Raw genomic sequence first — 57,671 nt, 5'->3', positions numbered from 1 at the left:
GTGCAGATGGAACCGTTGGAGCAAATAAAAATTCTATTAAGATTATAGGAGATAAAACAGATTTTTATGCTCAGGCTTATTTTGCTTATGATTCTAAAAAATCAGGTGGTTATACTAGAAGCCATTTAAGATTTTCTAAAAAACCAATTCGTTCAACCTATCTTGTTTCCACTCCTCATTTTATAGCTTGTTCGGTAGCAGCTTATTTAGAAATTTATGATGTTTTAGCAGGAATTAGAAAAGGAGGAACTTTCCTTTTAAATAGTATTTGGAATGCTGAAGAGACTATAAAACAACTTCCTAATAAAGTTAAAAAAACTTTAGCAGAAAAAGAAATTAATTTTTATATCATTAACGCAACTAAGCTTGCAAGAGATATAGGACTTGGAAATAGAACCAATACTATTATGCAATCTGCCTTTTTTAAATTGGCAAATATCATTCCTTTTGAAGATGCTCAAAAATATATGAAAGAATTTGCTTATAAATCTTATAACAAAAAAGGTGATGCTATTGTAGAAATGAACTATAAAGCCATTGACGTTGGAGCCGATGGTCTTGTAAAAATAGACATAGATCCTTCTTGGAAGAATCTTGATATTAGCGAGAAAGAAGGAGTTAGTGCTTATAAAGGAACTGAATTCGTAGAAAAAATCGTTAAACCTATGAATGCTGCCAAGGGTGATGATTTGCCTGTTTCAGCATTTTTAGGTTATGAAGATGGAAGTTTTGAGCATGGAACTACAGAGTATGAAAAAAGAGGTGTTGGTGTAATGGTTCCTAGATGGATAGAAGCAAATTGTATCCAATGTAATCAATGTGCTTCTGTTTGTCCTCACGCAGTAATTCGTCCATTTTTAATTGATGATAATGAAATGAGTAAGGCTCCAAGAGGGGTAAAAGAACATGCTTTAGAGGCTAAGGGAACAAAAGGTGAAAAACTTAGCTTTAAAATTCAAGTTTCACCACTTGATTGTACAGGTTGTGAGCTTTGTGTTCATGAATGTCCTACTAAAGAAAAATCTTTAGTTATGGTTCCACTTCAAGAAGAAATAGATTTTGGTGAGCAAGAAAATGCTGATTATCTTTTTAAAGAAATTGTTTATAAAGATCATATCTTAAATAAAGAAAGCACTAAAGGAGCTCAATTTTCTCAACCATTATTTGAATTCCATGGAGCTTGTCCAGGATGTGGAGAAACTCCATATATCACTTTAATCACAAGATTATTTGGTGAAAGAATGGTTATAGCTAATGCAACAGGTTGTAGTTCTATTTATGGAGGTTCAGCTCCTTCTACTCCTTATAGAAAAAGTGTTAAAAATGGTCATGGTCCAGCTTGGGCGAATTCTTTATTTGAAGATAATGCAGAATTTGGTCTTGGAATGAAGATTGCAACAGAAAATACACGCAATAGAATTGAGCATATTATGAATGAAAATATGCAAAATGTTCCAAATTCTTTATCTGCTCTTTTTAAAGAATGGATAGCAAATAAAAATGATAGCATTCTTTCTTTTGAAGCTAGAAATAAATTAATTCCAATTTTAGAGCAAAATCAAGATATTAAAGCTGTAAAAGAAATTTTAGAGCTTAAGCAATTTTTAGGAAAAAAATCTCAATGGATTTTCGGTGGAGATGGTTGGGCCTATGATATAGGTTATGGTGGGCTTGATCATGTTTTAGCAAGTGGAGAAAATATTAATGTTTTAGTTTTAGATACTGAAGTATATTCAAATACTGGAGGTCAAAGTTCTAAAGCTTCAAGAACAGGTGCGGTAGCACAATTTGCAGCAGCAGGAAAACCTATACAGAAAAAAGATCTAGGGCAAATTGCTATGACTTATGGTTATATTTTTGTTGCGCAAGTAAATTCAAATGCAAATTACAATCATTTAATTAAAGCATTAATAGCTGCTGAAGCTTATGATGGTCCTTCTTTAGTTATTTGTTACTCTCCTTGTATAGCTCATGGTATCAAAGGTGGTCTTGGATATTCAGGAGAGCAAGGTGAGCTTGCTACAAAATGTGGATATTGGCCTATTTATACTTTTGATCCACGTTTAGAAGAAGAAGGTAAAAATCCTTTAAATATAGCAAGCAAAGAACCAGATTGGGATTTATATGAGCAATTTTTAATGAATGAAGTACGTTATAATTCTCTTAAAAAAGCTAATCCTGATCACGCTAAAGAGCTATTTGAACGTAATAAAAAAGATGCACAAAGAAGATATAGACAATTAAAACGTATTGCGATGTCTGATTTTAGCAATGAAAAAGAGTAAGAATTTTTGAAAAATTTTTTTTACTTTTTTATGTTTTTTACTACGGTATTGGTAGGTTCGGATTTTGAAGATTATTTTGATTCTTTAAAGAAAAAAGAATCAAAATTTGATTTTTCTAATCTTCAAAATCCTTTTTTTAATCCAAATTTTAATGAAATCCAAAATTTAAAAATCCAAGCTATTTTTTTAAATAAAGTTAAAATTAATAATACATGGTATAAAGAAGAAGATAAAATTAATGAGGCAAAGATTAAAAAAATAAAATCTGATAGAATTATACTTGAGTATGATGGATTTAATATAGTGGCAAAACTACGAATCAATGATAAAATTTATATTGATTAAGTTTTTATTTTTTACCTCTTTTATTTATGCAATAGATTGTCAAAAAAGACTTTTTAATATAAAATCTAATGAAAATTTAACTATAAAAGAAAGTTTAGAAGAACTTTCAAATTATTGTTCATTTAGCATTATTGTAAAAGATAAATTAGCTAAAGAGAAACTTTTACAAACTCAAATTATTAATATAAATCAAATGTCTTTAGAAGAAATTTTTAAATTTTTTCTTGAGGATAATGATTTAAATTATAGTTTTAATGGAAAGATTTTAAAAATTTCAGCTATTGAAACAAAAATGTTTAAAATTAGTTATATTAGCTCCATACGGGAAGGACAAAGTGTTACAAAGGCTTCAGTAGACGCTAAACCAAAGCAAGCTGAATATATTCAAAGCGAAGATATAGAAGATAATATGATTAAAAGTATGGAAAAATTCGATTTTTGGAAAAATATTGAACAAGAAATTACAGCACTTTTATATAATACTTATGATGAAATAGAAGTTAAAAAGCCTATCATTAACTCCAATGCTGGAATTATTATAGTAAGTGGAACAAGAACTCAGTTATTAAAAGTTAAAGATTATTTGCAAAAACTTGAACAAAGACTTAAAAAACAAGTTATTATTGATGTAAGTATTATTGCGGTATCTTTGAATAAAACCCATTCTAGTGGAATTAATTGGCAAAAATTTAATATCGATTTTAGTTCTAAAACCAATGATGGTAAAAATTCTTTTATAGGGGTTGAAAATAGTAAAGGTTTTGTTAAGAATTTGGGTTTTAGAGCTGATTTAAATTTTGATTCTATTTTAAATTTTCTTTCTCAAAATGGCAAAACAAAAGTTTTATCAAATCCTAAACTTATGGCTTTAAATAATCAGCAAGCTATTATTTCTATCGGAGATACAATTAATTATCAAGTAAAAGATACTTCTAAAGGAACAGAAAATGGAACTACTGTGAGTGAGAGTTTTAGTAATTATTCTATTTTCATAGGAATTTTGCTGAACATCCTACCAGAAATTTCAGATGATGGAAAAATAATGCTTAGAATTAACCCAAGTCTAAGTGATTTTAAATATTTAGAAGACAATCAAAGGCAAAAAGAGCCAAGAACAATAGCACCCGATACCATACAAAAAAAGCTTTCAACTGTTGTACAAGTAGAAAATAATCAAACTCTTATTTTAGGAGGTTTAATTAGTCATAACCAAAATAAAAATGAAAATGAAGTTAATTTCTTTTCTAAAATACCTTTAATTGGAGAACTTTTTAAATCAAATGATGAACTTTCTAGTATAAGTGAAATAGTATTTATCATAACACCTACATTAGTAGAAAACTTTAGAAATGTTCCAAGTTTAAAAGAGTTAGGATTTAGGCATTATGAGTGATTTTGTTAGTATCAAAAATCAAGATTATGTTTTAAATCGTATAAAAGAAGAGCTCTTAAAACAAAAAAGTTTTATATTATTACTCGGTAAAAGTGGCAGCGGTAAAAGTGCTTTGCTTCAAAGATTGACTAAGTGTTTTGAAAATGTAAAATTTAATGGTATTTTTACAAACAAAGAAGAATTTGAAGAATTTTTAAAGCCTTATGTTATTAAAAAAGAAAATATTATTATTTTTCTTGATGAAATAAGTATATATGATAATGATTTTTTAGATCTTGTAAGAATTTATAGTGATTTAAATATAAGTTTTGTTTTAAGTTCACATAAAAAACCTTTAATTTTTAGTAAAGAGCATTTTAAAAGTCGTATTAATTTTGAGTTTTGCCTTAAAGAATTTACCTTAGATGAACTTAGATCCTATATAAGTGATAAATTTGATATTAACTTGTGCAAAAGTGATCTTAAACTTATAAAAAAATATTATAATGCAAACTTAAGAAATGTTGATAAAGTGATTAAAAGCTTTAAGGAATTTAAAAATTTTTTCAAAAATAGCAAAAAAGAAAATTATCTTTTAAAGCTTAGTATGTTTGAAAATAATTTATTGGGTTAAAATGCAAGAGCGTGTAAAAAAACTTGAATTAGAATATAAAAAATTCTTGATTAGAAAATATGTAAAATATTTTTTTATTACAATGTTTTGTTTATTTTTGGTATTTTTTATATATTTTATTATTAATGAATTTCAAAAAAAAGAAGTCTTATTAAAACAAGCCTTAAAAGAAAAACAAGATTTGGTGTCAAAACTTCAAAAAGCTAAAATCCAAGAAGAAAAAAATAAAATTATTAAAGAAAGACTTCAAGAAGAAAATTTAAATCTTCTTGAAGCTAAGCAAAAATTGCAATTTGAAATTTCATCAGTGGTTTTTAACTCATCGGTTTTAAAAAATGAATTTTATAAATCTCCTAGCTTTGATAAGGCTTTACTTTTATCAAGATTATATTTTAAAGATAAAGATTATAAAAAGTCTATTTTTTGGTCTTTAAAGGCAAATGAGATGGATAAAAATCAAAAAGAACCTTGGTTTTTATTTATTAAGGCTAAAGAAGCTTTAGGTGAGCTTGATGAAGCAAAAAGGGCTTTAGAGACTTATAAATTTTATTATGATATAGAAATAGATAAATTTTAGGATTTATTATTGAAAAAGGAATTTTTAGAAAAATTAAAACAGTTGGGTTTTAAAGAGGAAAATTTAGATTTTAATAATATCAGATTTAAAGAGTTTTTATTTAATGCTTATATTAGTGATCAAGTTAGTATTGATGAGCTTTATTTGAATTTAAATATAGACTATAATGATTTTTTAAAGTCTTTGGCTTACTTTTATAATCTTGATTTCTTTGAATGGCAAGAATTTGATGATGAGCTTAAGGTGCCACTTCCTTGTGAAATTTTACTAAATTATCAAATTTTGCCTTTTAAAATGGATGATAAATATATTTATATAGCCTCTTTTAAGCCTTGTTCATTAGAAATTTTGGAAAAGATTCAAAGATTTTTTAAAGATAAATTTGTAAAAAATATTTTAGTAAATCATATTGAGTTAAAGGCTAAATTACAAAAATTTAAAGTTTTAGCCAGACTTCAAGAATTAAGTTTAAAATTAAAAGAAGAATTAGCTAATAATCTAAAAAAAGACGATAAAAGCTCTATCAATCAGATTTTTGATTTTTTAATCCACGAATCCATTAAATTTTGTGCTAGTGATATACATATAGAAGCAAGAGAAAAAGATGCTTTGATAAGATTTCGTATTGATGGTATGCTTAATTTTTTTTGTATTTTAGACAAAGAGATTTATCAAGCTTTAGTTTTTTATATTAAATTTTTAGCAAATTTAAATGTGGCGGAATTTAGAAAAGCGCAAGATGGAAATTTTGAATTTAAAATCGATAAAGAACATTATGATTTTAGAATTTCAACCCTTCCTTTAATGTATGGAGAAAGTGTTGTTATAAGGATTTTAAAACATGATTTAAATTTATTAAATCTAAACAAATTGGATTTTAATGAAAAAGATTTATCACTACTTCGTAAAAATATTCATTTTCCACATGGTATGATTTTGTTAACTGGACCTACAGGAAGTGGAAAAAGTACTACTTTGTATGCTTGTTTAAATGAAATAAAGTCTATACAAAAAAAGATAATTACTGTTGAAGACCCTATTGAATATAAAATGTCTCTTGTGCAGCAAATTTTATTAAATCCTAAAGCCGGACTTGATTTTAATAATGCTTTAAGATCTATTTTAAGACAAGATCCTGATGTTATTATGATAGGTGAAATTAGAGATGAGCAAAGTCTTGATATAGCTATTAAATCAGCCTTAACTGGACATTTGATTTTAAGTACCTTGCATACTAATAATGCCATTTCAACTCTTACTCGTTTGATAGATATGAATGTAAAACCTTATCTTTTAGCTTCTAGCTTAAATTTGATTATCGCTCAAAGATTGCTTAGAAAGCTTTGTCCTTATTGTAAAAAGCAAAGCTATAAAAAGTATAAAGAATTTGATGGTGTTTTTTATGAAAGCAAAGGTTGTGAGTTTTGTAATTATAGTGGATTTTTTGGAAGACAGATAATCGTTGAGGTTTTGGATATAAATGATGATATAAAAGAGCTTATAAGAACTCATAAAGGAGAAAAGCAAATTTTAGAGTATGCAAAAAATCATGGTTTTAAAAATATGTTTGAAAATGCTTTAGAAAAAGCTAAAGAAGGTTTTATAAGTTTAGATGAAATTGTAAGAGTTTTGGGATGAAAACTTATGAACTTAGTTTTTTAGAAAATGGAATAAAAGCAAAAAAAATAATTAAAGCTAAAAATCTAAATATGGCACAAGCTTTAGCTTTAAAACAGAATTTGAACATTTTAGAATTAACAGAAATTAAGAGAGAGAATTTTAGTTTTTTTAAAATTTCAAATGAAGATTTTGTTTTATTTTTTAAAGAATTTTCGTTTTTGCTAGAAGTAGGTTTGAGTGTTTTAGAAGCCTTAAAGGAACTTGAAAAAAGCACTTTTAAAAAAGAACTTAAAAAAACAATAAAAAAGATAGATGAAAATTTAAGTTTAGGACAGAGTTTAAGCGAGGCCTTTAAAAATTCTCGTTTTAATTTAAGTCATAGTGAATTAGCCCTTATAAAAATAGCTGAAAATACAGGAAAACTTTCTTATGTTTTTAATCAAATTGTTTTAATAAGACAAAAAACCATAAAAGCAAAAAAATCTTTTATAAAATCAATCAGATATCCTTTAATAGTGCTAGTATCTATTTTTATTTCTTTTATTTTTTTGATATTATTTGTTATTCCGCAATTTAAAAATTTATTTGATAATTTTAATATAGAACTTCCTTTAATTACCCAAATTTTACTTCAAACCTATGATTTTTTAAATTCTTATTTTTTTCTTATTTCAATTTTATTTTTATTGTTTGTATGTTTATTTGTATTTTGTTATAAAAAATTTTATTTTTTTACCTTGATAAGTGATTATTGTTTTTTGAAAATTCCAATTATTTCTAAGCTTATTTTATATTATCAAAGTTATCATTTTTTTAGTGTATTTTCTTTACTTTTAAAAAGTGGAATTTCTCTAAGCAAGGCTTTAGAATTTGCTATTTTTGGGATAAAAAATGAATTTTTTAAAAATAAATTGACTCAAATTTTATCTTTACTTGAGCAAGGTTTAGAGCTTAGTGAAGCTTTTAGAAGAACTAAAGTTTTTGACCCATTAGTTATTTCTATGCTAAATATTGCTATGAAAAGTTCTAAACTTGATATTTTAAGTGAGCAAATTTCTTTGTTTTATGAAGATAAGCAAGAAAGTATGATGGAAAAAATATTAAGTTTGATCGAGCCTTTGATGACTTTATTTGTAGCTTCTTTGGTGCTTTTATTGGCTTTAGGTATATTTTTACCTTTATGGGAATTTAATAGCACTTATGCTTTTTAGGAATCAAATAAGGTATAATTTAATTTTAAATTTTGAGGAATAAAATGCTTGATGATATCTTTGCCACTCTTAAACAAAATCATAATTTTAGGGCTTTACCTCATTTAAGACATGAGAATTGTTTTGTTTATAAAGAGGGTAAAAAACTTTTGAATTTAGCTTCAAATGATTATTTGGCTTTATCTTATGATAAAAATTTAAAAGAAGAATTTTTAAATAATTTAAAAGAAGAATATAAGTATTTTTCGAGTTCAAGCTCAAGAAGTTTAAGTGGAAATTTTGAAATTTATGATGAATTTGAGGAGTATTTAAAAATTCAATTTCAAGGATTTGAAGTTTTACATTTTAATAGTGGATATCATTTGAATTTATCTTGTATAACTGCTCTTGCAAGTATACCTAAGACACTTTTTTTAGCAGATAAATTTATTCATGCAAGTATGATAGATGGTCTTTTGCTTGGAAAGGCACATTTTTTTAGATTTAAACATAAAGATGTGAAAGCTTTAGAAAATTTAATACAAATTCATTATGATAAATATGACAATATTATTATTTTAAGCGAAGCTTTATTTAGTATGGATGGAGATTTTAGTGATTTTAAAGCTCTATGCGCTTTAAAAAAACGTTATAAAAAAATTAAGCTTTATATAGATGAAGCCCATAGTATAGGTTGTTTTAATGATGATGGCTTGGGGCTTATAAAATATTTAGGGCTTTATAAAGAGATAGATTTTTTAGTTTTTACTTTTGGCAAGGCTGTAGCTTCAGTGGGGGCATGTATTATAACCCATAAAGAATTTAAAGATTTTTTTATCAATAAAGCTAGGGCTTTTATTTATTCTACGGCTTTACCACCTATTAATGTAGCTTTTACCCTTTTTATTTTTCAAAAAATGAAAGAGTTTGAAGACAAAAGGCAGAAATTGCAAAATTTGGCCCATTTTTTTAAAGAGAAACTTATGCAAAAAAAATATGAAATTTTAGGAGATGCGTATATTGTTTCTTTAATTTTAAATGATAATCTTAAAGCTTTAGAATTTAGTCAAACTTTAGAAAATCAAGGTTTTTTTGCTCCTGCCATTAAAGAACCTACTGTTCCAAAAAATACCGCTAGAATTCGTTTTTCTTTACATGCGGGATTGGAGTTTGATGATATTGAAAGGATTGTAAATATCTTATGAAATATGAGTTTTTAAAGCAAAATTCGCATTCAAATGAGCTAATTTTATTTTTTGGTGGATTTGCTTCTCATCCTAGTCATTTTGAGCATTTAAAATCAAATAAAAATGTTTTAATGTGTTATGATTATGAGGATTTAAGTTTTAAATTTGATCTAAATACTTTTTGTAAAATTACTCTTATAGCTTTTTCTATGGGGGTTTGCGTTGCTTCAAAATTATTGAAAAATTATGAGTTTGATAAAAAAATTGCTATTAATGGCACTAATTTGGGCATAGATGAAACAAAAGGAATTCATCCTGTTATTTTTAATAAAAATATTAAAAAATTTAATTTAGAAAATTTTAAAAAATCTTTGTTTAAGGAAAAAATAAATTTAGCTAAAAATTTTATTTTTAAAGAAGAAAATTCTTTAAAAGAAGAGCTTAAAAAACTTTTAGAATTCGCTTTAAAACATAAAGAAGAAATTTTTATTTGGGATAAAATTTATTCAAGCATAGAAGATGATATTTTTCCACAAAATGCTTTAAAAAATAGTTTTCAAGAATTATTTTTTTTAAATGAGCCTCATTTTGCTTTCTTTCATTTTAAAACTTGGGATGAATTTTGAATTTTTTAAAAGCTAAAAATACCTACAAAAAAGAAGCCAAAGTGCAAGAGTTTATGGCCAATGAGCTTTGTTTGGAGCTTTTAAATTTAAAAAGAAAACATTTTCGTAAAGTATTTGAATTTGGTTGTGCTAGAGCAGAACTTAGTCAAAAACTTGAAAAAATTATCTCTTTTGATAAATATATTAAAAATGATATTTTAGATTATGGGGTTGATTTTGAGGTAGAAATTTTTGATATGAATCAAATTGCTTCTCATTCTTTAAGCGAGCAAAAATTTGATCTTATTATTTCTAATGCGACTTTGCAATGGCTTGATTTAAAACTTATTTTGCCAACTCTTGATAAAATGCTTGATGAAAAAGGCATTTTATTGCTTTCAACTTTTGGAAAAAAGAATTTAGAACAAATTTCACAAAGCACAGGATTTTCTTTAAAATACTATGGCGTATTGGAGTTAGAACAAATTTTTAAGAAGTATTTTATAAATGTTAAAATTAAAGAAGAATTTAAAACTTTAGAATTTAAAACTCCTTTAGAAGTTTTTAAACACTTAAAACTTAGCGGGGTAAATTCTTTGGGCTATCATTTTTTAGGAAAAAAATTTTTAAAAGAATTTGAGCAAAAATTTCATAATCGCTTAACCTATCACCCAATTTTTATTTTATGCAAAAAAGATATAAAATAAAAATTTTTATGTTAAAATCTTTTTATAAAATTTGTTAAAGGAAATTAATGATAAGAATTATTTTTTTAATTATTTTCTTTTATACTTTAAATTTAAATGCGGAAAAAATTAGCATATTTGTAGCATCAAGCGCCTCTAAGGCAATGAGTGAAATTAAAGAAGAGTTTTTAAAAAAATATCCAAATAATGAGATTGAACTTGTGTTTGGAGCTTCGGGTAAATATTATCAACTTTTAAAACAAGGTAGAGAGTTTGATTTGTTTTTTTCAGCTGATGAAAAATATGCATTAGAAATACAAAAAGATAATAATGCTTTAACTCCACCAAAAATTTATGCATTAGGGGTTGTTGTATTTTATTTTTTAAATGAAAATTTATTAAAAGATGGAATTCAAAATTTAAATAAAGAAAAAATTAAGCATTTAAGTATAGCCAATCCCAAATTGGCTCCTTATGGTGTAGCTTCAATTGAAATTCTTAAAAATCTTAATCTTTATGATGTTTTTAAGGATAAAATTATATTGGGTGATAATATTTCTCAACCTATAATGCATGTTGATAGTGGTGTAGCTGATATTGCTTTAGTAGCTTATTCTTTGGTTTTTAAAGATCCAAAAGGAAAAGTTGCTTTTATTGACAATAAACTTTATACCCCTTTAAAACAATCATTTGTAATCACAAAATATGCAAAAAATAAAGAACTTGCCTTTAAATTTAGTGATTTTGTGCTAAGCAATGAAGGGAAAATGATTATTAAAAAATATGGTTTTAATACTTTATGAATATTTTAAAAGGAAAGGTGCTTGATATTTTTCATCAAGATGATATTGTAATGATAAGAATTAATGTTAAGAATGAAATTTTTAGTGTTTTGATGCTTGATTTTAATTCTTTAGATCATCTAAGACCTAATTCTTATGTAGAATTACTTTTTAAAGAACATGAACTTTGTTTTGGGGAGTTAAATACTAAAATCAGCATAGAAAATACCTTTAAGGCAAAACTTATAAAAATTAAAAAAGGAGAAATTCTTTGGCATATATTTTTTGATTTTAAAGGCTTTTTGATCGGTTCTATTATCAGTGCTAAAAAGGCAAAAGAATTGAATTTAAACGAAGATGAAGAAAAGCTTTGTTTTGTAAAAGCAAATGATATAATTTTGAGAACTTAAATGCTTGATAATGATTTTTTACAAACTTTATGGCTTACTTTTAAATTAGCCTTTATTACAAGTTTTATTTTATTTTTTATAGGTATAGCTTTAGCCTATCTTTTTGTTTTTGTAAATTTTAAATTTAAAAGTATTTTCCAAGTTTTAGTTTCAATGCCCTTAATTTTGCCACCTAGTGTTTTAGGTTTTTATCTTTTGATTACTTTTTCTCCTAATAGTTTTTTGGGGAATTTTTTAAAAGAGTATTTTAATATTTCTTTGGTTTTTAGTTTTGAAGGGCTTGTTTTAGCTTCTGTGATTTTTTCTTTGCCTTTTATGGTTAATCCTTTGCAAAGTTCCTTTTCTTCGATAAATCCTAATTTAATCCTTGCTTCTTATACTTTGGGAAAAAATAAATTTATTACTTTTTTTAAAGTAATTTTGCCCAATTCAAAACTAGGAATTTTTACAGGTTTTATTATGTCTTTTGCTCATACTATAGGAGAATTTGGTGTTGTTATGATGATAGGGGGGCATAAAAAAGGAGAAACTTTAGTTGCAAGCATTGCTATTTATGATGAACTTGAAACATTAAATTATTCTTTAGCTCATCAATACGCTTTTACTTTATTTATCTTTTCTTTTTTAGTGCTTTTAAGCCTTTATTTTATCAATAAGAAATTTATATCACAGGTTAATTCATGATAAAAATTGATATCAAACATACAATCAAAACTTCTAAAAAAGATATTTGTTTAGAATTTAAAGCTGATATTAAAAAAGGAAGAGTGAGTGCTATTTTTGGAGAAAGTGGAGCTGGAAAGACAACTTTATTAAAGATTATATCAGGACTTATAAAGCCAGATTTTGGTTATTTGAAAGTAGATGATGAAATTTATTTTGATAGTGCCAGAAGTATTAATCTAGCTATACAAAAAAGAAAAATTGGTTTTATGTTTCAAGATTATGCTTTATTTCCTAATATGAATGTAAAAGAAAATCTTTGTTTTGCTACTAAAGATAAAGCAAGAGTTAATGAGCTCTTAGAGCTTATGAATTTAAAAGATTTTGAAAAATTTTATCCTAAGGAACTTTCAGGAGGACAAGCTCAAAGAGTGGCTTTAGCAAGGGCTTTGGCAATGAATCCTAAAATTTTACTTTTAGATGAGCCTTTGAGTGCATTGGATTTTAAAATGAGAGCTTTTTTGCAAGATGAACTTTGTAAAATTTTAAATCATTTTAAAATCACTACTTTATTGGTAAGTCATAACTTAGCTGAAATTTATAAGTTAAGTGATCAAATTTTAGAACTCAAAGAGGGTAAAATAGTAAAAAATATAAGTGCAAAAGATTTTTTTACCCATTCAAATATCAGTGCAAAATTGCGTTTAAGTGCCATTTTACTTGATATTAAAAAAAGTGATATTTTGGTTATTTTAACACTTTTGCTTAATAAAGATCTTATAAAAATAACTCTAAGTGAGGAAGAATTTTTAAAAGATTATAAAGATATTAAAATAGGTGATACATTGATACTTTCTATAAAAGCTTTTAATCCTATTATAGTTGGAAAAATTTAAGGTTTTATCAAAAAATTCTTTAGAAAGCTGATAAGAATAATTTATTTTTCATATTTCATAGTTTCTGTTTTTTGCAATGATTTGTATCTTTGATATAAATTAAAATTTTATTTTTTTAAATATCATTCTTATTTTAAAAAATAAAAAAAACTAATTAACATAGATTATTTCATTTAAATTAAAAAAGGCTTTTAGGACTATTTATTTTTTAAAGTAAAATTTTAGAAGAAAATCTGCATAAAATCATATAAAAACTCAAATCTTTTATAAAATAATTAATTTGAAAGTTTTATGAGTTATACTAAGAATAACACAAAAGCAAAATAATACCTTAAGGAAAGTAATGAAAATAAATAAATTTATTTTAAGGGCAGGATTAGGTGGTGTTTTAGCAGCAAGCTTATTAACAGGTTGTTTAACAACTACTTTGCAAACTAATGCAACAATGAGTCAAAGTATTTTTCTTGATCCTGTGGCTAAGGAAAAAAGAGTTGTATTTTTAAATATTAAAAATACAAGCGGACATGAGGTAAATTTAGAACCTAAATTAAGAAGTGCTTTAGAAGCTAAAGGATATAAAGTTATAGATGATCCTGATAAGGCAAATTATATTTTAAGCACTAATGTTTTATATTGCGATAAAAAACAAGAGAATAATGCTGTAGGCGGTGCTGTTGCAGGAGGTGCTACAGGTGTAGCAGTTAGTGGCTATAATGGTAGCGGTGCAGGAGGTATGGTTGCTGCAGGTGCTACAGGTGCTTTAGTAGGAGGACTTTTAGGAAAGCTTACTGAAGATACAATTTGGCAAATGCAAGTTGATATTAATATCAAGCAAAAAGCAGAAGGAAAAGTTTTAACTTCTAACGGTAATATTAGCGGACAAGCCAATGTAAAAGATTCTCAAAGCTCAGGCTTTTTAAACAGTTTTGGTGGAAATGTTCAAAGCGATAAAGTAGGACATTTAAATTCAAATCAAATCAACAACACGCAACAAACCTATGAAGCTAAATATATAGAAAAAAATACTATTATTTTTGCAGAAGCTGTAAAAACAGGACTTAAACTTCCTGAAGCTACACCAATTTTAGAAGATAAAATTGCAAATCAAATTGCAGGGTTATTTTAGTTTGATATGATTGCTAGATATTTTTCTAGCAATTCTTCTCTTATTTTAAGATCTTTAAAATCTTTTATATCAACATTTAAGGCAAAAGAGTAAATTTGTTTTTTTGTTTTTATAAAACCTACTATCCAAGCTATATTTTGTTTATTATTAAAACCTGTTTTTCCATAAAGGGAAAAGTTATTATCTTCTTTTAGTTTTATAATATTTATCAATTCTTTTTGTATTGTTTTAGGATAAGCAAGTTTTAAATTAGCTAGTTCAAAAAGTAAGATAGCTTGTTCTTTTGCACTAATTTTTAAAGAATTATCTAGCCAAAAGCTATCAATTTTAGAGATTTTTTTATTGCCATAATTTAATATATTTAGATTTTCTTGCATTCTTTTAATGCCTATTTTTCTAGCAAGCTCTTTAAAAGCTATCACTTGAGAGCGTTTCATGGCAGAACTTAAATTCGCATCGTTTGCCCAAGATTTTAAAAAAACTTTTTCACCTTTATAATGATAAAAAATTTCTTTTGTGTCTTTAACAATCCCTAAATTTAGAGCAATTAAGGCATTAAAAATTTTAAAAGTTGAAGCAGGGGAGAAAGCTTCATTGGCTCTTTTAAAATCATTGCTAAAAAAATTTTTGCCATCATAAATTATAAAAACCCCGCTTGTGTTTTGTTCTTTAAAAAAATCAGGTAAATCTTCTGCTTTTAAAAAAACAAAAAATAAAAGTGTAAGCCATATTTTTGACATTAAATTTCCTTTTTCATTAAAAAATTTTTTAAAATTTGATCATTTCTTTTGACTTCGTTTTCTCTTACAATTTTAAAGCCATTTTTTAAGAAAAAATCTTTAGCACTTAAAGATGCAAAAGTATAAATTTCTTTATGTATATAATTTTTTAAAGCAAAATTAAGTAAATTTCGCGCCAAACCTTGTCTAGTAAAATTAGGATGAGTAAAGAGCAAATCAAGCATCTTATAATCACTCATTATACCTATAAAACTTACAATTTTATCTTCTTTTTTGCAAACAAAAATTTCATTGTTTTTAAATTTTTCTTCCCATTTTTCTTTATCAATTTTAAGCCATGCGTTAATTTGCTCTTGTGTATAGTCTTTTATACAAAGTATTTTAACACTTTGCTTAAAAAGCATTATGCAAGAATTTAAATCTTTAATATCAGCTTTTTTTATCAAGTACTTTTCTTAAAGCTAAGCTTGCTAATGCCAAACCAAATGAAGCGGTCACCCCCATAAAAGAACCAAGATCTTTGCAATTAGGATTTTCATCTGAAAAAACTACTTCAAAATTTCCTTTAAAACCAGACTTTCTAAGCTCATAACGGAATTTTTTAGCCAGTGCGTCTCCGTGTGTTTTAAAAATGCTTGCTGTTTTAATGCGTGTTGGATCAAGTTTTCTAGCTCCTCCTGTAGAAGAAATAAATATTTGATTTTTAAAATTTATAGCATTAGCCAAAGCAACTTTAGCAGGTATATCATCAATAGCATCAATAATAAGATCAAATTTACTTAAATCAAAATTTTTCAAAAAAGTATGATCAATTTTTGTAACTATGCCTTTAGCATTATAAATTCTTTCAAAAACTTTTGCTTTGTATTCATCTATAAATTCGCTATGAAGTTGGCGATTTTGATTGGTGATTTCAAATTTATCAGCATCAATTAAAGTAAGATCGCTAAAACCAGTGCGAAAAAGAGCATCAACACATATGCCTCCTACTCCACCAAGTCCACAAACTAAAACTTTTATTTTAGAAAGTTGATTAAACTTTTCTTCTTTTAAAAGCCATTTTATACGTGTAAATCTATCATTCATTTTTTTCCTTTAAGCCATTTTTTAGTATTTTTCAATTTTTTATATGCTGTAAGATCAAGCATTATTGGAGTAATGGTTGCATAGCCTTGTTTTAAAAGAACTATATCGCTATTTTTTTCTTTTTCATGTTTTAAATTAGCACTTGCAAGCCAAAAATATTTTATTCCCCTAGGATTTGTATTAGAATGAGCTTTGTAAGTGTAAACTCTTTTTCCTGCTTTACAAATTTTTATACCTTTAAATTCAGTTTTTGAAGAAGGAAAATTTACATTTAAAAATTCTTTTTTATCTAATGGAAAACCTTTATCAAAAATGGTTTTTATGAGTTTTTTAGTTATTTTTAAAGCATTTTTATAATCAAGTTTTTCATTTTTTTTATAAAACTGCGAAAGTGCTATAGCTGGAATTCCTTGTAAGACTGCTTCCATAGCTCCTGCACAAGTTCCAGAATAAGTAATATCTTCTCCTACATTAGCCCCTTTATTTATCCCGCTAATTACAAGATCAGGCAATCTTTTTTTATATAAAGTATGAAGTGCTAAATAAATACAATCAGCAGGAGTGCCATCATCAAGCTTATAAAATCTTTTTTTAATCTTAACAAAGCGAAGAGGTTTTGTAAGGGTAATGGAGTGAGCACAAGCAGATTTTTCGCAAGAAGGTGCGACTATGGTAATTTTGGCTTTAAATTCTTTTTTAAGCATTTTTATAAGTTTTTTTAAACCTTCGCTTTCGTAACCATCATCATTGGTTATTAAAATTCTTTTCATTAAAATAATTTATCCTTAAAAATTTTTCAGACTGATTTTAACATTAAGTTTATAAAAACTCTCTTTTTTATAACTAAATTACTTTTCGTTATTAATTTATTATTACAATTAAAATCCATAAAAAATATAAAGGAAATAAATGAAAAAAATTATTAGTTTATTTGGTGCTATTGCTTTAGCTTTAAGCGTAGCTAATGCTGATATTAACCTTTACGGTCCAGGGGGTCCTCATACAGCTTTAAAAGATGTTGGAACTAAATATACAGAAAAAACGGGTGTTAAAGTAAATGTTAATTTCGGTCCTCAAGCAACTTGGTTTGAGAAAGCAAAAAATGATGCTGATATTTTATTTGGAGCTTCAGATCAATCAGCTTTAGCTATAGCAAGTGATTTTGGTGAAGAATTTAATATAAAAAATATCAAGCCATTGTATTTTAGAGAAGCTATCATTCTGACTCAAAAAGGAAATCCTTTAAATATTAAAGGTTTAAAAGATTTAGCTAAGAAAGAAGTAAGAATTGTTGTTCCAGAAGGAGCAGGAAAAAGTAATACTTCAGGAACAGGTGTTTGGGAGGATATGATAGGAAGAACTAAAAATATTAAAATGATACAAGATTTTAGAAAAAATATTGTAGCTTTTGTGCCAAATAGCGGAAGTGCTAAAAAACTTTTTGCAGAAAATAAAGCAGATGCTTGGATAACTTGGCTTGATTGGTCAAAAAGTAATCCAGATATAGGAACTGCAGTACAAATAGAAAAAGATTTAGTTATATACAGAACTTTTAATGTTGTCGCAAGAGAAAATTCAAATCAGGAAGTAAAAGATTTTATTAACTTTTTAAGTTCTAAAGAAGCAAAAGAAATCTTTAAAAAATACGGATGGAGAGAATAAGTCTGTATTAAACTTCAAAATTATTTATATAGATTAATTCTTAATTTGATAAGCCATTTTTGCTATAATTGCTTTTTTAAAAAAATTTTTAAAGGGTTTTTTTATGTTAAATCTTTTGCTTTTAAGCAGTTCTAGTTATAAAGATACTGGCTATTTAACACATGCAAAATCTTTTATAGAAGATTTTTTGCAAGAATGTGATGTTAAGGATGAGTCTATACTTTTTATTCCTTATGCAGGCGTAAGAAGGACTAATGAAGAATACGAAATAAAAGTAAAAGAAAGTTTAAATAAAGATAATATTATTTCTATACATCATTTTAAAAATTTAAAAGAAGCAATTTCAAAAGCTAAGGTTTTTTTAGTGGGTGGTGGAAATACTTTTATGCTTTTATCTAAACTTTATGAATATGATTTGCTTGAAATTTTAAAAAAACGTATTCAAGAAGGTGCTTGTTATATAGGATGGAGTGCAGGATCTAATATAGCTGGAAAAAGTATTAAAACAACCAATGATATGCCAATTATTATGCCAAAAAGTTTTGATGCTTTAAATGTTTTTCCTTATCAAATAAATCCCCATTTTATAAGTGGTAAAATTCAAGGTCATAATGGAGAAAGTAGAGAAGAAAGATTAGAAGAATTTTTAATCGCAAATCCTAAAGATCAAATTTATGCCATTCCTGAAGGCTCTGCCTTAAGGATACAAGAAAATAAAATAAAAATTATAGGTCATAATTCTGTACTTAAATTAAGTTATCCTATGAAAAGCGAAATTTTAGAACTCAATCAAGAATATAATTTTAAGGGTTAAAATGCAAACATTTTATCTTTTTGCTTCAATTGTAGGAACATTAATAGCTATTATTTTACTTATAAGAAAAGCAGAAACAAAAACTGTTTTAATTGGTGTTGGTTTTATCCTTTGTTTGATTTCATTAAAGCCCATTGATGCTTTAAATGCTTTTACAACAGCTATGACGAAAGCTTCTTTGCTTAAAGCTATTTGTGCAAGTATGGGTTTTGCTTTTGTGATGAAATTTACTAAGTGTGATGTTCATTTGGTAAGATTGCTTACTGCACCTTTAAAAAATTTAGGTTTTTTCTTGATTCCTATAGCTTTTATTATTACATTTTTTATTTCTATCGCAATTCCTTCGGCAGCAGGATGTGCTGCAGCTGTTGGTGCAACATTAATTCCTCTTTTAATGGCATCAGGTATTAAACCTGCTATGGCAGCAACTGCTGTTGTAAGTGGAACTTTAGGTGGAGTTTTGAGTCCTGGGACTTCTCATAATAGCATAGTGGCAAATATGAGTGGTTTTTCTGTTCCTCAAGTAATAGGTGTTCAGCTTAATAATGCTATAGTTGCTGGTATTATAGTTTGTATCTCTTTAATGATTATGGCTTTGATTTTTAAAGATTATACAAAAGGTATTGTTTATAAGGCTAAGACTCAAGATAATAATGAAACAATGATACAAAAAGTAAATGTTTTATATGCTTTAATGCCTTTGGTGCCCATTATTATTTTGGTAATTGGAGCCAGTGATTTGCCAAAGTATCAGTTTTTGAGCCCTTTTTTAGAGTGGACAACTAAGATAGGTGTTGCTGAAGCTATGCTTTTGGGTGCAATTTTGGCAATCATTGTTACAATGAGTAAACCAAGTGAAATTTGTAAAGAATTTTTTAGCGGTATGGGAAGTTCTTATGCTAATGTTGTAGGTATTATCATAGCGGCAAGTGTTTTTGTAGCTGGACTTAAAGCATGTGGAGCTATTGATGCGGTAATTGAGTTTTTAAAAAATGAACAACATTATGTTAGTATTGGTGGAACCTTTATACCTTTTTTAATGGCTATAGTTACAGGATCTGGTGATGCCCCTACCATAGCTTTTAACGAGTCAATCACTATACATGCAGCAGCTTTGGGCTTTGATCAAGTAGAATTAGGAACCGCGGTTACTATAGCAGGAGTATTAGGGCGTGTAATGTCTCCAATTTTAGCAGCAAATATTATAGTAGCTGCTATAGCAGGAACCAATACTATAGAAATTGTCAAAAGAACTGCTTTAGGATCAATTGTTTCTCTTTTTGTAATAGCGTTTATTATGCTTTAATTTAAAGCATAATAAATTTAAGAATTTTTACTTGCTAAAATGATGATTTCTTGTAAAACCTTACTTGCTGCTTTTAAAGATTTTACCGGTAGATATTCGTAAATGGAGTGAAAATTATGTGCTCCTGTAAAGATATTAGGGCAAGGTAAGCCTTTTTGTGATAGCACAGCTCCATCATATCCACCACGCATTGGTATAATCTTTGCTTTGATATTTAAATTTTCATAAGCTTTTAAGGCTAGTTTTATGGGTAAGGCATCTTCACTTTTTAGAGAATTAAACACATTTTTATATCTATCATTTAATTTTATATTAATTTTTTCATCTCCCCAAAGCTTCTTGCAAGCATCGCTTAAATCTTTTAAAAACTGCATTCTTTGTTTATATTTTTCATCATCAAATTCTCTCACATCCATCTTTAAAATAGTTTTTGCACTATTTCCTTTTAATTCTTTTACCCAAAAATATCCTTCTTTATTCTCTGTATATTCAGGTGCTTCACCACGTGGGAGCATAGAAATGAATTGATGAGCTAAAATTAAAGAATTTACAAGCTTATTTTTTGCACTCATAGGGTGTGCTGAAACACCTTGAAAGATTACTTCTACATCTCCTGCGTTCCAATTTTCATACATAAATTCTCCTATGCCACAACAATCTAGACAATACCCAAAATCAGCCTTAATTTCTTTAATATCAAAAGCTTTAGCTCCTTTTAAGCCTTGTTCTTCATCAGGTAAAAATCCTACTATTATATCGCCGTGTTTAATATCTGGATTTTTAACAAAAAATTCTAACATATCCATAATAGCTGCAATAGCTGCTTTATCATCAGCACCTAATAAGCTTGTGCCGTCTGTATGGATAATCTCATCTCCTATATAATTTTTTAGTTCTTTAAATTCACTTTCTTTAAGGTAAATATTTAAGTCTTTATTTAAGCAAATATCCCCACCTTTATAAGGTGTAATTTTGGCTTTTGTATCATTTGTTTGTTCCATACTAGTATCTAAATGTGCAAAAAATGCTATACTTGGAGCATTAGAAGTATTTGCTGGTAAAATTGCAGTTGTAATAGAATTTTCACGTCTTTTAATCTCATTTAAACCCAACTCTTTTAATTCTTGTTCTAATAATATGGCTAATTCCATTTCTTTTGGATTTGAAGGTATAATTCCTGCTGCGCCATTGTCTTTATTGGTTGTAGTATTAATCTTTGTATAATTTATAAATCTTTCTACTATATCCATGTTTTAATCCTTAAATATTTTATTCAAGATTATTATATATAATATTTAGTTTATTGGCATTTAAGATGTGATATGTTTTATGATGTTATTATCTTGAATAGTTTTTATTTAGATGTTTAAATAGTTGCAGTTTTATTTTAAAGTAAGTAATGATTATATAATAATCTAAGAGTTTTGGTTTTGGCTTAATTTATTTAAAGCCATTACAATTTGCAATGGCTTTAAAATCGTTAGAACTCTTTTGGTTGTTTTAAATTGTCTACTTTTTCAACTTCACAAGGTTGATTGATATAACAAGGACCTGTCATTTTGACATAAATTGTTAATTTTTTATGATCTTTGGATATTTCATAAGATTCTATACTTAAAACCCTATTTCTTGGAAAAAGTAATTCATATTGACTTTCAAATGCAGCAAGTCCCTTTAAAGAAACAAAAAGTGCATCTGAGTATTTTGGAACTTTTATAACAAGTTCAACAGGTCGGGTTTGAAATACACTATTTCTAATTGTAGTAGTAGACATAAACCCATAGTCTCTGTATTTTTTATGATTAATAAATTCTAAATAATGTTTAGCCCTTTCTGTAAATTTTCCATCTTTATAAATTTGAGAAAAATAACTTTTATCTAAAAGTCTAAATATAAAACTTAGATTTTCATAACGATAAACTATTAAATTTTCAAATATAATTGTTTTTCCTAAAGCTTGATCAAGCTTTTTTACCATTTCTTTTTGTTTTTCATCTAAAGAAGAAAGTCCTTCTCCATTTCTTAATTTGCTATTTATTGTTACAAAATCTCCATAAGTATATTGATAAACTATATTTTTCTCTTCTTGAGACAAAACATTATTGCCATAAAGTTTTAGCCACCAATTTATTGCTTCCCATCCATGTTTAAATTTTTTATAACCTGCATCATCATAATATCCCATTAAAGATGCCTGAAATCCTAAAAACAAAAGTAAAAAAATGATTTTTTTCATTTGCACTCCTTTGATTTGAATTTGGGTTATAATTGATTATATACTATATAAGTGTCTTTTCTAGGAAAATTATGTATAAAATAGTAAATTAAGATATAAATAGTATTAAATATAAAGAAATACCATAGAATTTTATGTTACAAAAAGTAATATATTTAAATAAGTTTTAGAGCTATATAGAATTTTTTATAGAAATATTTTTAAAAAAGATTGAAAATTAAATAGTTTATTTTTAAGGATTTAACAAAATTAGACTTATTGCCATTACAGCCATACCAAAAACTAATCCATATAGACTATCATGAGCTTTATCATAGGTTTTAGCAGCGGGGAGTAATTCATCAAAAGAGATAAAGATCATTATTCCAGCTACTACAGCAAAGGTAATAGCTAAAGTAAGTTCATTCATAATAGGTAAAATTAAAAATGCACCAACAATAGCTCCTATAGGTTCAGCTACTCCAGAAAGAGCCGAATAAATAAAAGCCTTTTTTTTATCATTTGTAGCGTGATAAATAGGTAAAGAAACTGCCATTCCTTCTGGAATATTGTGTATAGCAACAGCAACGGCTATAGCTATACCAAAACTAAGATTATCAAGACTTGAAATAAAAGTGGCAAATCCTTCAGGAAAATTATGTATGGCTATAGCAAGAGCAGTAAATATCCCCGTTCTTTTTAAGGCTTTAGTGTTGATTTTTTTAAGTGGTTCTCCAGGATGAAAATGTGGAGTTTTTTCATTTTTTTTAGGTAAAGGGCAAATTTTAAGTTCGCTTAAATCTTCTTTTGGTTCATGTGGATTAACATCTTCTGGGATAAATTTATCAATAATAGCTGATAGAAAAATACCACCAAAAAAACATAAGAGTGCTAGAAGTTCTCCATAGCTTGAATTATAATATTTTTTAAAATCAATCAAAGCAGAAGGTAAAATTTCCATAAAAGAAATATAAATCATTACTCCAGCTGAAAATCCAAGTCCAAAAGAAAGAATTCTTAAATTATCATTTTTACTAAAAAAAGCAATTATTGAACCAATTGCAGTTGAAAATCCAGCAAGTATAGTTAAAATTATCGCTATTAAAAGTTGTTCTAGTGTAAATTCCATAAAAATATTATAACCAAAATTATTAATGATTGATAGTTTAAGTAAGTTTTGGTTAAAATTTAAATTTTAATCTTGATAAAGAGTTAGATAATGAAAACTTTTTTAGTTTGCGCTTTAGAACCATCAGCAAATTTGCATTTAAAGGAAATTTTAAAAGTCTATAAAGAAAATTTTAAAGATTTTAATCTTTTAGGAATTTATGATGAGACCTTATCTAAAGAATTTGGTTTAAATTCTAAACCTCTTTATAGTTCTCATGAATTTAGCGCTATGGGTTTTATAGAGATTTTGCCTTTGATTTTTAAGGCAAAAAGGGCAATTAAAGAGCTTGTAAATTTAAGTTTTACTCAAAAAATAGATGCAATTTTATGTATAGATTCGCCCGCATTTAACATACCTTTTGTAAAGGCTTTAAAAAAAAGTGATTCAAAAATAAAAAGAATTTACTATATCTTGCCTCAAGTTTGGGCCTGGAAAAAAGGACGTGTTCCTATTATAGAGAGTCATTTTGATGTTTTAGCATCTATTTTACCTTTTGATGATCAATTTTTTAGTAAAAGTATTTATTGTGGGCACCCACTCTTAGATGAGATAAAAGATTTTAAGACTAAAGAAAATGAAAAATCAATCCTTTTAAAAAAGGAAAAAGAAAAAATTATAGCTTTTTTACCTGGTTCAAGAAAAAGTGAAATTAAACGATTAATGCCTATTTTTAAAGAACTTTCTAAAAAATTTAAAGGTGAAAAAATTCTTTGTGTTCCTCCATTTAATCTTAATAAACTTGAAATTTATGGTGATATTAAAGAATTTAAAATAGAAAGCAATACCCCAAAACTCCTTAAAAAAGCTGATTTTGCTTTTATTTGTAGTGGTACGGCTACACTAGAAGCGGCTTTAGTGGGCACTCCTTTTGTTTTAGCTTATAGAGCAAAGGCTATTGATATTTTTATAGCAAAATTATTTGTGAAATTAAAACATATAGGACTTGCAAATATTATTTGTGATTTTGCAGGAAAAGAACCTTTAAATCCTGAATTTTTACAAGATGAGGTTAAAGCGCAAAATCTTTATAATTCTTATATAAACTATAATTATCAGATGTTTTTTGATAAAGTTGATTTTTTAAAAGAGTATTTAAAATTTGGAAGTGCAAAAAATTTAGCTAAAATACTTCATGAAATTTAAAAAGGATAGAAAATGCAAAAAGAACCAATGAGTGAATTTGGCTATAAAAAATTAGTTAATGAATTAAAAGATTTAAAAGATAATCAGCGTCCAGCAGTGGTTGTTGAAATTGATGTAGCAAGAAGTCATGGGGATTTAAAAGAAAATGCAGAATATCATGCCGCAAGAGAAAAACAAGCTTTAATTGAAAGCCGTATAGCAGAGTTAAGTGATATTTTAGCAAGAGCTCAAGTGATAGATCCTTCAAGTTATGAGCACGATAGTGTCAAATTTGGCTCTAGCGTTGTGATTATGGATGTAGATAGTGAAAAAGAAAGTAAATATACCTTGGTTGGAATTTGTGAAAGCAATCTTGAAAAAGGCTACATTTCTATCAACTCACCTATTGCAAAGGCCATGCTTGGTAAGAAAGTAGGTGATGAGTTTAGAGTGCGTTTGCCAAAAGGGGAAAGTGAATTTGAAATTATAGACATTTTTTATGAAAAATTGGATTTTAATATTTATTAATTTTTTTATAGATAATAATCAATTCATACTTACATTAAATATAGATTATGATAAAGAATTGAAAAATGAAAAAGCATTTGCAAAATGAAGTGATTATTAAAAATGGTGCTATTTTTATAGCTGATGCTCATGAAAATGAACAAAGAAGAGGGTTTTGGAATTTTTTATGTGCTTTAAAAGAAGGTAAAGTTAAAACTTCTCAACTTTTTTTAATGGGTGATATATTCGATTTATTAATAGGTGAAATTTCTGCTACGCATAATTTTGCAAAAAAATATATTATTTTATTAGAAGAGCTTAGCAATGATGTGGAAATTTTTTATTTGGAAGGAAATCATGATTTTAATCTTTCTTATTTTTTTAAAAAAGTAAAGATTTTTCCTTTAAAAAAACAGCCTTTAAAAGCTATTTTTTATACCGAAAAAGGTGAAAAAATAGATTTTTTTTTAGCACATGGGGATATTTTTTTAAATCCTTTTTTAGGGTTTATTTTAAAAAATTTAAGAAGACATTCTTTGCTTTGTTTTTTAAATTTTTTAAATAAAATTACTTTCGATTTTATATCAAAACGAATTTTAGAAAATCAAAAAAAGAAAAATCTTTTTTTTAAAATTAACAATTTTGAAAATTTAATTTATCAAAGATATGAAAAATATAACACCAATAATGCTTGGGTTATAGAAGGACACTATCATCAAAATTTTATTTTAAATAATGAAAATATAAAATATTTTAATTTAAATAGTTTTGCATATAAGGAAAGTTTTTTTGTAGTAGAATACAGCCAAGAAATCAAATTTCAAGAACAGAATTTGAGGGGTCAAAATGTTTGATGAAAATATAATTAAAACAGGTTCAAATGAAATGGAACTTGTTGATTTCCGTATTTTTAAGCAAGGGCACGATAAAGTATATGAAGGAATTTATGGTGTTAATGTTTCTAAAGTAAGAGAAATTATCAAGATTCCAAGTCTTACGGAATTACCAGGTGTGCCTGATTACATTGAAGGTATTTTTGATCTTCGTGGAGTTGTAATACCTGTAGTTAATCTTGCAAAGTGGATGCAAATTACCGAGCCAGAAGGGACTATGTTAAAGCCACGAGTAATAATTACAGAATTTAGTAATATTCTTATTGGTTTTATTGTTCATGAGGCTAAAAGAATTCGTCGTATAAACTGGAAAGATATAGAGCCAGCTACTTTTTCTGCAGGATCTGGAGCTTTAGATAAGGGTAAGATCACGGGTGTAACACGTATCGAAAATGATGAGGTTTTGCTTATTTTAGATCTTGAGAGTATTGTGGAAGAATTAGGAATTTATGCGCCTAAAATAGATATCGATCTTAGCAAAATCGAAAAATTTAGCGGAACAGCTTTAATCTTAGATGATAGTTTAACAGCTAGAAAACGTGTTAAAGAAATGCTCCAACAAATAGGACTACAAGTAGTTGAAGCAAAAGATGGTGTAGAAGGTATCAATAAGCTAGAAGAGTTGAGTCAGCTTTATGGAGATTCTTTGGGCGCTAATTTAAAGATTATTGTAAGTGATGTTGAAATGCCTCAAATGGATGGCTTTCATTTTGCTGCACATGTTAAAGAAGATCAGAGATTTAAAGATATTCCTATAGTTTTTAATTCATCTTTATCTAATGAATTTATGAACGAAAAAGGTGTTCAAGAAGCTGGAGGAGAAGGATATTTAGTTAAATTTAATGCAAGTGACTTTTTCTCTGAAATAACTCGTGTTTTAAAAAAACATCAATCTCAACAACAGGGGTAAAATATGGAAGATATGCAAGAAATACTTGAAGACTTTTTGGTTGAAGCTTTTGAGCTAGTTGAGCAAATCGACCATGACTTAGTAGAGCTTGAATCAAATCCAGAAGATTTAGAATTATTAAATAGAATTTTCCGTGTTGCGCATACCGTTAAAGGATCATCAAGTTTTTTAAATTTTGATGTTTTAACAAAATTAACACATCATATGGAAGATGTTTTAAATAAAGCAAGACATGGCGAACTTAAAATCACTCCAGATATAATGGACGTTGTTTTAGAATCTATTGATAGAATGAAAACTTTGCTTAATTCTATCCGTGATAATGGTAATGATACAGCAATAGGTATGGATATTGGACCTATTTGTTCTAAACTTACTGCTATCTCAGAAGGAGAGGCGCCAACTTCTAATGAAAAAATAGAAGAAAATAAAGAAGTAAAAGAGGAAAAACAAGAACCAGAACCTACTCCAGAACCAGATATAGATGTTAGCAAGCTTAATGATTCTGAAGTTGAAGCAGAAATAGAAAGACTTTTAAAAGTGAGAAAGGCTGAAGATCAAGCAAGAAGAGCACAGAAAAAGCAACAAAAATCAGCCTCATCTGTTTCTCCAAATAAACCAGCGGACACAAAAACAAGTGCTCCTGCAGAAAAAAAGGTTCCTGTTACTGGTAGTAGCGGTGCATCTATGGATCAAACTATTAGGGTTGAAGTTAAGAGACTTGATCATTTGATGAATTTAATTGGTGAATTAGTACTCGGAAAAAACCGTTTGCTTAAAATTTATGATGATGTTGAAGAGCGTTATGAGGGTGAAAAATTCCTTGAAGAGCTTAACCAGGTTGTTAGCCAATTAAGTATTATTACAACAGATGTACAACTTGCTGTAATGAAAACAAGAATGCAACCTATTGCAAAGGTATTTAATAAATTTCCAAGAGTTGTTAGAGACTTAAGTCGTGAACTTGGAAAACAGATTGAACTTGAAATTACAGGTGAAGAAACAGAGTTAGATAAGTCCATCGTTGAAGAAATAGGCGATCCTATAATGCATATGATTAGAAATTCTTGTGATCATGGTGTAGAAGATCCAGCTACTCGTGCAGCTAGCGGAAAGCCTGAAAAAGGAATTGTTCAACTTAAAGCTTATAATGAAGGAAATCATATTGTAGTTGAAATTACTGATGATGGTAAAGGACTTGATGCAAATGCTTTAAAATATAAAGCTATAGAGAAAAATTTGATCACTGAAAGAGAAGCAGATCAAATGAGTGATAAAGAAGCTTTTGCTTTGATTTTTAAACCAGGTTTTTCTACTGCAGCAAAAGTGACAAATGTTTCAGGTCGTGGCGTTGGAATGGACGTTGTTAAAACCAATATTGAAAAGCTTAATGGTGTGATTGAAATTGATAGTGAAGTGGGTAAAGGAAGTACATTTAAATTAAAAATTCCTTTAACATTAGCAATTATCCAATCTTTACTTGTAGGTACTCAAGAAGAATTTTATGCTATTCCACTTGCAAGTGTTCTTGAAACGGTTAGAGTTCCGATTGATGATATTTACACCATAGAAGGTAAGAATGTATTACGCTTAAGAGATGAGGTTCTTTCGCTTGTAAGACTTTCAGATGTTTTTGGAGTTAAGCAAGTTCTTGAAAGTGGTGATCAAACTTATGTGGTTGTTATTGGTGTAGCAGAAAGCAAGCTTGGTATTATAGTTGATACTTTGGTAGGGCAAGAAGAAATTGTTATTAAATCAATGGGTGATTATTTACAAAATATCACAGGAATAGCAGGAGCTACTATAAGAGGTGATGGTAGAGTAACTTTAATTATCGATGTAGCAGCTATGATGGATATGGCAAAAGAAATAAAAGTTGATATTAAAGCTCAGCTTGAATCAAATGTTAAAAAAGTAAAAGAAAAGCCAAGTGATTATAAAGTTTTAATCGTTGATGATTCTAAAATGGATAGAACTTTGATGCAAAAAGCTTTAGAATCTTTAGGGGTGAGTTTGATAGAAGCAACTAATGGTGTTGAAGCACTTAACATTGTTAAATCAGGAGAGCATGATATTGATGCTATGCTTATAGATATAGAGATGCCAAGAATGGATGGTTATACTTTAGCTGGTGAAATTAGGAAGTATTCTAAATATAGAAACCTTCCATTAATAGCAGTTACCTCAAGAACAAGCAAAACAGATCGTTTAAGAGGTGTTGAAGTAGGAATGACAGAATATATTACAAAACCTTATTCTCCGGAATATTTAGAAAATGTAGTTAGAAAAAATTTAAAATTAGGATAAGAGTATGAGTAATGATAAATTAGAACAAATTTTGCAAAAACAGCAAGCTCAGATAGCTAGTCCTCAAGATCATAAAGAAGATGATATAATCCAACTAGTTGGTTTTGTAGTTGGAGATGAAGAATATGCTATTCCAATTCTTAATATACAAGAGATTATTAAGCCTATAGAATACACTAGAGTCCCTAGTGTGCCAGATTATGTTTTAGGTGTATTTAATATGCGTGGAAATGTTATGCCACTTATTGATTTGGCACAACGTTTTAATTTAGGAAGTTCTAAAATGACTCCTCAAACTAGATATATAGTTTTAAGAGGAGAGACAAATGGTAGTGGTGTTGGTGGAAATGCTGGTTTTGTTATAGATAGATTGACAGAAGCGATTAAAATTCACAGAAGCAGAATTGATCCGCCACCTGAAACTTTAGTAAAAGATAAAGGTATGATTTATGGTATAGGTAAAAGAGATGAAAATATTCTTACCATACTTAAAGTCGAAGCACTTCTAAAACGTGAATTCTAAATTTGATGGGATTTTCCCATCAAATCTTCTTATAAATTATAATTTAAAGTAAAATCCGCTATATTTTCAGTTAAAAACAAAGGTTTAATTATGAAAAAATTTTCTCTGTGGTGTGATTTTATTGAAAATAATTTTTTAGAAAAAGAATTTTTAGATTTATTGAATTTTAAAATTAATGGAGCTACTTCTAATCCTAGTATTTTTAAAAATGCTATCTTAAATTCATCATTTTATAAAAACCAAATTATTAAATTAAAAGGAAAAAAAGCTAAAGAAATTTATGAAGAATTAGCAATTAACGACATTAAAAAAGCAGCAGATAAATTAATGCCCCATTTTATGAATTTCAATGATGGTTTTATTAGTCTTGAGATTGATCCAAGACTTTATAATCACACAAGTTTAAGTTTAGGTGAGGCAAAAAGACTTTTTAATGCTATAGCTAAAGAAAATGTGATGATGAAAATTCCAGCTACAGAGGCTTCTTATGAGGTAATGTATGAACTTATGAAAGAAGGTATTAGCGTTAATGCAACCTTGGTGTTTTCACAAGATCAAGGTAAAAAATGTTTTGATGCTTTAAATGAAGGTTTAAAATATTTTTATCAAAAAAATTCACATTTAGCTAATGCAAAAACCCCAAAAGCTGTGATTAGTATTTTTGTAAGTCGTTTTGATAAATTCCTTGGTATTAATGTTTTAGAGCAAGGATCTATCGGTGTTTTAAATGCAAATTTAATTTACAATGATATTGTTTCTAAAAATGAGCCAAATATTCGTGCTTTATTTGCCAGCACAGGAGTTAAAGATAATACTTTATCAAAAGATTATTATATTCAAGAATTATTTTTTGAAAATAGTATCAATACAGCCCCGCTTGATGCTATTGATGCTTTTAATGAAAAATGTACTTTTAAAGTTCCTTTAGATAATACTAAAATTTATGATAAATTAAATCAAATTGTTTCTTTGTATGATTTACAAAAAGCCTATAAAAATTTAATGGACGATGGTTTAGAGCAATTTTGTATAGCTTATGAAGATATTTTAAGTGCTTTATCTTGAAATATCTTATACTCAAAAAGTAATTTATAATAAAATATAAAATTATTATTTAGGAATAGTTTATGAAAAATCCTTTAAAAAGTAAATCTTTTAAAGTTTTAAAAGAGAAAGGTTTTAAGCGTTGGGTTTTATATAGATTTGTAAAATTATTAAAACTTTATCAAAGACATATAGTTTTAAGATTTATAAGATATCTTAAACCATTGCCAAGTAATTATAAATTTATAAAGCATTCTTATGATGTATCAGGTCATGGAGCTTTAAATTATTTTTTATTTTTATGTCGATTAAATAGGGTAAGAGTCTATGATAGAAGTAATGTAAAATATACAAGTGCCAATAATAGGTTAAAAAAAGATGAAAACTTTTACTTAGATTTTCACTTTTCTGGTAAATCACCATTTATACCAAATTTCTCTCATATATTAAATTCTACCAAAATCCTCATTTTAACAAGAGATCCTATCTCGAGGTTTAAAACTTTTATTAATCATGGAAAATCCAATGATGGTAAAAAAATAATAAATTTAAATGATGATTTAAATGAAGTGTTTAAAATTTTATATTTAGGCAAGAGAAGAGAAAATGAAGTCAAACCAAGCCTTAAGGCTTTAAAGTATTGGAAAAATTCAAATAAAACACTCAATTTCAACTACTATTCCAACATAAAAGCATTTTTAGAAAGTAAAAAAGAATTTAAAATCTTTTATATAGATTGTAAAGAGCTAGATAGTAAAATAGCTTTTAATACCATGAACAAATTAGCAAAAATTTTAGATTTTAATCCACCTAATATAAAAGATAAAGAAAAATTTGAACATAAATTCTGGAATAAATTTGCTCATTTACTTCCTTTTAATCTTTTACTAGATAAAAAAACTTTTCCTTATTTATCAAAAGATATAAGATTAAACATATGTGAAGCAAAATTATCTAATACCCCCCCCCCTATATGTAGCATAGATATTAAATCTTTTATACTAGATAAAAATTATACTTATTATAAAAACTTAAGTATTTATATAGATGAGAATGATTTTAACATTTTAAAAGAACATAAAAAACTTTTTGAAGAAGTAAAAACTTATCTTTTAAAATTTAGTGTATTTTTAAAAGAGCAAATTGAATTTAAAGAAGAAAATTTTATAAATGAACAAGATATATTAAATTATTTAAAAGAAAACAAAGATTTAAGAGTATATATTAAAAACTTACTTGATTATGAGCTTACTCACATTAAAGAGCATCGTCCTGATATCATAGCTTCTTGGAAATATTATGAGGAATTTGAGAGAATGTGCGAAGAGCTAGATGGGAGAGCTTAAAGATAGTTAATTATTGTTGATATAGATGAGATATTAAGACATAAAAAGATAAATTTTTAAATTAAGCTAAGATTTTTTTGATAGAATAAGGGTTTTATTTTACGAAAGGTTAAAAATGCTAGAAGGTATTATTAGAGAGAGTATCGGTAGAAAAGCTGCTAAAGCTTTAAAAAGAGATGGTTATCTAATTGCAAATATCTATGCAAAAGGATTTGAAAATATTCATGCAGCTTTTAAGCTTAATGATTTTATTAAAGAAGTGCGTAAAAAAACTACACTTGCTTTTGATATTAAAGTAGGCGAAAAGGTTTTAAATGTTGTTATAGTAGATTATCAAAAAGATCCTGTAACCGCAGAACTTAAGCATGTAGATTTAAAAGTTGCACAAAAAGGTGTAGTGTCTAAATATATGATTCCTGTTAAAATTATAGGAACTGCAATAGGGCTTAAAAATAAAGGTGTATTGATTCAGTCAAAGAGAAGATTAAAAGTTAAATGTAAGGCTGAAAATTTACCTAACTTTTTTGAGTTAGATGTTAGTAAATTAGACGTAGGTGATGCTTTACTTGTAAAAGATGTGGTTGTTCCAGAAGGTGTAAGCATTATTGATGCTGAAAGAGTAGCAGTAGTAGGTGTAGAAAAAGCAAGGTGATCTTAGTTGTAGGACTTGGCAATATAGGAGATACTTATAAGGATACAAGGCATAATGTTGGTTTTATGCTTGTTGATTTAATTCTTAAAAATTATAATTTCTTACAAATTACAAATGCTAAATTTAAAGGAGAGTTATATAAAATAAACTCTTCTTTATTCTTAAAACCAAATACTTACATGAATCATTCAGGATTAAGCGTAAAAGCTGTTAAAGATTTTTATAAATGCCAAAGAATTATAGTAATCCACGATGATATAGATCTTAAATTTGGAGCTTTGAAATTTAAAAAAGCAGGAAGTAGTGGCGGTCATAATGGACTTAAAAGTATAGATGAATATTGCTCTAATGATTATGAGCGCGTGCGTATAGGTATTGGAAGATCAAATAATATTAAAGAATTTGTTTTGTCTAAATTTAATGAAGATGAAAAAATAATTTTAGATAAAGTTTTAGATCGTGCAAAAGACGCTTTGTTTGAACTCATTAATTCAAATGATATAACTCATATTGCTTCAAAATATAGTTTAAAAGTTTTATAATGTGGATTTTTTTTCGTTTTATTTCAGGGATTTATCTTAAAAATTTTTTTATTATTTTTTTATCTTTACTTTGTTTTTTTGTTTGTATTGATCTTTTATTAAATTTTAAAGATTTACCAAAGTCTGCAAATTTAGATTTGCTTTATGTAGTTTTTTTGGCTTGTAGTGCTGTATTTTATCTTTTGCCAATCTCTTTAATTTTTGCTTTGATTTTAAGTTTAATCAATATGATTAGAAGTAATGAATTCGTAAGTTTTTATGCATTGGGATTGAGTAAAAATTTAGTTATTTTATTTCCTTTTTTATGGGCTTTATTTTTTTGTTTTGTTTTTATAGGACTTAATTTTACTTCATTTGCTTATGCTAATGATTATAAAAGAAATATTATAAAAAATGGCGTTTTAATCAAACAAGGTGGTGGAGTTTTTCTAAAATTTAATGATGATCTAATTTATATTGATAAGGTTAAAAGTGCTCAAAATGAGGTTGAGGATATTAAAATTTTTAACACTAAAGATCTCAATCTAACATCATTTGTTATTGCAAAAAAAGCTATTTTTAATGATGATTTTTGGATTTTAAAGGAGGGAAGTTTAACATTGCTTCCAAATGAGTATAATGTAAGCGCTAAAGGCTTACAAAGTAAAGAATTTAAAGATTTAAAAACTTTAGAAGGCTTTAAACCTAAGATTATTGAAAGCGTGGCAAATAATAGTGATTATTCTATTAAAGATGCATTAGAAGGGTTATTTTTATTTAAGGAACAAGGCATTAGTTTGCATTCTATAAAAATTTCTCTTTATAAATTGGTTTTTACTCCGTTTTTTGCACCTTTTTTAATGCTTATAATATATTATTTTTTTCCTATAACAGCTAGATTTTTTAATTTGGCCTTTGTAAGTTTTATATTTTTTCTTGTAAGTTTTGGTGTTTGGGGATTATTATTTTTGCTTACAAGATTAAGTGAAAATGGAGTTATTTTAACTGAATTTGGTATTATCTTGCCTATAGTGCTTTTAGCATTATTTGCATTGTTTATGTATTATAAAAATCGTTAAAGGGTTAAGATGGATTATAAAAGTTTAAGGAATGAGTTTAATACTCCTTTTTATATTTATGATTTTGATGAAATAAAGAAAAATTTTTTAGAACTAAAAGAGGCTTTTAAGGCAAGAAAATCTCAGATTTTTTATGCTTTAAAAGCTAATTCTAATTTAAGCCTTTTACAAATGTTAGTCAAACTTGATAGCGGTTTTGATTGTGTAAGCATAGGAGAAGTAAAAAGAGCATTAAGAGCAGGAGCTAAACCTTATAAGATTATTTTTAGTGGTGTAGCAAAAACCGAAGAAGAGCTTAAAGAAGCTTTGGGTTATGATATATTATATATCAATTTAGAGAGTGAATCTGAATTATTACTTTTAGAGAATGTAGCCAAAAAACTTAATGTAAAAGCAAGAATAAGCATTCGTGTTAATCCTGATGTAGATGCAAAAACTCATCCTTATATTTCTACCGGACTTAATGAAAATAAATTTGGGGTAGAAATAGAACAAGCCAAAAAAATGTATCTTTATGCTAAAAAATCTTCTTATTTAGAACCTATTGGAATACATTTTCATATAGGTTCTCAACTCTTAGATCTTTCTCCTGTTTATGAAGCTGCAGAAATTGTTGCAAAGCTTGTAAGAGAATTAAAAGCTTTAAAAATTGATATTAAATTTTTTGACATAGGGGGAGGACTTGGTGTAGCTTATGAAAAAGATGATTTAAGACCAGATCTTTATTTATATGCACAAGGAATTTTATCAAAGCTTGGTGGGCTTGATGTAACTATAGGAATGGAGCCAGGGCGTTTTTTAGTAGCTAAAAGTGGGAAATTTGTTTGTTCTGTTCTTTATGAAAAACACAATAAAACAAAACGTTTTGTTATAGTAGATGGAGCAATGAATGATTTAATACGTCCTAGTTTATATGAAGCGTATCATGAAATTATCATGCCTTACAATGAAGGAGAAAAAAGTCTTTGTGATATTGTAGGGGGAATTTGCGAAAGTGGGGATTTTTTCGCAAAAGATAGATTGCTAGAGCAAACACAAAGTGGTGATATTTTAGTGATTAATGATGCAGGTGCTTATGGATTTAGTATGAGTAGTAATTATAATACTAGAAATCGTGTATGTGAATTAGCTTTAGAAGATGGTAAAATAAGAATGATACGTCAAAGAGAAAGTTTTGAAGATCAAATAATTTTAGAAGAAAAATTTTTAAAAGATTAAAAATGTTTTTTTTAGATGTTCAAGGCACTTTACTTTCGGATAAAGATAAGAGTTTAATCTCTGGTGCTAAAGAGTTAATTTCTTATTTGAATTCAAATAACATGCCTTATGTTGTTGTTACTAACAATACAAAAAAGCTTGATTTTTTATCAATCTTAAAGCAAAAAGGCTTAGACATTAAAGATAATGCTTATATTGATCCTTTTTATGTTTTAAAAGATATTTTAAAGCCTTGCAAGATTGCGGCATTTGGAGCTAGAGAGTTTTTATTTAGCCTTGAAAATTTAGGTTTTGAGCTTGATTTTAATCATCCTGAAGCTTTATTAATTTCTAGTTATGATGATTTCAAATTTAAAGATTTTGCTAATATGATAGAGCTTATTAAAAAAGATATTAGAGTAATTGCTATGCATGAGACAAGTATTTATAAAAAAGATAATAGACTCTATCCAGGCGTAGGTAGTATTATGGCTATGCTTAAAAATGCTACAAATTTTAATTATGAAGTAGTAGGAAAGCCTAGTTTAGCTTTTTATAAAGAAGCTTTAAAGCTCATTCAAAAACAAAATGAACAAATTAATTTTGAAGATATTTGTATTGTAAGTGATGATTTTAAAGGAGATTTATTAGAAGCTAAAAATTTAAATATGAAATGTATTTTAGTCTTAAGTGGAAAAATGAGCGATACTAAAGGAATTGATATAAGCTTACTTGATAAAATTTATCCTAGCGTTTTAGAACTTTTAGGGGAGTTAAAGTGCAAGATTTAAATGAATTAAGAGCACAAATTGATGCTTTAGATGATCAAATTTTGTATTTGCTTGATAAAAGAATGTCTTATGTTAAAGAAATAGGCAAAATAAAGCAAAGTAACGCTCAAGAAATTTATGATCATAAAAGAGAAGAATATATTTTAGATCGTTTAAATAATGTCAAATATAAATTTTTAAATTCAAACATGATTAAAAGTATCTATAGGGAAATTTTTTTTATATCAAAGCAAATACAGAATTTAGATTAAGATTTTATTAAACTCTTAATAGATTTTTGATACAATAAATATGTTTTTTTAAGTTTTTGTAATATAATTTTCAGTTTAAATAAATAGTTATTTGTAAATTTATTAAGGTTGCATATGGATTTTAAAAATATGTTCCATCAAATTGGACAACTTTATCAAAATTTAAGCCGTAAACAACGTATAGTTATAGCGGCTTCTATTGTTGTGGTTGTTGGATTTTTAGTTTTTTTAAGTTTATATCGTAACTCAGGAAGTGCTACTTCAGATGGCTACGCTATTTTGGTTGAGAATGTAAAACCAAGTTCATCTGCTGCTATTGTTTCAAAATTAGAACAAAGTGGTATTCCTTACCGTTTGCAAAATGAAAATACAATTTTAGTTCCCCAAGATCAAGTTTATAGACAAAGAATGATTATTGCATCTGAAGGTCTTATTAAGGATAGTCGCGTTGGTTTTGAAGCTTTTGATCAACAACAATTTGGTGCTACCAATGAAGAGCAAAAAGTTAAATATCAAAGAGCAATTGAAGGGGAGCTTGCTAGGACTATTGAAACTTTAGAGCCTATAAGATCAGCAGTTGTGCATATAGCCTTCCCAAAAGAAAGTGTTTTTACTGAAAGACAAATTCCTCCTACCGCTTCTGTTGTGCTTAATATTAAAGAAGGTTTAAAGCTTACAAGGAAACAAATTGATGGGATTAAAAATATCATTTCGGCTGCGGTTCCAAAGCTTACTAAAGACAATGTAAGAATTAGTGATCAAAGTGGAGCGCCTTTAGATGAGTTAGAAGCTTATGAAAGTGATGTAATTGCTGCACAGGTTAGATATAAAAGAGATCAAGAAAGAGAGCTTGAAGAAAAAATTATATCAACCTTAGCTCCTTTTGCCGGTGGAACTGATAAAATAGAAGTTAATGTGAATATAGATTTTGATTTTTCTAAAAAAGAATCTCAAAGTGAAATTTATGATCCAAATCCTATAGTAAGAAGCGAACAGACTTTAGAAGAACAAAGAGAAGGTAGAAAAGAGCCTGAAATTCAAGGAGTTCCTGGTGCTGTTTCTAATATAGGTCCAGTTGAAGGGCTTGATAATAAAGGTCAAGTAGAGCTTTATAAAAAAAATCAAGTAACAACTAATAATGAATTATCTAAAACTATAACCAATACCAAAAAACAATTTGCTACTATTATTAGAACTTCAGCAGCTGTTGCTATTGATGGAAAATATAAAGAAGTTGTTGATCAAGATGGTAATGTTCAAAATGAGTATATACCTTTAAGTGATACAGAACTTAAAAATATAGAAAGTTTGGTACAAAGTGCTATTAATTATAATGCAGCAAGAGGTGATATTGTTGTAGTTAGAAATTTACCTTTTCATCGTGAGTCTATTAAAGTGGAAAGTAAAGTTAGAACCTTTTATTCACGCTTTATTGAACCATTTATTCCGCCTGTTAAGTATTTTATTGCAGCTATTTTACTTTTTATTTTTTACAAAAAAGTTATTGGTCCTTTTATGCAAAAAATGCTCGAAGATGCAACCCCAGAAGAGCAACAACAAGCTCCTGGTTTGGTGTTAGATGAAGCAGAAGATGCTATAGAGAAATTTAATGCAGCAAGGAAAAAAGTTGAAGAACAACTTGGTTTTGGTGATAACTTCAATGAAGATTCTATTCAGTATGAAGTTTTGCTTGAGAAATTAAGAGGACTTGTGACTGATAAAAGTGAAGAGATTGCTGCTTTACTTCAAAATTTGGTTCAAAATGATTCTGAATTTAGCGAGAAGGATATGTAATGATAAAGCTTAGCGAAGAACAAAAAATGATTTATGATGATTTATCTATGCCTGAAAAAGTAGCAATTTTTTTAATTCAACTTGGAGAAGATGCTACAACGGCTGTGTTTTCGCATATGGAAATTGATGTTATTACAGAAATTTCAAGATATATAGCTATGGCCAAGAATGTTGATAGATCCGTAGCTACAGCGGTTTTAGAAGAGTTTTATACCTTGCTTCAGTCAAATCAATACATTAAAAGCGGTGGTTTGGAATATGCCAAAGAAATACTTTTTCGTACTTTTGGCCCTGATATTGCTAATAAAATCCTTGAAAAACTTACTAAAAGTATGGAGAATAACCAAAATTTTGCTTATTTGGCACAAATTAAACCACAACAACTTGCTGACTTTATTACAAAAGAACATCCTCAAACTATTGCCCTTATTTTAGCTCACATGGACTCAATCCATGCAGCCGAAACTTTAGAGTATTTTAGTGATGAATTAAGGGCTGAAGTTGTAATTAGAATGGCTAATCTTGGTGATATTTCTCCAAGTATTATCAAAAGAGTTTCTGCTGTGCTTGAAAGTAAACTTGAAAGTCTTACTTCTTATAAGGTTGAAGTGGGCGGTCCAAGGGCTGTGGCAGAAGTGCTCAATCGTTTAGGGCAAAAAGCAAGCAAATCTACTATTACTTATATTGAGCAAAGTGATGAGCGTTTAGCTGAAACTATTAAAGAACTTATGTTTACTTTTGATGATATTAGCAAATTAAGCACTAATGCGATTCGTGAAATTTTAAAAGTTGCTGATAAAAAAGATTTGATGATAGGTTTAAAAGGTGCAAGCGAAGAATTAAAACAAAAATTTCTTTCAAATATGTCATCACGTGCTAGTGAAGCTTTTTTAGAAGAAATGGGATTTTTAGGAGCTGTAAGGGTAAAGGATGTTGAAGATGCTCAAAGAAAAGTGGTTGAAGCAGTTCAAAAATTAGCAGAACAAGGTCTAATACAAACAGGCGATGCAGATGAAATGATAGAATAGGAACAATATGGCAAATCGTAGTAATGTAATTTCTAAAAAAGATAATGAGCAACATGTTGTTGAAGGCTATAGATTTAAAGTTATATCTGAATTTAATCATGAGCAAGAAAAATCTCATATCAATAATGAAATTAAAAATGATAATGAAGTAGCTTCTAAGGAAGAACAAGTTGCTTTAAAAGATAATGAAATTAGTGAAGAAAAACAGCTTGATTTTCAACCAAGTTTTGTAGAAGATTTACTTAAAAAAACAGATGAAATGTCAAGTAATATTATTAAACTTCAAATGCAAATTGAAAATCAAGAAAGTGAATTTAACAACCGTCTTAATTCTGAGCTTGAGAGTGCAAAGGAAAAATTTACACAAGAAGGTTATAACAACGCTAAAATAGAGTTTGAAAAAGAATTAAATGATTTAAAAGAAAGATATTTAAAAAGTATTTTAAAACTTGATGAAGCAAGTAAAAATTTAGATTTATTTATTGAAAAAAACAAAAAGGAATTAGCAGATACTGCGATAGATATTGCAAAGGAAGTAATTTTAAAAGAAGTAGAAAATAATTCTTCTAAAATTGCCTATTCTTTAGCAAAGGATTTGGTTTCAGAATTAAAAGGTGCTAGTGAAATAGATATTAGAGTAAATTGTAGTGATTATGATTATTTAAAATCTGAATTTAAAAATGATCTTAGTATTAAGGTTACTTTAGATGATGCAATCTCTAAAGGAAGCGTTGTAATATTAAGTGATTTAGGAAATATAGAATCAAGTCTTAATCAAAGATTAGAAAAAATAAAAAGAATGATTAATAATGAGTAAGAGATTATCCTATACTCATAAAGAGCTTCAAAATTTAAGTCTTAAAGAGCTTGAAGACTTAGCTTTTAATTTAAGAGAGAAAATTATAGAGGTGGTTTCAAAAAATGGAGGACATTTAAGTTCAAATTTAGGTGCTGTAGAACTTAGTATTGCAATGCATGTGGTTTTTGATCACAGTAAAGATCCTTTTATTTTTGACGTCTCTCACCAATCTTACGCTCATAAACTCTTAAGTGGAAGAGAAAATATTTTTCATACTTTACGTCAATTTAAAGGACTTAGTGGATACACTAAACCAAATGAAGGAGATTATTTTATTGCGGGGCATTCTAGTACTTCAATTTCTTTAGCCATTGGGGCTTGTAAAGCTATAAAATTAAAAAATGAAGATCGCTTACCTGTGGTTTTAATTGGAGATGGGGCTTTAAGTGCTGGAATGGCTTATGAAGCTTTAAATGAATTGGGTGATAGAAAATATCCTTGTGTCATTATACTAAATGATAACGAAATGAGTATTTCAAAACCAATAGGAGCTATTTCTAAGTATCTTTCTCAGGCAATGGCAACACAATTTTATCAAAAATTTAAAAAAAGAGTAGAAAAAATGCTTGATTTTTTGCCAGATGGTGCAACCTATATGGCAAAGCGTTTTGAGGAGAGTTTTAAACTAATTACACCTGGGCTTTTATTTGAAGAATTAGGACTTGAATATATAGGTCCTATTAATGGGCATAATTTAAATGAAATTATTGCTGCTTTAAAACAAGCAAAACTTATAAAAAAACCTTGTGTTATTCATGCACAAACTATAAAAGGAAAGGGTTATTCTTTAGCTGAAGGAAGACATGCTAAATGGCATGGGGTTAGTGCTTTTAATATAAAAAATGGAGAAAGTCTTAAGAAGCAAGATAAAAAAAGTGCTACTGAAATTTTTAGTCAAAATTTATTAGAATTAGCAAATAAATATGAAAATATAGTCGGAGTTACTGCGGCTATGCCTAGCGGAACAGGACTTGATAAGCTTATAGAAAAATATCCTCAAAGATTTTGGGATGTGGCTATTGCAGAGCAACATGCTGTAACTTCCATGGCAGCTATGGCAAAAGAAGGTTTTAAACCTTTTATAGCTATTTATAGCACTTTTTTACAGCGTGCATATGATCAAGTAATTCATGATTGTGCTATTTTAAATTTAAATGTTATTTTTGCTATGGATAGAGCAGGAATTGTTGGTGAAGATGGAGAGACTCATCAAGGAGTTTTTGATATTAATTTTTTATTACCTTTGCCAAATTTAACTCTTGTTGCACCAAGAGATGAAGCTATGATGGTAAAAATTATGGAATATGCTTATCATCATAAAGGTCCTATTGCATTTCGCTATCCTAGAGGAAGTTTTATTTTAGATAATGAATTTAAAGCATGTGAAATAAAATTGGCTAAAGCCCAATGGCTTATCGAGAGTGAAAGTGAAGTTGCTTTTTTGGGTTATGGGCAAGGCGTTGGAAAAGCTTGGAGCGTGTTAAAAAATATACAAATTAATAAAAAGAGTGCAAATTTAGTCGACTTAATTTTTATTAAACCTTTAGATGAGGAATTTCTTAAAGAGCTTGCAAAAAAAACAAAAATATGGTTTGTATTTTCAGAGAGCAATAAAATAGGCGGTGTGGGAAGTTTATTAAATACTTTTATACAAGAAAATAATTTAAACATTAAACTAATTAGTTTTGAGTATAAAGATAAATTTATAGAGCATGGAAAACTTTTTGAAATAGAGAAAGAATTAGGACTTGATACAGACTCATTAACAAATTATGTTTTAAATTATATTTAGTTTATTATTTAATAAAAAATATTATTTAATAAATATAAACTTGTTTTAATTATTTTATTATATAATTTTTATTTGTAAATTTTTAGAGGTGGAGATTATGGAATTGTTAGAAATGTTAAAAAAACATGAACTTAAAGCAACACCACAAAGACTTTGTGTCTTAAAAATTTTAAAACGTCATGAACATCCAAATATAGAAGAACTTTATGCAGAGATTAAAAAAGAATATCCATCTATTTCTTTGGCAACTGTTTATAAGAATTTAAATACTTTGCAAGAACAAGGTTTAGTGGTTGAAATCAATGTAGCTAATCAAAAAACTTGTTATGATATCTATGAGGAAGAGCATATTCATATCATATGTTCTAAATGTGGCAGTATAGAAGATTTAAATTTTAAAGATTCAAATCTTAAAGAGTATCAAGAACATTTAGAAAAAAAACTTGGTAATATTATAAATCATTTAGCAATTTGTGCGTATGTAGATGGTTGCAAAAAATGTTTTTAGATAAATTGAAATTGTTAAACAGTTTCAATTTATTATTAAAATTTAGATTCTAAAAATCCTAAAAATACTTGTATAATTTTAATTGATTTATTGTAATATCTTGCGAAATAAACTTTCCATTTGAGCGAAAGATTAAAATATGTTGTAGAAATAAAAATAAACTAATTTAAAAAGTGCTAAAATTTTTTAATTATAATAATTTATTTAAGTATTCTATATGATAAATCAATAGAGGGATAAAATGCAAAAGCAAGAAAAAATTGTTCAAATGTTTAATGAAATTGCTCCTAGCTACGACAAAGCAAATAGAATTTTAAGTTTTGGAATTGATATAACTTGGCGTAAAAGGGCTTGTAATTATGTTTTAAAAAACTATGATAAAACAGATTTAAATATTATTGATGTTGCTTGTGGAACTGCTGATATGATTAATATTTGGCAACAAGAGGCTTTAAAACTTGATAAAAAAATTTCAAAAATTATAGGCATCGATCCTAGTGAAGGTATGTTAAAGATTGCAAAAGAAAAATACAAAAAAGTTACATTTATAAAAGCTTTTGCACAGGATTTGCCTTTAGAGAATGAAAGTGCTGATATTATGAGCATAAGTTATGGACTTAGAAATGTTGTTGAAAGGAAAAAGGCTTTAAAAGAATTTTTTAGGGTTCTTAAAAAAGATGGCTTACTTTTAATCTTAGAATTTAGCAAACAGGAAAAGAAAGGGTTTTTATCTTTTTTTAGAGATTTTTATCTTAAAAATATTTTACCTATTTTAGGAGGTTTTTTAAGCAAAAATAAAAGTGCTTATGAGTATTTGCCTAATTCAATTGATCATTTTCTAAGCGAACAAGAATTAGCTAAAGAATTGCAAGAAATAGGTTTTAAAATAGTAAAAATTAATAATTTTAGTTTTGGTATCAGCTCTATGTTTGTGGCAAAAAAATGACTGTAAGCGAACTTAATATAAAGGCTAAAGCTTTACTTGAAACTCATTTTGAAAATATTATTTTAAATGGAGAGCTATCAAAAATCACTATCCATTCTTCAGGGCATTGGTATTTTGAGCTTAAGGATGAAAATTCAAGTATTTCTTGTGTGATTTTTAAATGGGAAAATTTAAAATTAAATTTTATTCCTAAAGTAGGAGATTTTTTAGAGCTTATTGGAAGTCTTAGTTTATACTCTCAGAGCGGACGTTATCAATTTATTGCTAATACTATAAAAAAAATGGGTTTTGGAGATTTAGAAGGGCAATTTTTAGCTTTAAAGGAACGCTTAGATAAAGAAGGTTTATTTGACATAAAATATAAAAAACAATTACCTAAATTTCCTTTAAAAATAGGTATTATAAGTTCTTTTACTTCAGCAGCTTTAGAAGATATGTTAAAAATAATAGAACAAAAATCATATTTTTTAGCAAAAATTTATGTTTTTAATGCTTTAACTCAAGGAAATTTAGCCCCGTCTTCTTTAATAAATGCTTTGAAAAAAGCAGATGTAAAAGGACTTGATGTTTTAATTATTGCAAGAGGTGGAGGTAGTAGAGAAGATCTTTTTTGTTTTAATGATGAAAATTTAGCCAGAGAAATTTTTAAAGCAAAAACACCTATTATTTCAGCTATTGGACATGAGATTGATTATGTAATCAGTGATTTTGTAGCAGATCTTAGGGCACCAACACCTAGTGCAGCTATAGATTTACTCATTCCATCAAGAATGGATTTAGAGCAAGATTTAGATTTTAAAACTCAGCAATTAAAAATTATTTTACAAACTAAATTTAAAAATTTAGAATTAGAACTTTTAAATTTAGAAAAAATATTAAAAGCTAATTCTTTAAATGTTTTAATTTCTCAAAAAATTGATCAAAGCAATCATCTAAAACAACAATTATTTTTTTCCATAAAAAATAAATTAAATATTGCTTATTTAAATTTAGAAAAAGCAGAAAATGCCTATAAACAACACGAATCTTTTTTTCAAAAAAGTAAAAATTTAGTTAATATTGAAAAAGATGGCAAGATAGTAAATTTAAAAGACTTAAAGCAAAATGATAAAATAATTTTAAATTCACAAGATGATAGAAAACAAGCACAAGTTTTATAAAGGAAAAAATATGAGAAAAATTAATTTTAGCGCAGGACCTTCAACTTTACCTTTAGAAGTTTTAAAAGAGGCAAATGAAAATTTACTTGATTATAAGGGACTTGGTTTTTCTATTATGGAGTTTAGTCATAGAAGTAGCGTTTTTGAAGAGATTCATTTTGATGCTATGAAAATGGCTAAAGAACTTTATAATTTAGATGATAATTATGAAGTTTTATTTTTGCATGGAGGTGCTAGTTTACAATTTGCTATGATTCCTATGAATTTATATTTAGGCGGAGTTTGTGAGTATGCAAATACTGGAATTTGGACTCAAAAAGCTATTAATGAGGCTAGAATTTTGGGAGTCAATCTTAAAATTGTTGCTTCAAGTAAAGAAGAAAATTTTTCTTATATACCAAAAATAAACTTTAGTGATAATGCTGATTATGCCTATATATGTTCAAACAATACTATTTATGGAACACAATATAAAGAATATCCAAAGACTAAGAGTCCTTTGATTGTTGATGCTTCGAGTGATTTTTTTTCTAAAAAAGTAGATTTTTCTAATATCGCTCTTTTTTATGGAGGAACTCAAAAGAATGCCGGAATTTCAGGCTTATCTTGTGTTTTTATTCGTAAAGATATGTTAGAAAGAAGTAAAAATAAAATCTTACCGAGTATGTTAAAATATAGTATCCATTCAGAATATAATTCATTATTTAATACTCCTTGTAATTTTGCTATTTATATTTTTAATCTTGAAATGCAATGGCTTTTAAAGCAAGGAGGTCTTGATGTGGTTTATGAAAAAAATTTAGAAAAAGCAAATCTTTTATATAAGGCTATAGATGAAAGTGAAGGTTTTTACAAAGGCTATGCGCAAAATAAAGATAGATCTTTAATGAATGTAAGTTTTAATATAAAAGATGAGAATTTGCTTCCTATTTTTTTAAAAGAAGCAGAACAAAATGATCTTTTAGGACTTAAAGGACATAAACTTTTGGGCGGAATTCGTGCAAGTATTTATAATGCTATAACTTTAGAGCAGGTAAAAACTTTATGTGATTTTATGAAAGAATTTGCTAAAAAATATAATTAATTATTTTTTATTTTCTAATATAAAATAGATGCTTAAAAATAATAAATAATTAAATTCTTATTTTAGGATAAAATATGAATACCATATAATTCAAGTTTAAGCATTTTTGGAATAAGCACAACAAATAATTGGAATTTCGGCGATAAAAATACCGCTCAAATTCCAAATGATAAAAACAAGTCAAATGTTGCAAATTTAGATAAACTTCTAAAATCTTACAAAGATTATTATGATGAACTTACAAAAGAAATTCCTATCGCTAAAGGCTCTATAAAAGATCAGATTTTAAAGCAAAAAATAAAGTTTCAGTGCATTGGTTGGATGAAGACTTACAAAAAGGATATGTAAAAATTTATCACACAAGTATGAGTATAGAAGAATTTAAACAAAAATGGTTAGATCTTCAAGCCAAACACGAAGCTAGATTTGGTGAAGTTGTCGAGCAAAGCAGAAAAGATATCCAGCAAGAAATTCAAACTGTGCAAGAATAATACAACAACCAAAAAGAACAAGAAGCAAAAACTTTTAAACCTATACAAGCAGAAAGTAAAAGCGAAACTTACAAGGATGAAGTAAAAGCAAATTTTTGGGAAAATTTTTAAAAGTCTAACAATAAAACGGAATAGATATTTTAGAAATCTTAGAAATGTTAAATAAACAAGGCTTAGATATTAAGGCTTAAGAATTATTTTTATTAATATCCCTTACATTTTTTAGAATTTTAATCATTTGATTACCAAGAAAAAATTTTAAGCCTTATCCTTTGCTTTTTATGACATGCTTTCCCATCCTTAGTATAAATCGGGAGTTTCTAGTATCAACAAATCTAGCGTACTTTTGTAGGTCTTATAGATTCTTCTCCAAGAATTGATATTCCAATTTTGTAAAAATGAAATATACAAAGAAGATAATACAAGAAATAAACTTTAAGAGAGCTCCTAGAAACTAAATTTGGCACAAGTAAAGAATTAGAACTTCTCTTTAGTATGAATTTTAATAATGATGCAAAAGAATTTATTAATAAAATTCTTTCTTAAGGTGATTTATTTAGAATTAAAAATGTGGATATAGAGGTTTAAGAAAAATTTTCTCCACCGAATTTAAGTAAGGCAGAACCCCAAGTAAAACCCCCGCCAAAAGCATCAAGAAGTATTAAATTTCCTTTTTTAAGACGTCCTTCTTCATAAGCATCGTTCATAGCCATAGGTATCGAAGCGGCTGAAGTATTGCCGTATTTTTGTACACATACAACACATTTATGATCTTCTAAATTTAATTTTTCTTGTACAGCTTTAATAATGCGTAAATTTGCCTGATGCGGTATAAAAAGATCAATATCGCTTGCTTTTAGATTATTTCTTTTTAAAATTTCTATAACATCATTGCTTAAAGTATTAACAGCTATTTTAAAAACTTCATTTCCTTTCATACTCATACAAAGTGGAGCACTTATGCTAGATTTTTGCGAACGTTTAGTCATTAAAAGATCTCCATAGTCCCCATTACTTGCAGTATGAACATCAATAATAGGATTATCAGAATTAAGACTTATAATGCCAGCTCCAGCTCCATCTCCAAATAAAATACAAATACTTCTATCATTATAATCAATAATAGAACTTGTTTTTTCTGCTCCTATGATCAAAACATTATTTTTGCTACCACTTTCAACCATAGCTTTTGCAAGTTCAAGTAAATAAATGAATCCTGTGCAAGCGGCTGAAATATCAAAAGCCGTTATATTTTTAAGCCCTAGGTTTGAAGCTATTTTGCAAGCAGTTGAAGGCATGGCAAAATAGTCAGGACTCAGAGTTGCTACTAAAATTGCATCAATATCATCAGGGTTTAAATTTGCTCTTTTTATAGCTTTTAATGCTGCTTTTGTTCCAAGATCACTTGTTTGCTCGTTATCATTGGCAATACGCCTTTCTTTAATACCTGTGCGTCTTGTTATCCACTCATCTGAAGTGTCAACGATTTTTTCAAGATCAAAGTTACTTAAAATTTTTTCTGGCACATAAGCTGCTATACTACGTAAAGATGCTTTTTTAACTATATTTTGAGAGTTCATTTTCTATAACTTGATTAATATTTGATTCACTAAACTTAATAGCTTGAAAAATCGCATTTTTAATTGCCCTAGAGTCACTTTTTCCATGACTTATAATAACACAATCATTAACACCTAGCAAAGGCGCACCGCCATATTCTTGCCAGTCAATACGCTTTTTAAGTTTATAAAAAGAGTTTTTAAGCAATAAAGCTCCTAACTTTGAAATAAGTGATTTTTTAATTTCTGATTTTAATATTTGAAATATGGCTGTTGCAACACCTTCACAGGATTTAAGAATAATATTTCCATTAAAACCATCACAAACTAAAACATCAATGCTTCCATTGAAAATATCTCTACCTTCAGCATTTCCAATAAAATTTGGAATTTTTTTCATAACTTGATGAGCTTCTTTAGTGAGCTCATTTCCCTTGCTTTCTTCCTCTCCATTGGAGAGAAGTGCAATTTTTGGTTTTTGAATATTCATAATTTCTTTAGCATAAATTTCACCCATAATTGCAAATTGAAATAAATTTTCAACTTTACAATCGGTATTTGCACCAACATCTAAAATTAAAGTATTTGTTTTAATATTCGGCATTAAAGTTGCAATAGCAGGCCTTGAAATATTTTTAAGTCTTCCAAGTCTTAAAGTCGCTAAAGACATAGTTGCACCACTATGTCCTGCTGAAACAACTGCTTTTGCTTTGCCTTCTTTTACAAGTTCTATAGCTTTGTAAATAGTTGTCTCTTTCCGTTTTAAAACCTCCGTTGCACTTTCTTCCATAGAGAAAATTTCGTTTGCCTCTTCATATTGAATATATTTTTCTAAATGTTGCGGAATTAAAGGTTTTAAAATTTCAGACTGACCTACTAAAATTGCATTAAAAGGCTTTATACTTAAAGCTTGTATTACGCCTTCAACAATAGGTTTTTCTCCAAAATCGCCACCCATTGCATCAATTGCAATGTTTATCATAAATTTTAGTATTCCTTAGTTACTGGATTAACACGATGAGGCATTTTATAACTTCCATCTTTATCTTTAATAGGCATTGGAAGAGTCACTTTATAATGTGTTCTACGTTTTGCTGCACGTGTTTTACTTACTCGTCTTTTAGGTACTGCCATTTTTTCTCCTTTTTAAATTTTACATTTATCGCAATAAAAATAATCACTAAAATATGTTTCAACTTCCCCAATTGCAATTTCTATAAGATCAATTTGAGAATCAAAAAATTCGATAGTATTACTAAGCTCATTTTCAGAATCTTTAAAAATACCATCACTTGCAAATAGTTCTAATTTTTCATTAATGGAGAATTCAGCCTCTTCTCCACAGCTATCACAAGGCTTATAAATAAAGCCTTTTATTATAGCATTAATTTTAACTATTTTCGCATTAATTTTAACCATATCTCCTTCAAAAACTATATTTTCAAGATTGAGTTTAAAAGGATAGGGTGTTGTATGAATTTTAGAAAAATGAATTTTCATTTATATATTTCATCAGTTTTAAAGAAAAAGTTAATTTCAATTTCTGCATTTTCTAGACTATCGCTTCCGTGTACAGCATTTGCGTCAATGTTTTCAGCAAAATCAGCTCTTATAGTTCCAGCTTTAGCTTCTTTTGGATTGGTTGCACCCATTAATTCTCTATTTTTAAATACAGCATCTTCTCCTTCTAAAACAGAGACAACCACAGGCCCACTAATCATAAATTTAACTAAATCTTCAAAGAAAGGTTTATCTTTATGAATTTGGTAAAATTCTTCGGCTTGGTTTTGATTTAATTGAATTTTTTTCATTGCAACGATTTTCAATCCATTGCTTTCAAAACGATCAAGAATTTTACCTATTACATTTTTTTTAACAGCATCAGGTTTAATAATTGATAAAGTTTTTTGAATCAAAGTATTCTCCATAATTTATTTTAAAAAACTATGATTATACTTAAATTATACTTAAAATTTTATTTAATTAATCTTTATCAATATTTTTAGTTTTTAAGCAAATACAGGAGTGCTTCCATCTCTCATATCTGCACCAATTTCATTACGACTTGGTTGTCCTTCTTGAATATCACTCCAAACTATACAACCATCTGTAGGGCAAGCACTTGCACATGCTGGTTGATCATTGTATCCTACGCACTCAACGCATTTGTTTGCATATACATAATAACTATCTTCATTATTAGGATTACTTGCATCATCTACTATTGCTGAAACCGGACACTCATCTATACAAGAACCACATGCAATACAAATATCTGTAATTTTTACTGCCATTTTTTCTCCTTATATTAAATTAATATTTTAGAATTCTATCATACTATTCTTAAAAACTTATTTTTTTGATAATCAAAATTTATCTTTATTGATAATATTTATTAAAAATCAATAATATAATATCTATTTCAATAATATTTAAAGATTTAAACGATATAATTTAGTTATCAATAAAATTTATTATTTAGGAGATAAAAATGATAGTTACAAAAAAAGCTTTAGATTTTACTGCTCCAGCAGTTTTAGGAAATAATGAAATAGTAGAAGATTTTAATCTTTATAAAAATATAGGACCAAAAGGCGCTGTTGTATTTTTCTATCCAAAAGATTTTACTTTTGTATGTCCTTCTGAAATCATTGCATTTGATAAAAGATATCAAGAATTTAAAGATAGAGGAATTGAAGTAATTGGAATTTCAGGAGATAATGAGTTTTCACATTTTGCTTGGAAAAATACTCCAGTAAATCAAGGTGGTATTGGCCAAGTTAAATTCCCTCTAGTTGCTGATTTAACTAAACAAATTGCTAGAAATTTTGATGTATTATATGCAGAGGCTGTAGCACTTCGTGGATCATTTCTTTTAGATGCTGATGGAACAGTTCGTCATGCTGTGATTAATGATTTACCACTTGGAAGAAATATTGATGAAATGATTAGAATGGTTGATACTATGCTTTTCACAAATGAGCATGGTGAAGTTTGTCCAGCAGGTTGGAATAAAGGTGATGAAGGAATGAAAGCAGATCCTAAAGGCGTTGCTGATTATCTTGGAAAAAATGAAAACAAACTTTAATTAGCTTTCTCCCTTTTTTAAGGGAGATATTTGATAAATCCTTATAGAACTCTTATATTAATTTAATTAATTATACATCTGTTTAAATGATAAATTAGTATTACAGAATTTATTAGCACTAAAATAAATATTTTTATTAAATTACTTATATATTTTTTAATATAATCACTTATTAATATTTTAAAAATGTAATTTTGAAAGTTTATTAGCAATAGGAGAATTTATGGCAGGCGAAGATCAAGAAAAAACAGAAGAACCCACATCCAAAAAAATAGAAGATGCCAGAAAAGAAGGAAATGTTCCTAAAAGTCAGGATGCCTCCGCAGTTATAACTTTAATTGTTGCTGTGGCTATCACTCTTTTTTTAATGGGATTTTTAGGAGAGAGAATAGTTAATTTATATAGATATTATCAAAGTTTTATCGGGGTTGAGCTTGATCTTAGGATTATTCAATCTATTATGATTAAAAGTATTTTTGAAGTTTTGATTATGCTTGCTCCTATAGTGCTAAGTATTATGGTTGCAGGTGTTTTAGGAAATGTTATGCAATTTGGTTTTGTATTTACAACAAAACCTATTATGCCAAATTTAGGAAAAATTAATCCCTTAAAAGGTCTTAAAAATCTTTTTTCTTTAAAAAAATTATTAGAAAGTGTAAAAATTATTTTAAAAGTCGGTGTTGTTTTTACTATAGCTTTTATAGTATTGCTTCAGTTTATGAAAGAGCTTCCAAAAGTTGAACTTTATAATATGTTTAATCAGCTTATTTGGTTAAGAGATAAGGCTATTATTTTAGCTGCTATTGTGATTATTGCTTTTATGATTATTGCTGTTTTAGATGTATTTTTAGTGCGTTTTCAATATTTTAAAAGTCTTAGAATGAGCAAACAAGAAATTAAAGATGAATATAAACAAATGGAAGGGGATCCACAGGTTAAAGCGAGAATTCGTCGTATTCAAATGGAAACAGCACGACGTCGTATGGTGCAAGATGTAGCTGGTGCTGATGTGGTTATAACAAATCCTACGCATTATGCTGTTGCTATTCGTTATGATACAACCAAAGAACAAGCTCCAAGAGTTGTAGCAAAAGGTATAGATTTTTTAGCTTTGAGAATTAAAGAAATTGCTTATAAAAATAATGTTGTTGTTTATGAGAATCCTCCTTTAGCAAGAGAGCTTTATAAAGTTTGTGATGTAAATGATCTTATTCCTAGAGAATTATTTAAGGCTGTAGCTGAGGTATTAGGATTTGTATATAATTCCAATAATAAAAGCAGGCTTTCAAACCAAATTAATTCTAAAAATTAATTTGGTTTGTGAATGAGTTCAAGTATAGATTTTTGAGCAGCTTCATTATCGCTATCAACTTTAAAATAAATTTCAACTCTATTATTATTTAAAGTGGTAGGATTATTTTGTAAAGGTTCATTAAAACCATAACTTTTAATACTTAAATTTTTTATATTAACTCCGCCATCAATAAAATATTTTAAAACATTTTGAGCTCTTTCATAACCTAGTTCAAAACTTCTTAATACCGTATCACTATTATCTGTATAGCCTCTAATTTCAATTTTCGTTTGAGGTGGTAAATTAAGAGCAAGTTGTGCCATGCGTTTTAAATAATCTTTTATGTCAGCAGAGATGATTTCAGCACTTCCTTTTTGAAATAAAATTTTAGAAGGAAGATTTAATGCAACTTCATTATTTGATTGATCTAAAGCAGCTTGAAGCTTTTTAATGGTATCTTGTTGAGTTGTTACTCTTTGCTTTAAAGCTTCTATTTCATCACTTTCTGTTTTTGCAGGTCCTTTGTATTTTTCTTGATTCTTACTTTCTTCTTGTATAGTTTGGGTTGTAGTATAATCAAAAATTTTTATAAATTCTGTTTTTAAAGCTTCAACTTTTGCTGGATTTGATTTAGAAATAGCCCATAAAGCTATAAAAAGTGCCAAAAGTAAACTCAAAAAGTCTGCATAAGGAACAGCCCATTTTTCACCTGCTGGACATTCTGGACATTTATGTTTTTTTGCCATTTTTAGCCTTTATCAAATTGTGAAATTTTAGGATCATCATGGCTAAGAAAATTAAAGAGTTTAGCCTCTAAATCTCTAGGATTAGCCCCTTCTGCTATGCCTTTGATAGCTTCAGTAATAACAATTTGTTCTTTAACTAAATCCATTCCATTAGCTTTCATCTTTCTACCCCAAGGAGCAAAAAGAGCATAAGCTCCAAATATTCCTGTAACAGTTGCAGTAAAAGCTCCTGAAATACCAGCAGCCATTGCCTGAGGATCATCAAGAAGTTTAAGTGCCAATATAAGTCCAAATACGGCTCCAACTAATCCCATAGTTGGACAAGTTTCTCCAAACACTATCCAGTATTCTGCACATTCTTTATAGTGTTCTTCAAGTTGTTCGGTTTGAATTTCCATACTTTCTTTAATCTCATCAAAACTTTTTCCATCTACTAGCATCATCATAGCATTTTTTAAAAATTCATTTTCAATTTCATTGGTTTTTGATTCTAAGGCTAAAAGTCCATCTCTTCTTGCTATAATAGCAAATTCTATAAGTTGGGCTATTCTTTCTGAGAGGTTAACTCCAGATCCTTTAAAGACAATTTTTAATTCTTTATAAGCAGCTTTAACAATTTTTTTATGAGTAGACGTCATTGCACAAAAAGCAGCGGTTGGCATCACAATAAGAAATGAAGAAAGATGAATAACATGTAAAGGATTACCACCTTCTAATATATCGCCAACAGAAATACTTGTTACAGCAAGTACCATTCCAAGTATGGTTGAAAGATCCATTAGTAATTCTCCTTATTTAAGTTCTCCCCAATTTTTAGCAATACTTGATGAAGTTTTTAATTTTACATCTAATTTTACAATATTTTCCATAATATCAGTAGCTTTTTTTACAAAATTTTCGCATAATTCATCTTTTACTTCAAAAATAAGTTCATCATGAATTTGTAGGATAAGTTTTTTGTTATTATCTAAGTCTGGGGCAATTTTTATCATAGCAAGTTTAATAATATCAGCTGCTGAACCTTGTAAAATAGAATTAATGCTTTCTCTTTCATACATTGCTATTTGCATGGCTTTAGCATTTTCAAAATCAAAAAATCTTTTTCGCCCTAAAAGAGTAGTAATAAAACCATTTTTTTTAACTTCATTTTTAACTTGTTCGAAATAATCCTTAATGCTAGTAAAATTTTCAAAATATTTTTCTATATAAGATTTGGCAAGTTTTGCTTCGATTTTTAAATTAGTGCTTAAAGTTTTATAGCCCATGCCGTAAATAAGTCCAAAATTAATGCTTTTTGCTATGCTTCTGGTTTTATAATTATTCTCTCCAAATATCATAATAGCTGTTTTTGCGTGGATATCTTCATCATTTGAAAATGCTTGTAAAAGTTTTTGATCTTTGCTAAAATGAGCAAGCATTCTAAGTTCTATTTGGGAATAATCCAAAGAGATAAAACTAAAACCATCTTGTGCAATAAAGCAAGATTTATAATCTTTAGCATATTGACCATGTGCGGGAATATTTTGTAAATTTGGATCTTTAGAAGAAAGACGTCCTGTTGCAGTTCCAGTTTGTAAAAAACTAGAATAAATTCTTGAATTTTCATCTTTTTGTGCTAGTTTTAAAAGAGGCTCACAATAAGTTGAGTAAAGTTTTGCAAGTTCTCTATAAGATAAAATCTTTTCTATTACAGGATGCTCATTAATAAGTTCTTTTAAAACTTTTTCATCAGTAGAATATCCTGTTTTACTTTTTTTCTTGGTATTAAGATTGAGCTTATTAAATAAAACTTCTGCTATTTGTTTAGGAGAGTTAAGATTAAAGCGATCTTGACATAAGGTATAAATTTCTTCGCTTATCTTTTTTATTTCTTTGCTAAATTGTTGCATTAAATTTTCAAGTTCTAATGTATTAAGTTTTATACCATTTTCTTCCATCATTATAATAACTTTTATAAAATCAAATTCATTTTTATAAGCAAGTTCTAATAATTTTGGATCTAAATTTTTAAGAAAATAAAGATAAAATTTTAAAGTAATATACGCATCTTCTGCTGCATATTTGCAAGCTTTATCAAGTTCTATACTTGCAAAATTTTCTCCTTTTTTAACTATATCTTCAAAATGTAAGGTTTTATAATCAAAAAGTCTTAAAGCCAAATCATCCATATTTACTCTTAAGCCTGGATTAAAAAGCCAAGCTAATATCATAGTATCAGCATATTTTTGAGGAGGGTTTAAATTGAAGTTATTTTGTATGATTTTAAAATCATATTTAAGATTGTGTCCTATAACGGTATGCTTGTAAATAATTTCTATGGCTTTTTTTGCATTTTGAAGCGAAATTTGCTTTTTTACTCCTAAATAATTATGATTTAAGGGAACATAAAAAGCTTCATTTTCGTTATAACAAAAACTAAATCCAACTATTTTAGCCTTTTTTGTATCAAGGTCAGTTGTTTCTGTATCAAAAGCAATAATACTTTCTTGATCTAAATTTTCTAAGATATTAAAAAGTTTATTTTCATCTAAGATTAAAGTTGTTTTGAAGTTTAAAATTTTATTTTGATTTTTTGAATTGAATTGCATTTTTTTAAGTAAAGAATTAAGTTCATATTGTTCTAAGATATCTATAATTTTTAATAAAGGTTCTTCTTGATTAAAAATAGATTTTTCCAACAAATTAGGAATCTCGATATCATTTTTTAAACTTGCAAGTTTTTTGCTTAAAAAAGCATTTTCTTTTCCTTCTAAAAGTAAAATGCGACTTCTTTCATTGCGTACTAACATAAGATTATCATAAATATTTTCTATATTATCAAATTGTTCAAGTAAAGTTTTAGCTCCTTTAGCTCCTATGCCTTTAACACCTGGAATATTATCAGAACTATCTCCACAAAGAGCTAAGAAATCTCTAATCTGTGAGGGTTTTACGCCATATTTTTCAATGCAAGCTTCTTCATTATAATCATTTTTAGAAATAGGGCTATAAATACTAACTTTTCCATTTTTTATAAGTTGATAGAGATCTTTATCTTGAGTAATAATACGTATAAAAATATCTTCATTTTCGCATTTTTTAACAACAGAAGCTATAATATCATCTGCTTCGTAACCTTCTTTGGAATAACTCATAAAACCCATTTTTTCTATCATTTCAATACAAATTGGAATTTGTGCTAATAATTCTTCAGGAGGAGGGGTGCGGTTAGTTTTATAATTTGGATCAATTTCGCTTCTAAATGTTTTACCTTTAGAATCAAGTGCGAATAAAATATAATCACTTTTATATTCATTTTGTAGGCTGTAAATAAAATTGGCAAAGCCAGAAATCATACCGCTAGGAGCACCTTTAGAGTTTTTGAGTCCTTTAAGAGCATAAAAAAGTCTAAAGAAAAACCCAAATGTATCAATTATAGTTAAAGTTTTCATAGGATAATCTTTAATTAAGAAATTTATTTTTCTTAATTATTTCAAATTTTAACTTAAAAATTAGGAAAAATCATTTAAATTGAAAGTTGATAATAGGTATTTAAGCAAAATTAGTATATTTTTTCATCTTTTAAATTTATATTTTTAAGGAAAAATATGTCAAATAAACAAGCTTGTAGTATTGCAGATCAAAATTTTAATACTCCAGATGGAAAAAAAGCCTTCAAAAAAGCTATATTTTCTTGTTGGCTTGGAACAGCTTTAGAATATGCTGATTTTGCACTCTATGGTTTAGCTGCAGCAACTATTTTTTCGGAAGTATTTTTTCCAGAACAAACACCAGTAATAGCTCTTTTGCTTTCATTTGTAACCTATGGTATAGGTTTTATTGCAAGACCTATAGGAGCTTTATTTTTTGGATATTTAGGAGATAAATACGGAAGAAAAAATATTATGATGATAACTATTGCTTTAATGGGAATTTCTACAACTCTTATAGGTTTTATTCCAAGCTATGCTGTTATAGGAATTTGGGCGCCACTTTGTCTAGTTATTTTAAGATTCATGCAAGGTTTAGGAGCAGGAGCAGAACTTTCAGGTGGAACAATTATGCTTGGAGAATATGCTCCTAGTAAAAGAAGAGGACTTGTTTCTTCTGTTATAGCATTAGGATCTAATAGTGGAACTTTGCTTGCCTCTTTTGTGTGGCTTTTAGTCGTGCAAATAGATGATGAATCTTTTAAAGAATGGGGCTGGAGAATTCCTTTTATCGGAAGCTTTTTTATTGTTTTATTTGCTCTTTATTTGCGTATTTTTATTAAAGAAAGTCCTGTTTTTGAAAAACAAAAAGAAGAAATGTTAAAAATTAGAGCACAAAATGTGAAAGAATTAGAAGAAGACACAAGAACTTTTTGGCAAAAAAGTAAAGCATTTTGGATTATGGTTGGTTTAAGAATAGGAGAAAATGGACCATCTTATTTGGCACAAGGTTTTATAGTAGGTTATGTTACTAAGATTTTGCTTTTAGATAAATCAGTAGCTACAACAGCAGTTTTAAGTGCCTCTTTATTTGGATTTTTAATCATACCTTTAGCAGGTTATTTAAGTGATAAATTTGGAAGAAAAATAACTTATAGAACTTTTTGTTTTCTTTTAATGTTATATGCTTTTCCTGCTTTTATGTTGCTTGATAGTAGAGATGAAATTGTAGTTATTTTAACTATTATCGTAGGAATGTCTTTAGCATCTTTAGGAATTTTTGGAGTTCAGGCTGCTTGGGGTGTTGAAATGTTTGGAGTTAAAAATCGTTATACTAAAATGGCTTTTGCAAAAGAATTAGGCTCTATCCTTTCTGGTGGAAGTGCCCCTATGATAGC

General features: G+C 27.6%; 60 protein-coding genes and 1 pseudogene (2 of these 61 cut by a window edge). 45 read left to right on the top strand and 16 right to left on the bottom strand.

Annotation, left to right across the window (positions count from 1 at the left end; genetic code table 11):
- From nifJ to CNZW441b_RS06945, 15 genes are all read left to right on the top strand, one after another.
- Positions 1-2,285, top strand: the 3' portion of a protein-coding gene (gene nifJ, locus CNZW441b_RS07015; RefSeq protein WP_216681355.1) for a pyruvate:ferredoxin (flavodoxin) oxidoreductase. 1,273 nt of this gene lie to the left of the window's left edge; the window shows 2,285 of its 3,558 coding nt (coding positions 1,274-3,558); its start codon lies beyond the left edge, outside the window; its stop codon occupies positions 2,283-2,285.
- Positions 2,286-2,291: 6 nt separating this feature from the next.
- On the top strand, positions 2,292-2,630 hold the full coding sequence (locus CNZW441b_RS07010) for a general secretion pathway protein GspB (protein ID WP_243830582.1): 339 nt from the start codon (positions 2,292-2,294) through the stop codon (positions 2,628-2,630).
- The gene (mshL, locus tag CNZW441b_RS07005) at positions 2,608-4,023 is read left to right on the top strand and encodes a pilus (MSHA type) biogenesis protein MshL (RefSeq protein WP_131163124.1); all 1,416 of its coding nucleotides are present in this window, start codon (positions 2,608-2,610) and stop codon (positions 4,021-4,023) included. Before CNZW441b_RS07010 ends, mshL begins: the two co-directional genes overlap by 23 nt.
- Complete coding sequence (locus CNZW441b_RS07000; protein ID WP_131163125.1) at positions 4,016-4,636, top strand: ATP-binding protein; 621 nt, start codon at positions 4,016-4,018, stop codon at positions 4,634-4,636. Before mshL ends, CNZW441b_RS07000 begins: the two co-directional genes overlap by 8 nt.
- 1 nt (position 4,637) lies before the next feature.
- Positions 4,638-5,213: a transformation system protein gene (locus tag CNZW441b_RS06995; RefSeq protein WP_187347522.1), complete on the top strand. Its 576-nt coding sequence runs from the start codon at positions 4,638-4,640 to the stop codon at positions 5,211-5,213.
- A gap of 78 nt (positions 5,214-5,291) precedes the next feature.
- Complete coding sequence (locus CNZW441b_RS06990; protein WP_131163135.1) at positions 5,292-6,851, top strand: GspE/PulE family protein; 1,560 nt, start codon at positions 5,292-5,294, stop codon at positions 6,849-6,851.
- Complete coding sequence (locus tag CNZW441b_RS06985; protein ID WP_131163126.1) at positions 6,848-8,044, top strand: type II secretion system F family protein; 1,197 nt, start codon at positions 6,848-6,850, stop codon at positions 8,042-8,044. Before CNZW441b_RS06990 ends, CNZW441b_RS06985 begins: the two co-directional genes overlap by 4 nt.
- A gap of 44 nt (positions 8,045-8,088) precedes the next feature.
- Positions 8,089-9,228: an aminotransferase class I/II-fold pyridoxal phosphate-dependent enzyme gene (locus CNZW441b_RS06980; protein WP_131163127.1), complete on the top strand. Its 1,140-nt coding sequence runs from the start codon at positions 8,089-8,091 to the stop codon at positions 9,226-9,228.
- Positions 9,225-9,836, top strand: a complete 612-nt coding sequence (locus CNZW441b_RS06975) for a pimeloyl-ACP methyl esterase BioG family protein (protein ID WP_131163128.1) — start codon at positions 9,225-9,227, stop codon at positions 9,834-9,836. The genes CNZW441b_RS06980 and CNZW441b_RS06975 overlap by 4 nt, the downstream gene beginning before the upstream one ends.
- Positions 9,833-10,522 carry a methyltransferase domain-containing protein gene (locus tag CNZW441b_RS06970; RefSeq protein WP_131163129.1) on the top strand — a complete coding sequence of 230 codons (690 nt, stop codon included), beginning with the start codon at positions 9,833-9,835 and terminating at the stop codon, positions 10,520-10,522. Before CNZW441b_RS06975 ends, CNZW441b_RS06970 begins: the two co-directional genes overlap by 4 nt.
- A 47-nt stretch (positions 10,523-10,569) precedes the next feature.
- Positions 10,570-11,304: a molybdate ABC transporter substrate-binding protein gene (modA, locus tag CNZW441b_RS06965; protein WP_131164086.1), complete on the top strand. Its 735-nt coding sequence runs from the start codon at positions 10,570-10,572 to the stop codon at positions 11,302-11,304.
- The gene (locus CNZW441b_RS06960) at positions 11,301-11,693 is read left to right on the top strand and encodes a TOBE domain-containing protein (RefSeq protein ID WP_131163137.1); all 393 of its coding nucleotides are present in this window, start codon (positions 11,301-11,303) and stop codon (positions 11,691-11,693) included. Before modA ends, CNZW441b_RS06960 begins: the two co-directional genes overlap by 4 nt.
- Complete coding sequence (gene modB / locus CNZW441b_RS06955; protein WP_131163138.1) at positions 11,694-12,377, top strand: molybdate ABC transporter permease subunit; 684 nt, start codon at positions 11,694-11,696, stop codon at positions 12,375-12,377.
- Entirely contained in the window at positions 12,374-13,252 is an 879-nt protein-coding gene (locus CNZW441b_RS06950; protein ID WP_131163139.1) for a sulfate/molybdate ABC transporter ATP-binding protein, read from the top strand. The genes modB and CNZW441b_RS06950 overlap by 4 nt, the downstream gene beginning before the upstream one ends.
- 343 nt (positions 13,253-13,595) lie before the next feature.
- Positions 13,596-14,378, top strand: coding sequence for a complement resistance protein TraT (locus CNZW441b_RS06945; protein WP_131165700.1), 783 nt, complete (start codon positions 13,596-13,598; stop codon positions 14,376-14,378).
- Here CNZW441b_RS06945 and blaOXA read toward each other — a convergent pair.
- The 4 genes from blaOXA to surE are packed head-to-tail and all read right to left on the bottom strand — an operon-like array spanning position 14,375 to position 16,974.
- Complete coding sequence (gene blaOXA / locus CNZW441b_RS06940) at positions 14,375-15,118, bottom strand: class D beta-lactamase (protein ID WP_216681354.1); 744 nt, start codon at positions 15,116-15,118, stop codon at positions 14,375-14,377. The two genes, CNZW441b_RS06945 and blaOXA, sit on opposite strands and share 4 nt — an antisense overlap.
- Entirely contained in the window at positions 15,118-15,564 is a 447-nt protein-coding gene (locus tag CNZW441b_RS06935) for a GNAT family N-acetyltransferase (RefSeq protein ID WP_131163141.1), read from the bottom strand. The genes blaOXA and CNZW441b_RS06935 overlap by 1 nt, the downstream gene beginning before the upstream one ends.
- Positions 15,548-16,204 carry a ThiF family adenylyltransferase gene (locus tag CNZW441b_RS06930; RefSeq protein ID WP_131163142.1) on the bottom strand — a complete coding sequence of 219 codons (657 nt, stop codon included), beginning with the start codon at positions 16,202-16,204 and terminating at the stop codon, positions 15,548-15,550. The genes CNZW441b_RS06935 and CNZW441b_RS06930 overlap by 17 nt, the downstream gene beginning before the upstream one ends.
- Positions 16,201-16,974, bottom strand: a complete 774-nt coding sequence (surE, locus tag CNZW441b_RS06925; RefSeq protein WP_131165698.1) for a 5'/3'-nucleotidase SurE — start codon at positions 16,972-16,974, stop codon at positions 16,201-16,203. The genes CNZW441b_RS06930 and surE overlap by 4 nt, the downstream gene beginning before the upstream one ends.
- 139 nt (positions 16,975-17,113) lie before the next feature.
- Between surE and CNZW441b_RS06920 the strand changes: the two genes are divergently transcribed.
- The 3 genes from CNZW441b_RS06920 to dcuC all read left to right on the top strand — a co-directional run bounded on the left by CNZW441b_RS06920 (position 17,114) and on the right by dcuC (position 19,986).
- Entirely contained in the window at positions 17,114-17,866 is a 753-nt protein-coding gene (locus CNZW441b_RS06920; protein ID WP_131165697.1) for an extracellular solute-binding protein, read from the top strand.
- 103 nt (positions 17,867-17,969) lie between these two features.
- Complete coding sequence (pepE, locus tag CNZW441b_RS06915) at positions 17,970-18,680, top strand: dipeptidase PepE (RefSeq protein ID WP_131163145.1); 711 nt, start codon at positions 17,970-17,972, stop codon at positions 18,678-18,680.
- Between the two features lies 1 nt (position 18,681).
- Positions 18,682-19,986 carry a C4-dicarboxylate transporter DcuC gene (dcuC, locus tag CNZW441b_RS06910; protein WP_131163146.1) on the top strand — a complete coding sequence of 435 codons (1,305 nt, stop codon included), beginning with the start codon at positions 18,682-18,684 and terminating at the stop codon, positions 19,984-19,986.
- A 17-nt stretch (positions 19,987-20,003) separates the two neighbouring features.
- On the opposite strand, the gene pepT is transcribed toward dcuC, so the two are convergent.
- The 3 genes from pepT to zupT all read right to left on the bottom strand — a co-directional run bounded on the left by pepT (position 20,004) and on the right by zupT (position 23,330).
- Positions 20,004-21,236, bottom strand: a complete 1,233-nt coding sequence (pepT, locus tag CNZW441b_RS06905) for a peptidase T (protein WP_131163147.1) — start codon at positions 21,234-21,236, stop codon at positions 20,004-20,006.
- Between the two features lie 230 nt (positions 21,237-21,466).
- The gene (locus CNZW441b_RS06900) at positions 21,467-22,222 is read right to left on the bottom strand and encodes an ADP-ribosyltransferase (RefSeq protein WP_131163148.1); all 756 of its coding nucleotides are present in this window, start codon (positions 22,220-22,222) and stop codon (positions 21,467-21,469) included.
- 232 nt (positions 22,223-22,454) lie between these two features.
- Complete coding sequence (gene zupT, locus CNZW441b_RS06895; protein WP_131163149.1) at positions 22,455-23,330, bottom strand: zinc transporter ZupT; 876 nt, start codon at positions 23,328-23,330, stop codon at positions 22,455-22,457.
- A gap of 90 nt (positions 23,331-23,420) precedes the next feature.
- Here zupT and lpxB point away from each other — a divergent pair, with 90 nt between their 5' ends.
- The 24 genes and pseudogenes from lpxB to CNZW441b_RS08165 form a co-directional block, all read left to right on the top strand.
- Complete coding sequence (gene lpxB, locus CNZW441b_RS06890) at positions 23,421-24,515, top strand: lipid-A-disaccharide synthase (RefSeq protein WP_131163150.1); 1,095 nt, start codon at positions 23,421-23,423, stop codon at positions 24,513-24,515.
- Between the two features lie 12 nt (positions 24,516-24,527).
- A complete protein-coding gene (gene greA / locus CNZW441b_RS06885; protein ID WP_131163151.1) occupies positions 24,528-25,022 on the top strand; it encodes a transcription elongation factor GreA in 495 nt (164 codons plus the stop codon).
- Positions 25,023-25,087: 65 nt separating this feature from the next.
- Positions 25,088-25,855 carry a UDP-2,3-diacylglucosamine diphosphatase gene (locus tag CNZW441b_RS06880; protein ID WP_131163152.1) on the top strand — a complete coding sequence of 256 codons (768 nt, stop codon included), beginning with the start codon at positions 25,088-25,090 and terminating at the stop codon, positions 25,853-25,855.
- The gene (locus CNZW441b_RS06875; RefSeq protein WP_131163153.1) at positions 25,848-26,804 is read left to right on the top strand and encodes a chemotaxis protein; all 957 of its coding nucleotides are present in this window, start codon (positions 25,848-25,850) and stop codon (positions 26,802-26,804) included. The genes CNZW441b_RS06880 and CNZW441b_RS06875 overlap by 8 nt, the downstream gene beginning before the upstream one ends.
- Positions 26,805-26,807: 3 nt before the next feature.
- Entirely contained in the window at positions 26,808-29,111 is a 2,304-nt protein-coding gene (locus CNZW441b_RS06870) for a hybrid sensor histidine kinase/response regulator (protein WP_131163154.1), read from the top strand.
- Positions 29,112-29,115: 4 nt separating this feature from the next.
- Complete coding sequence (locus CNZW441b_RS06865) at positions 29,116-29,634, top strand: chemotaxis protein CheW (RefSeq protein WP_131163155.1); 519 nt, start codon at positions 29,116-29,118, stop codon at positions 29,632-29,634.
- A 90-nt stretch (positions 29,635-29,724) separates the two neighbouring features.
- Positions 29,725-30,699, top strand: coding sequence for a transaldolase (locus CNZW441b_RS06860; protein WP_131165696.1), 975 nt, complete (start codon positions 29,725-29,727; stop codon positions 30,697-30,699).
- 62 nt (positions 30,700-30,761) lie between these two features.
- Complete coding sequence (locus CNZW441b_RS06855) at positions 30,762-32,024, top strand: DUF2972 domain-containing protein (protein WP_216681353.1); 1,263 nt, start codon at positions 30,762-30,764, stop codon at positions 32,022-32,024.
- A gap of 115 nt (positions 32,025-32,139) precedes the next feature.
- Positions 32,140-32,676, top strand: coding sequence for a 50S ribosomal protein L25/general stress protein Ctc (locus tag CNZW441b_RS06850; RefSeq protein ID WP_131163778.1), 537 nt, complete (start codon positions 32,140-32,142; stop codon positions 32,674-32,676).
- Positions 32,673-33,218 (top strand): aminoacyl-tRNA hydrolase, encoded by a 546-nt coding sequence (pth, locus tag CNZW441b_RS06845; RefSeq protein WP_131163779.1) that lies wholly within the window; start codon positions 32,673-32,675, stop codon positions 33,216-33,218. The genes CNZW441b_RS06850 and pth overlap by 4 nt, the downstream gene beginning before the upstream one ends.
- Positions 33,218-34,276, top strand: coding sequence for an LptF/LptG family permease (locus CNZW441b_RS06840; protein ID WP_131163780.1), 1,059 nt, complete (start codon positions 33,218-33,220; stop codon positions 34,274-34,276). Before pth ends, CNZW441b_RS06840 begins: the two co-directional genes overlap by 1 nt.
- A gap of 9 nt (positions 34,277-34,285) precedes the next feature.
- Positions 34,286-35,494 (top strand): diaminopimelate decarboxylase, encoded by a 1,209-nt coding sequence (gene lysA / locus CNZW441b_RS06835; protein ID WP_131186484.1) that lies wholly within the window; start codon positions 34,286-34,288, stop codon positions 35,492-35,494.
- A gap of 2 nt (positions 35,495-35,496) precedes the next feature.
- Positions 35,497-36,264 (top strand): HAD-IIA family hydrolase, encoded by a 768-nt coding sequence (locus CNZW441b_RS06830; RefSeq protein WP_131163782.1) that lies wholly within the window; start codon positions 35,497-35,499, stop codon positions 36,262-36,264.
- On the top strand, positions 36,252-36,515 hold the full coding sequence (pheA, locus tag CNZW441b_RS06825; RefSeq protein ID WP_131163783.1) for a chorismate mutase: 264 nt from the start codon (positions 36,252-36,254) through the stop codon (positions 36,513-36,515). The genes CNZW441b_RS06830 and pheA overlap by 13 nt, the downstream gene beginning before the upstream one ends.
- A 114-nt stretch (positions 36,516-36,629) precedes the next feature.
- A complete protein-coding gene (gene fliF / locus CNZW441b_RS06820; protein WP_131163784.1) occupies positions 36,630-38,309 on the top strand; it encodes a flagellar basal-body MS-ring/collar protein FliF in 1,680 nt (559 codons plus the stop codon).
- A complete protein-coding gene (fliG, locus tag CNZW441b_RS06815; RefSeq protein ID WP_131163785.1) occupies positions 38,309-39,337 on the top strand; it encodes a flagellar motor switch protein FliG in 1,029 nt (342 codons plus the stop codon). The genes fliF and fliG overlap by 1 nt, the downstream gene beginning before the upstream one ends.
- Before the next feature lie 7 nt (positions 39,338-39,344).
- Entirely contained in the window at positions 39,345-40,154 is an 810-nt protein-coding gene (fliH, locus tag CNZW441b_RS06810; protein WP_131163786.1) for a flagellar assembly protein FliH, read from the top strand.
- Entirely contained in the window at positions 40,147-41,988 is a 1,842-nt protein-coding gene (dxs, locus tag CNZW441b_RS06805) for a 1-deoxy-D-xylulose-5-phosphate synthase (RefSeq protein ID WP_131163787.1), read from the top strand. Before fliH ends, dxs begins: the two co-directional genes overlap by 8 nt.
- Before the next feature lie 97 nt (positions 41,989-42,085).
- Positions 42,086-42,496 carry a peroxide-responsive transcriptional repressor PerR gene (gene perR, locus CNZW441b_RS06800; protein ID WP_131165655.1) on the top strand — a complete coding sequence of 137 codons (411 nt, stop codon included), beginning with the start codon at positions 42,086-42,088 and terminating at the stop codon, positions 42,494-42,496.
- A gap of 241 nt (positions 42,497-42,737) precedes the next feature.
- On the top strand, positions 42,738-43,442 hold the full coding sequence (ubiE, locus tag CNZW441b_RS06795; protein ID WP_131163789.1) for a bifunctional demethylmenaquinone methyltransferase/2-methoxy-6-polyprenyl-1,4-benzoquinol methylase UbiE: 705 nt from the start codon (positions 42,738-42,740) through the stop codon (positions 43,440-43,442).
- Positions 43,439-44,602, top strand: a complete 1,164-nt coding sequence (gene xseA / locus CNZW441b_RS06790) for an exodeoxyribonuclease VII large subunit (RefSeq protein ID WP_131163790.1) — start codon at positions 43,439-43,441, stop codon at positions 44,600-44,602. The genes ubiE and xseA overlap by 4 nt, the downstream gene beginning before the upstream one ends.
- Positions 44,603-44,612: 10 nt before the next feature.
- Positions 44,613-45,686 (top strand): phosphoserine transaminase, encoded by a 1,074-nt coding sequence (gene serC / locus CNZW441b_RS06785; protein WP_131163791.1) that lies wholly within the window; start codon positions 44,613-44,615, stop codon positions 45,684-45,686.
- A 308-nt stretch (positions 45,687-45,994) separates the two neighbouring features.
- On the top strand, positions 45,995-46,177 hold the full coding sequence (locus tag CNZW441b_RS06780) for a hypothetical protein (RefSeq protein ID WP_216681352.1): 183 nt from the start codon (positions 45,995-45,997) through the stop codon (positions 46,175-46,177).
- 394 nt (positions 46,178-46,571) lie between these two features.
- Positions 46,572-46,723: pseudogene (locus tag CNZW441b_RS08165) on the top strand (hypothetical protein); the annotation flags it as partial.
- Positions 46,724-46,761: 38 nt separating this feature from the next.
- Here CNZW441b_RS08165 and CNZW441b_RS06775 read toward each other — a convergent pair.
- From CNZW441b_RS06775 to CNZW441b_RS06750, 6 genes are all read right to left on the bottom strand, one after another.
- Positions 46,762-47,757, bottom strand: coding sequence for a beta-ketoacyl-ACP synthase III (locus CNZW441b_RS06775; protein ID WP_216681351.1), 996 nt, complete (start codon positions 47,755-47,757; stop codon positions 46,762-46,764).
- Entirely contained in the window at positions 47,735-48,718 is a 984-nt protein-coding gene (gene plsX, locus CNZW441b_RS06770; protein WP_216681350.1) for a phosphate acyltransferase PlsX, read from the bottom strand. The genes CNZW441b_RS06775 and plsX overlap by 23 nt, the downstream gene beginning before the upstream one ends.
- A gap of 5 nt (positions 48,719-48,723) precedes the next feature.
- A complete protein-coding gene (gene rpmF / locus CNZW441b_RS06765; RefSeq protein WP_012662034.1) occupies positions 48,724-48,870 on the bottom strand; it encodes a 50S ribosomal protein L32 in 147 nt (48 codons plus the stop codon).
- Between the two features lie 12 nt (positions 48,871-48,882).
- The gene (locus CNZW441b_RS06760) at positions 48,883-49,236 is read right to left on the bottom strand and encodes a hypothetical protein (protein ID WP_131163795.1); all 354 of its coding nucleotides are present in this window, start codon (positions 49,234-49,236) and stop codon (positions 48,883-48,885) included.
- The gene (ndk, locus tag CNZW441b_RS06755) at positions 49,233-49,649 is read right to left on the bottom strand and encodes a nucleoside-diphosphate kinase (RefSeq protein WP_131163830.1); all 417 of its coding nucleotides are present in this window, start codon (positions 49,647-49,649) and stop codon (positions 49,233-49,235) included. Before ndk ends, CNZW441b_RS06760 begins: the two co-directional genes overlap by 4 nt.
- 96 nt (positions 49,650-49,745) lie before the next feature.
- Entirely contained in the window at positions 49,746-50,030 is a 285-nt protein-coding gene (locus CNZW441b_RS06750; protein ID WP_131163796.1) for a DUF362 domain-containing protein, read from the bottom strand.
- A gap of 197 nt (positions 50,031-50,227) precedes the next feature.
- Between CNZW441b_RS06750 and CNZW441b_RS06745 the strand changes: the two genes are divergently transcribed.
- Both CNZW441b_RS06745 and flhB read left to right on the top strand, forming a co-directional pair.
- Positions 50,228-50,824, top strand: coding sequence for a peroxiredoxin (locus CNZW441b_RS06745; protein ID WP_131163797.1), 597 nt, complete (start codon positions 50,228-50,230; stop codon positions 50,822-50,824).
- A gap of 223 nt (positions 50,825-51,047) precedes the next feature.
- Positions 51,048-52,136, top strand: a complete 1,089-nt coding sequence (gene flhB, locus CNZW441b_RS06740; RefSeq protein WP_131163798.1) for a flagellar biosynthesis protein FlhB — start codon at positions 51,048-51,050, stop codon at positions 52,134-52,136.
- Here the strand turns inward: flhB and motB are convergent.
- From motB to polA, 3 genes are read right to left on the bottom strand one after another with little or no spacing between them, the layout of a single operon-like run.
- On the bottom strand, positions 52,133-52,864 hold the full coding sequence (motB, locus tag CNZW441b_RS06735) for a flagellar motor protein MotB (protein WP_131163799.1): 732 nt from the start codon (positions 52,862-52,864) through the stop codon (positions 52,133-52,135). The two genes, flhB and motB, sit on opposite strands and share 4 nt — an antisense overlap.
- 2 nt (positions 52,865-52,866) lie before the next feature.
- Entirely contained in the window at positions 52,867-53,643 is a 777-nt protein-coding gene (motA, locus tag CNZW441b_RS06730; RefSeq protein WP_131163800.1) for a flagellar motor stator protein MotA, read from the bottom strand.
- Positions 53,644-53,655: 12 nt separating this feature from the next.
- Entirely contained in the window at positions 53,656-56,295 is a 2,640-nt protein-coding gene (gene polA / locus CNZW441b_RS06725; RefSeq protein WP_131165653.1) for a DNA polymerase I, read from the bottom strand.
- A gap of 156 nt (positions 56,296-56,451) precedes the next feature.
- Here polA and CNZW441b_RS06720 point away from each other — a divergent pair, with 156 nt between their 5' ends.
- Positions 56,452-57,671, top strand: partial view of an MFS transporter gene (locus CNZW441b_RS06720; protein ID WP_131165652.1) — the 5' portion only. The gene runs 142 nt beyond the window's last position; the window shows 1,220 of its 1,362 coding nt (coding positions 1-1,220); its start codon is at positions 56,452-56,454; its stop codon lies beyond the right edge, outside the window.

It is taken from the genome of Campylobacter novaezeelandiae (assembly GCF_018968685.1).
GTDB classification, from domain to species: domain Bacteria; phylum Campylobacterota; class Campylobacteria; order Campylobacterales; family Campylobacteraceae; genus Campylobacter_D; species Campylobacter_D novaezeelandiae.
Note: the sequence above shows the minus strand (reverse complement) of the source record. Positions and strands in the feature narration are given on the sequence as shown.

Excerpts from the sequence above, each read along its gene's own strand:
- CNZW441b_RS06950 (WP_131163139.1), top strand. The coding sequence starts at position 12,374 with ATGATAAAAATTGATATCAAACATACAATCAAAACTTCTAAAAAAGAT.
- CNZW441b_RS06870 (WP_131163154.1), top strand. The coding sequence starts at position 26,808 with ATGGAAGATATGCAAGAAATACTTGAAGACTTTTTGGTTGAAGCTTTT.
- dcuC (WP_131163146.1), top strand. The coding sequence starts at position 18,682 with ATGCAAACATTTTATCTTTTTGCTTCAATTGTAGGAACATTAATAGCT.
- pepE (WP_131163145.1), top strand. The coding sequence starts at position 17,970 with ATGTTAAATCTTTTGCTTTTAAGCAGTTCTAGTTATAAAGATACTGGC.
- CNZW441b_RS06900 (WP_131163148.1), bottom strand. The coding sequence starts at position 22,222 with ATGAAAAAAATCATTTTTTTACTTTTGTTTTTAGGATTTCAGGCATCT.
- CNZW441b_RS06775 (WP_216681351.1), bottom strand. The coding sequence starts at position 47,757 with ATGAACTCTCAAAATATAGTTAAAAAAGCATCTTTACGTAGTATAGCA.
- CNZW441b_RS06865 (WP_131163155.1), top strand. The coding sequence starts at position 29,116 with ATGAGTAATGATAAATTAGAACAAATTTTGCAAAAACAGCAAGCTCAG.
- serC (WP_131163791.1), top strand. The coding sequence starts at position 44,613 with ATGAGAAAAATTAATTTTAGCGCAGGACCTTCAACTTTACCTTTAGAA.
- motB (WP_131163799.1), bottom strand. The coding sequence starts at position 52,864 with ATGGCAAAAAAACATAAATGTCCAGAATGTCCAGCAGGTGAAAAATGG.
- CNZW441b_RS06860 (WP_131165696.1), top strand. The coding sequence starts at position 29,725 with ATGAAAAAATTTTCTCTGTGGTGTGATTTTATTGAAAATAATTTTTTA.
- CNZW441b_RS06745 (WP_131163797.1), top strand. The coding sequence starts at position 50,228 with ATGATAGTTACAAAAAAAGCTTTAGATTTTACTGCTCCAGCAGTTTTA.
- flhB (WP_131163798.1), top strand. The coding sequence starts at position 51,048 with ATGGCAGGCGAAGATCAAGAAAAAACAGAAGAACCCACATCCAAAAAA.
- CNZW441b_RS06750 (WP_131163796.1), bottom strand. The coding sequence starts at position 50,030 with ATGGCAGTAAAAATTACAGATATTTGTATTGCATGTGGTTCTTGTATA.
- modA (WP_131164086.1), top strand. The coding sequence starts at position 10,570 with ATGATAAGAATTATTTTTTTAATTATTTTCTTTTATACTTTAAATTTA.
- CNZW441b_RS06855 (WP_216681353.1), top strand. The coding sequence starts at position 30,762 with ATGAAAAATCCTTTAAAAAGTAAATCTTTTAAAGTTTTAAAAGAGAAA.
- CNZW441b_RS06875 (WP_131163153.1), top strand. The coding sequence starts at position 25,848 with ATGTTTGATGAAAATATAATTAAAACAGGTTCAAATGAAATGGAACTT.
- CNZW441b_RS06975 (WP_131163128.1), top strand. The coding sequence starts at position 9,225 with ATGAAATATGAGTTTTTAAAGCAAAATTCGCATTCAAATGAGCTAATT.
- CNZW441b_RS06980 (WP_131163127.1), top strand. The coding sequence starts at position 8,089 with ATGCTTGATGATATCTTTGCCACTCTTAAACAAAATCATAATTTTAGG.
- xseA (WP_131163790.1), top strand. The coding sequence starts at position 43,439 with ATGACTGTAAGCGAACTTAATATAAAGGCTAAAGCTTTACTTGAAACT.
- pepT (WP_131163147.1), bottom strand. The coding sequence starts at position 21,236 with ATGGATATAGTAGAAAGATTTATAAATTATACAAAGATTAATACTACA.
- surE (WP_131165698.1), bottom strand. The coding sequence starts at position 16,974 with ATGAAAAGAATTTTAATAACCAATGATGATGGTTACGAAAGCGAAGGT.
- modB (WP_131163138.1), top strand. The coding sequence starts at position 11,694 with ATGCTTGATAATGATTTTTTACAAACTTTATGGCTTACTTTTAAATTA.
- fliH (WP_131163786.1), top strand. The coding sequence starts at position 39,345 with ATGGCAAATCGTAGTAATGTAATTTCTAAAAAAGATAATGAGCAACAT.
- CNZW441b_RS06995 (WP_187347522.1), top strand. The coding sequence starts at position 4,638 with ATGCAAGAGCGTGTAAAAAAACTTGAATTAGAATATAAAAAATTCTTG.
- dxs (WP_131163787.1), top strand. The coding sequence starts at position 40,147 with ATGAGTAAGAGATTATCCTATACTCATAAAGAGCTTCAAAATTTAAGT.
- CNZW441b_RS06760 (WP_131163795.1), bottom strand. The coding sequence starts at position 49,236 with ATGAAAATTCATTTTTCTAAAATTCATACAACACCCTATCCTTTTAAA.
- rpmF (WP_012662034.1), bottom strand. The coding sequence starts at position 48,870 with ATGGCAGTACCTAAAAGACGAGTAAGTAAAACACGTGCAGCAAAACGT.
- CNZW441b_RS06850 (WP_131163778.1), top strand. The coding sequence starts at position 32,140 with ATGCTAGAAGGTATTATTAGAGAGAGTATCGGTAGAAAAGCTGCTAAA.
- CNZW441b_RS06960 (WP_131163137.1), top strand. The coding sequence starts at position 11,301 with ATGAATATTTTAAAAGGAAAGGTGCTTGATATTTTTCATCAAGATGAT.
- CNZW441b_RS06880 (WP_131163152.1), top strand. The coding sequence starts at position 25,088 with ATGAAAAAGCATTTGCAAAATGAAGTGATTATTAAAAATGGTGCTATT.
- fliF (WP_131163784.1), top strand. The coding sequence starts at position 36,630 with ATGGATTTTAAAAATATGTTCCATCAAATTGGACAACTTTATCAAAAT.
- CNZW441b_RS06920 (WP_131165697.1), top strand. The coding sequence starts at position 17,114 with ATGAAAAAAATTATTAGTTTATTTGGTGCTATTGCTTTAGCTTTAAGC.
- CNZW441b_RS07000 (WP_131163125.1), top strand. The coding sequence starts at position 4,016 with ATGAGTGATTTTGTTAGTATCAAAAATCAAGATTATGTTTTAAATCGT.
- greA (WP_131163151.1), top strand. The coding sequence starts at position 24,528 with ATGCAAAAAGAACCAATGAGTGAATTTGGCTATAAAAAATTAGTTAAT.
- blaOXA (WP_216681354.1), bottom strand. The coding sequence starts at position 15,118 with ATGTCAAAAATATGGCTTACACTTTTATTTTTTGTTTTTTTAAAAGCA.
- perR (WP_131165655.1), top strand. The coding sequence starts at position 42,086 with ATGGAATTGTTAGAAATGTTAAAAAAACATGAACTTAAAGCAACACCA.
- CNZW441b_RS06840 (WP_131163780.1), top strand. The coding sequence starts at position 33,218 with ATGTGGATTTTTTTTCGTTTTATTTCAGGGATTTATCTTAAAAATTTT.
- plsX (WP_216681350.1), bottom strand. The coding sequence starts at position 48,718 with ATGATAAACATTGCAATTGATGCAATGGGTGGCGATTTTGGAGAAAAA.
- lysA (WP_131186484.1), top strand. The coding sequence starts at position 34,286 with ATGGATTATAAAAGTTTAAGGAATGAGTTTAATACTCCTTTTTATATT.
- mshL (WP_131163124.1), top strand. The coding sequence starts at position 2,608 with ATGATAAAATTTATATTGATTAAGTTTTTATTTTTTACCTCTTTTATT.
- CNZW441b_RS06930 (WP_131163142.1), bottom strand. The coding sequence starts at position 16,204 with ATGAATGATAGATTTACACGTATAAAATGGCTTTTAAAAGAAGAAAAG.
- CNZW441b_RS06830 (WP_131163782.1), top strand. The coding sequence starts at position 35,497 with ATGTTTTTTTTAGATGTTCAAGGCACTTTACTTTCGGATAAAGATAAG.
- fliG (WP_131163785.1), top strand. The coding sequence starts at position 38,309 with ATGATAAAGCTTAGCGAAGAACAAAAAATGATTTATGATGATTTATCT.
- lpxB (WP_131163150.1), top strand. The coding sequence starts at position 23,421 with ATGAAAACTTTTTTAGTTTGCGCTTTAGAACCATCAGCAAATTTGCAT.
- CNZW441b_RS06945 (WP_131165700.1), top strand. The coding sequence starts at position 13,596 with ATGAAAATAAATAAATTTATTTTAAGGGCAGGATTAGGTGGTGTTTTA.
- CNZW441b_RS06985 (WP_131163126.1), top strand. The coding sequence starts at position 6,848 with ATGAAAACTTATGAACTTAGTTTTTTAGAAAATGGAATAAAAGCAAAA.
- zupT (WP_131163149.1), bottom strand. The coding sequence starts at position 23,330 with ATGGAATTTACACTAGAACAACTTTTAATAGCGATAATTTTAACTATA.
- polA (WP_131165653.1), bottom strand. The coding sequence starts at position 56,295 with ATGAAAACTTTAACTATAATTGATACATTTGGGTTTTTCTTTAGACTT.
- ubiE (WP_131163789.1), top strand. The coding sequence starts at position 42,738 with ATGCAAAAGCAAGAAAAAATTGTTCAAATGTTTAATGAAATTGCTCCT.
- motA (WP_131163800.1), bottom strand. The coding sequence starts at position 53,643 with ATGGATCTTTCAACCATACTTGGAATGGTACTTGCTGTAACAAGTATT.